Here is a 55255-nt window from a genome sequence, read left to right on the forward strand (position 1 = left end):
CCATGCCGATGCCGCCGGACACGCCGACGAGGACGGAGGCGACGGCGAAGCCGATCACTCCGGCGAGGAAGGTGCGCTTGCGCCCGAACCGGTCGGCGATCTTCCCGGCCGGGATCAGCGTGACGGCCAGGGCGAGCAGGTAGCCGTTGGTGACCCACTGCAGACCGGTCAGGTCGGCGTGCAGGTCCTTGGCGATGGCCGGGTTGGCGATCGACACGACGGTCGCGTCGAGGCCGACCATCATCACGCCGAGCGCGACCGCGAACAGTGTGAGCCAGGGGTGGCCGTGCCCGGCACGGCCTGGTCTTGCGTGCGTCCCCGGACGGGACGGCATTGTCGCTTGGGACGTCATGAACTGCCTCCGAGAGTTCGTATGGCCCAAACGTGTCACGCTGTGACACTTGTCGTCAAGCGACTAAAGTCTCGCTATGACGAGTGTCACGGAATGAAGGAACTATTGGCCGAGTCGTCCAACGTCGGTTACCCTGCGGGCATGGAGGCGACCCCTGCGGTTCAGTCGTGCATCCCGATGGCCGGTCGTCGTGAGCGCAAGAAGCAGCGCACACGCGAGGCCCTGGTGGACAGCGCGTTCCGGCTGTTCGCGGAGAAGGGCTTCGAGGCCACGACCGTCGAGGAGATCGCCGACGCGGTCGACGTGTCCTCCCGGACCTTCTTCCGCTACTTCGCGTCCAAGGAGGACGTCCTCCTCACGTTCCAGGACGAGCAGTTCGGCGCGATGAAGGAGGCGTTCGCCGCCCGGCCCGCCGACGAGCCGGTGATCACCGCCCTCCGCCGGGCCTCGGTCTCCATCCTCCGCGCCTGCGAGGACGGCGCGTTCGGCTTCGACCCCGAGCGGTTCGGCTGCATCCGGCAGCTCATGGAGTCCAGCCCCGCCGTGTTCGGCAGCAGCCTGGAACACGGCCAGCGGAAGCACGCGGAGATGACCCGCCTCGTCGCCGAGCGCATGGGGGTCGACCCCGTCACCGACATGCGCCCGCACGTGGTGGCGGCCGTCGTCAACGGGGTGTTCCACACGGCGTTCGAGCTGCTCGGCTCCGGCGCCGTACGGGCCGAGCGGTTCTCCGACGCGCTGTCCGAGCTCCTGCTGACCCTCGAGGGCGGCATCAACTTCCCCGCCGCGGCGGCGGCGAGTCCCGCGTCGGCCGACTGACGATCACAGGGCCGGCCACGGGAAACGGGGCGGGAGGCCGACCGAGCACGGGTTCCGGCGATCGCCGGAACCCGTGACCCGCATCGGTCCCGCCCCGCGGTTCTCAGGCCCGCGCCATCAGCTCACGCAGTCGCCGGGCCACGGTCGTGCCGTGGTCCCGAGCGTGGCGACGGAGCGCCATGCCGGCGGTGAGGGCCTCGTTCCAGGCAGGAGGGGCGGTGCCGGCGTCGGGCCGGCCGTCCGTACCGACCTCGGTGATCAGCTCGGCGAGCGCCGCGACCGTCCGTTCGTCACGGGGGTCGACGTCGCGCTCGCCGAGAGCGACGGCCAGCGCCTTCGCCGTGAGGCGGACACCGGCGATTCGGGGGTCGAACCCGCCGCGGCGGTGCTCTTCGAGCACACGCAGGAGTTCGTCCTCGCTCCGGGCCGACCGGGGTTCGAGGCCCGCCTCCTCGGCGGAGGCGTAGTCCTCGAACAGTTCGACCGTGCTGACGCATCCCATCTTCTGCGCCAGGAAGTGGAACTCGTCGAAGAGCGTGTGCAGCGGGATGAGGAAGTCGTCATCCTTCAGGCTCGGCGGAAGGCTGAACCCGCGCTCGCCTCCCACCGCGAGGTCGAACAGGTGAAGGATGATCCGTTTCACTCGCTCGTCCGGAGCACGTTCCATGACGATCCACGCGGTGTCCCGGGCCACCCGGTCACGAAGTCCGGCCACCCCGGGCTCCTCCTTGGTCATCTCGGTCTACCCCCTCGGGGTCTCGGTTTGCGTGTCCTCCGTGAACCGGGGGACGGCGCCGGTACTCGACGACCGGGCCACCAGGGACCGTCCCGCACGAGAAGGAATTCACAAGTAACTAGACCGGGAAAATGGGAAAGGCCGCCGGGAGATCCCCGCCACGTGTACGACGAACCGGTCTCATCCGGTCGAGGTCGCCCATCGCTTGATGGCGAAGCGGCTGCCGTCGCGGCGGACCTCGGCAGCGCCGGCCCCGGCGAAGTGCGCCGGCACGACGAGCTTCCCGGTGTCGGCCGCGCGCTCGAGCACCCTGCGGCGGGTCACCGCCGCCTGCGCCGGGTCCTCGCAGAAACAGCTGCCGTAGTCCGGTTCGAGGATCTGCACCGGGCTGTGCACCAGGTCACCGACGAACACGGCGCGGTCCGAACCGGACGCCACCCGGACGATCGACGAACCCGGGGTGTGACCGGGCGCCGGTTCCAGGCTGAGGTTGCCGTCGATCCGATGCCCGTCGCTCCACAGCACGGCGCGGCCGAGGACGGGCGCGACGCTGTCGTCGTACACGATCCGGCTGCCCTCCTGCCGGAGCCTCTCGTGGTCGTCGCGGGGCGCGGGGCGGCGGTGTGCGTTGCGGGGGTCGAAGAACTCCTGGTCGACCTTTGGGATCAGATAGGTGGCGTTCGGGAAGGTCGGGACCCACTCCCCGTCGCGCGACTCGGTGTTCCAGCCGACGTGGTCGTAGTGGATGTGCGTGTTGATCACGATGTCCACGTCCTCGGGCCGGACCCCGGCCTCGGCCAGCCGGTCGAGGAAGTCGGTCCGCAGGCGGTCGAAGAGCGGGACCTGCGGCCGGTTCCGGTCGTTGCCCACCCCCGTGTCGACCAGCACGACCTTGCCCTCGCTGCGCAGGACCCACGTCTGCGCGGCACCGTGGTAGGCGTCGGTCTCCGGACGCCAGTGATCCGGCGCCAGCCAGGACTCGTTGCGTCGCCAGATCTCGGCCGGGCTGTCCGGGATGATGAAGCGGGCCGGAGCTATCTCGCCCTGCCACTCGACGATCTTGGTGACCTCGACGGCACCAATCTGGAAATCGCTCATAGCGCCATGCTCATGGCAACGGATGCGCTTTCCAATGCGCGGTGAGCGCTAGCCGATGCGCGATCGTCTCACCGATGAGATCTACCATGGCGGCATGGACGTGGTGAGCGACGCGATCGAGACGATGCGCATCGGCAGGCCGTCCTCCAGCCGCCTCAGTATCGGCTCGCCGTGGCGCTGCCGGTTCGCGCCCTACGACGGGGCCGGCTTCCACGTGCTGCTCCGCGGCTCCGGCTGGCTGATCCCGGACGGGGCCGAGCCGGTGCCGCTGGGCGTCGGCGATGCCGTCCTGGTGCCGCACGGCGCCTCCCACGTGTTGTCGGACTCGCCGAGCGCGGAGGGTGCGGTGCCGTTCGACGCGACGGTCTCCGCGGCCGACGGCCCGGTGGAGTTCCTGTGCGGCAAGTACCGGCTCGACCGGTCCCGGGCGCATCCGCTGCTGGTCGGCATGCCCGAGGTCGTGCACCTCCCGGCCGACCTGGGTCGGCACGCCCGGCTGCGCGCCGCCATCGACCTGCTCGGCGGCGAGGTACGGGGCGACGGCCCCGGCCGGGAGACGGTCATCACCAGCCTGCTCGACCTGCTGCTGGTCTACATGCTGCGCGCCTGGCTGGAGGACAACGCCGAGACCGGATGGCCCCGCGCGCTCCGCGACCCGGAGATCGCCGCCGCGCTGGAGGCGCTGCACTCACGCCCGGCGGCACCCTGGCGGATCGAGGACCTGGCCGCACACGTCGGCCTCTCCCGCGCCACGCTGGCCCGGCGTTTCACCGCGCTGACCGGGCAACCCCCGATGGCCTACCTGACCTGGTGGCGCATGACCACCGCCGCCCGGCTCCTCCGCGAATCCGACCTGCCGCTCCTCGCGATCGCCCGCCAGGTCGGCTACGGCTCCCCGTACGCGTTCTCGCACGCTTTCAAGCGGCAGTTCGGCCTTCCCCCAGGGCTGTACCGCGACCGCGAACCCGCCGGTTGAGGATCGCCAGTGGGTCAGCCGTTCGGGTCGATCCATAGCTGGACGGCCAGGACGATGCCGATCAGGGCCACGAGCCAGCGCAGGAGGCCCGCCGGCAGGCGTCTGGTGATGCGCGGACCGATGACGGAGCCGACGAACATGCCCGCGCCGATGGGGACCACGGCCGGCCAGTCGACGGTGCCGGCGGTGGCGAAGATGGCGGCGGACGTGAGGGCCCCTGCCCCGATGAGCATGTTCTTCAGCGCGTTGGCGGTCGGCAGGTTCGGCTCCGCGCTGATCAGCAGGAGGGCGAGGATCATCACGCCGGCGCCGGCGCCGAAGTAGCCGTTGTAGAGGGACATCGCGGTCAGCCCCAACGGCAGGATCACGCCGCGCGCGCCTGACAGAGGACCGCGCCGATCGAGGCGGGCGGCGATCCGGGGCTGAGCCAGCAGTGCGAGCGATCCCACGGCCACCAGGATCGGCACGACGTGGGCGAAGACGCCAGGTGGCGTGGACAGCAACAGGAGTGATCCCGCGGCGCCGCCCAGCGCGGCGACGGGTATCCACCGACATAGCCGTACCCGTTGACCGGCCAACTCGGGTCGGGAGGCCAGGGCCGCGCCGGGCCAGCAGGCCACCACCGCGATGATGTTGGCCACGTTCGCGGGGAGGGCGGGCAGACCCGCCGCCAGCAGGGCCGGGTAGGAGATCAGAGACGTGATACCGCCCGCGGTCCCGACCACCCCGGCAAGCGTCCCGGCGGCGGTCAGCAGAACGAGATCGCCGATGCCGGTCATGACCGGACCGCCCGGGACGCCGATACGCGGATGACGACGTGACTCATGGGATGGGGCCTCCCCAGGTCCGGCCCGGCCGGATGGCGGGCAGGCGGAATGGAAGCCCTCGGGGTTTTTATCCCATCAGGTGTGGGGCCGAAAGATCGGCCCTGGCGCCGCTCGGTCCAGTCCACCGGCCCCCTTGTTGTCGTCTTGGAGGCGGAGGCCGGCACGGAACCCTAGACGCAACCACTAGCTGTCCGGATCATATCCCGGCGCTCTAGGGTCCACAGGTGCGCCTCTATCTGTCCTCCTTCCGCGTGGGAGATCGTCCGAGCCGGTTGCTCGCGCTGCTTCGCGAGCGACCGGCCCCGGTGGAAGTCGCCGTCATCGCCAATGCCATCGACGCCCAGGCCGAGCCCGAACGATCGGCCGGCGTACGGCGCGAGGCCGACGCGCTCACCCGGCTGGGGCTGCGGCCGACCGAGGTGGACCTGCGGGAGTTCTTCGACCGGCCCGTGGACACCGTCGCCGGGGCGCTGGCCCGCTTTCCCCTGGTCTGGGTACGCGGCGGGAACGTGTTCATGCTGCGCTACGCGATGGCGCGCAGCGGCGCCGGCGACGCCCTGACCGCGCTGCTGCGGCGGGACGCGGTGGTCTATGCGGGTTACAGCGCCGGCGCCTGCGTGCTCGCGCCGAGTCTGCGCGGTCTGGAGGAGTGCGACGATCCGCAGGTGGTTCCCACGACCTACGGTGATCCGCCGATCTGGGAGGGACTGGGTGTCCTCGACCACGCCGTGGTTCCGCACGTCGACTCGCCAGGTCATCCCGAGAGTGCGGCCCTGACCGCCCTTGCCGCACGCTACCGGGCGGACGGCGTCGCGCACCGCGCCCTGCGGGACGGGCAGGCCCTGGTGATCGACGGCCCGCACGCCCAGGTCCACTGACGGTTCGAGCCGCCGGCCGCTCCGCCCTCGCTCAGGCACCGCCGAAGACGGAGATGCGGGTGCGGTGGTGGCGTGGTGTCTCGATCTCGTCGAGCGTCGCCACCGCGAGGTCGGCGTACGAGAGGCGGAACTCCCACGACGGCGCGGTCTCACCGCCGATCCGGTAGCCACCCGTCCTGTCGCCCGCGGCCTCCAGTCCGGCGGGCGGGGTCAGCATCAACCAGTCGACGGCCGAGCCCCCCTCGCGGAGCCGGTCCAAGCCGGCGGCGTGCGCGGCCGCGAACGGCCGGAGCTCCTCCGCGAACCGGCGGAACTCGGGCGGGTACGCGGCTGGGTCGTCCATCACCAGGCCGCCGCCGGGAACCCTCAGGGTGGAGAACAGGCCGATGACGACGAGCCGGGGCACCCCGGCCTCGGACAGGCCGCCCACCAGCGCGTCGGCCGCTTTGACGAAGAACTCGGGATCGAGCTCGTCGAACCCCTGCGCAGGGCCGGACATCGGAGTCACCGCGTGGACCGCCGCGTCGTGACCTTCGCCGATCGCGGCGATGGCTCGTACGTCGGTGACGTCCCCCGGCACCACCCGCACCCCGTCCGTCGCGAGCTCGGGGTACCTGGCCGGATCCCGTACGACCGCCGTGACCTGATGACCCCGGTTCCGGGCCTCGGCCGTGATGGCCCGTCCCGCCCGGCCGCCGGCCCCGAAGATGACGATCCCGCTCATGTCACTGCTCCTCTTCCGGCCGCGCACTTCGCCGCCGGAAAAGGACGGTATCCAGGAGATACTGGTTACCTCAACGATACCGGGATAGGCTCGCGACCATGACCGAGCCGCTGGACCCGGAGATGTTCGACCCCGTCTGCCCGTCGAGCGCCATGCCGATTCAGATCGGCGACAAGTGGACCGCGATGGTGGTGATCTGCCTCGAAGGCGGCCCACGGCGCTTCACCGAACTCCGCGTCCCGCTCCGTGGCATCACCCCGAAGGTCCTCACCCAGACCCTGCGCGCGATGGAACGCGACGGCCTGCTCACCCGGACGGCGTACGACGAGAACCCACCCCGTGTCGAGTACGAACTGACCGCCCTGGGCCGCACCCTGCTGACCCTGATCGACGCCGCCCGCGCCTGGAGCCGAGACCACCTCCCCGCCCTGCTCGAGGCTCGGGAAAGGCACGATGCGACGCCACGCCCGGCACTTCTGATTCCCGCCGAGCCGTCGCGATCCGGCACGGCCGCCTCGCCGCATCTCCATCGCTAATAACGGGACAAATCCGTACTTTCACGGAGGATACAGATACGGTCTGGCCATTTAGCTGCCGAGTGGCACAAAATTCCAGAGCGGACTCCCCCCGCATCGGCACCGGCCTCTTCTTCGGCCGGCAGCCGGACCGCACACGGGCCGTCGGCATATCGGCCGGAGTCAGGAGTAGCTCCAGATGAGTACAGCCACGCGGGCCGACACGCCCGTACCGGTTCCCGGAGTCCGCGGCGTTCCCCTCGTCGCGCTGGCGAGGGACCCGTTCGGTTTCTGCATGAAGGCCGCCCGGGAAGGCGACGGCCTGGTACGGCTCGGGGCCGGACCGGTCCGCGCCTATCTCGTCAGCCACCCGGACTACGTACGCCACATCCTGGTCGGCAACGCGGCCAACTACATCAAGGGCAGCATCATGGACGGCATCCGGCTCGCCCTCGGCAACGGCCTGTTCACCAGCGACGGCGACTTCTGGCGGCGGCAGCGGCGGCTGATGCAGCCCGCCTTCCACAATCGGCAGATCCAGCGTATGGCCGAGACCGTGCGGGAAACGGTACGTGACTCCATGGCGGGCTGGGCCCCGGCCGTTACCAACGGCACGCCGATCGACATGCTCCACGAGTCCGTGCGCATGAACATCCGGATCATCCTGGAGACGCTGTTCGGAACCGCCGTGGACGAGGAACGCTCCGTCCGCCTGCTGGACCTGACGGACCGGGTGTTCGCCGGCATGACCCGGCGGGTCTGGACGTTCTTCGTACCGTCGTGGCTGCCGACCCCCGGCGCCACGGGGTACCGGCGCGCCATCGAGGCACTCGACAAGGAGATCTACGCTCTCATCGCCGCCCGCCGTGCGGCCCTGGCCGACGGCCACGCCCAAGAGGACCTGCTGAGCACGCTGATCCAGGCCGAGGACTCCGAGACCGGCGAGCGGATGAGCGACCGTCAGCTACGCGATGAGATCTTCACCATCTTCATCGCCGGCTACGAGTCGACCGCGACCGGCGTCGCGTGGGCCTGGCACCTGCTGTGCCGACACCCTGAGGCCGCGACCCGCCTGCGGGAGGAGGTCGACCGGGTCCTCGGCGGCCGGGCCCCTGGCTACGACGACCTCACCGAGCTGACGTACACCCGGCGGGTCGTCGACGAGACCTTCCGGCTGTACCCGGCGTTCCCGATGTACTTCCGGGGCTCCGTCGAGGACGACGTGGTCGGCCCGTACGCGATCCCCGGCGGCGCGAACATCATCCTCAGCCCGTACGCCACCCACCACGACCCGCGCTTCTGGGATGACCCGGAGGCGTTCGACCCGGACCGCTTCGCCCCGGACCGCTACGACTCCCGCGCCCGCGAGGCGTACTACCCGTTCGGGAAGGGACAACGCCTGTGCATCGGCGAACCGATGGCGCTCACGATCGCGCAGTTGCTGATCGCGACGATCGCCCAGGCGTACGAGGTGCGGACCGCGCCCGGCGTTCAGGTCACCGGCCACTACGCCATGACCTACCAGCCGAAACACGGCCTCCCCGTGATCCTCACTCCCCGCTGATCGGCCGCGTCAGCACTCCCCGCTGATCGGCCGCGTCAGCCCGCCGCGCTCATCCCAACGACGGTCACCTCGACGCATTGACCGCCGTTTCCTTCGCTGTGACTGCTTTTTCTCCAAGAGCTGGCCGTCACGTCCATCGTTCCTCCAGAACCCGGCGGATCAGATCTCTGGACATCTCCACCGGAAGGGCTCGAGACCGGATCTGATCGTACGTTTCCGAGAGTAGGCGAATGTCGTCCGGTTCGCTCGTCGTGATTCCGCGAACGGCTGTCGCCACGTACGCCAGCTCGGTTCGGTTCGGAAGAGTTGCGAGAACGAATCCCCCAGCCGTGCCGATAGGGCCGAACGGGTCGGGAACGATCTGAACGGAGATACGCGGGGACACGATGGACAGCAGGTGTTCGAGCTGCCCGCGCATAACGTCGCGATCGCCAACTTGATTCCGCAGGACGGCCTCCGCGAGAAGCGCGGATACGCGAGGCGGTGGCGGATCCTCACGCGAGAGGATCGCCTGGCGCTTCATGCGAGCGGCGGTCGCGGCCGTGTCTTCGCCCAGCAGCGCTGAGGCGTAGTCCTCGGTCTGGAGGAGGCCGTCCACGACCAGGCACTGGTAGGTCCCCAGGAATTCGGCCTCGGACTCGACCTCGGGCCAGTCGAACCAGACCGGGAAGGCCGCATCCACGACCAGTTCGTCCCAGAGGGACGGGAGGGCTCCGCGGGTGTCGAGGATCTCGTCGAGTTTGACGGCGATGGCCCGGTCGCAGCGCGTTTCACCGCGCTCGATCTTGCCGATGTGGGAGCCGCAGACGGGGACCTTCTCCCCTAGTTGATCCTGGGAGAGACCGGAGATCGAGCGGTACCGCTTCACCTGGGAACCGAACAGTTCGAGCGTCTTGGGGCGCTTCTTGCCGATCGCCATTCGCCACTCCTCCTCGGTGTCGCGACTCTTCACAACTGGGGGTGCGAGAGTCGGCACGTTCACCCCTGGATACGACAGTCCTCACCAGCGGCTTCTCTGTCCACAGACCATGTCACCACACGTCATCACGCGAATGCAGGGAGTTTTCCCGAAAGGACGCCGCATGGTCACGACAAGTCCGGAGGAATGGGTCCCGCCGCCCCGCCTCACCCTTGAATTGCACGCCTGCGCCGAGAATGTCTACTTGGTGCGCAACCTCGTCGATCAGGCCGCCGAGTCCTGGAGCCTGTCGCAGGAGGTCCGTCACCTCGGCCGGCTGATCCTCACGGAGCTCACGACGAACGCCTGTCGGCTCTATCCGGGCAAGGTGATCCACACGTGGGTCGCGACTCCGCGGTACGGCGTCGGCGAGGTCGGCGTGTGGGACCCCGACCGCGTCAACCTGCCTCGGATCATCGCCGTCGACGAGGTCGCGGAGACCGGACGCGGCCTGTTCATCATCAACGAGCTCACCGGCGGCCGGCTCGGCTGGTACCCGTCCCGGGAGCGCCCGGGCAAGGTCGTCTGGGCTCGTTTCGGGCCCTGAGCGGCCGGGGGCGTACGCGATGCTCGGTGAACGTCCTGGCCGGGCCGCTCGGCGCCCGGGTATAGGCGCTTCGCGACGGCGTTCACCGAGCATTGGGCACACGGTCTCAGGCCCGCTTCGGCTCGTAGTGCATCGCGGTGATCCCGCAGTCGAACGGCGTCGCGGCGACGAGGTTCAGCCGCTGGACACCGTGGGCGTAGGGGAACACCGGCAGCCCGACGCCGATCGCGCTCGGGTTGACGAACAGGTGCAGCTCGTCGATCAGCCCCTGGGCGATCAGGCTCGTCACGAGCGTGCTGCCGCCGTAGACGATGATGTCCCCGCCCGGCTCGGACTTGAGCCGCTTCACGATCTCCGCGAGATCGCCGCCCGCGACGACGGCGTTCTTCCAGGGCGACTCGGTGAGGCTGTCGGAGATCACGACCTTCGGCGTGTTGTTCATCGCGTCGATGGCCTTCTGGTCCTCACCGGGAGGGCCCGCCTCCCAGGCCGGGATGAACCCCTCGGCGAGCCTGCGGCCCAGCATGATGGTGTCGACCGGCTCCATCAGCGCCGTGATGTACGCCTTGATGTCGTCGGTCCACGGGAACGTCATCCAGTCCATCTCGCCGTTCGGGCCTCCCATGTAGCCGTCGGCGGTGGTCTGAACCTGGAGCTTGAGCTTGCGCACGGCTGCTTCCTCTCGGGCGATGCGTGGGAGCGGCGGCTCCGTCCGGCCCCGCCGTCCTGATGTGCCTTCAGCGTGGCCGAACCCGATTACGGAATCTTTACGGCTTCCCTCCGCCCCCGAAGGCATCCGATCGGGACCGAAGGGCCGCGCCACGTCCGGCATCGTCCGGGCCGTCCCGGCGGCCGACCGCGATGCCGCGTCGCCGATCCGCCCCGGCACCGGCTTCGGGACGGGGTGGCGGAAATGTCGACGCAGCACGACCACGCGTCCGGCACCGAAACCGAAGAAGGCCACCAGACGGCGCGGCGTCCACCGGCACATCGTGGAAAACACTGACTCCCCGGCATTCGGGCGACCAATAGCGGACGACAGATATAGCCGCACTCATGCTAATTTCGCGACTAGTTATCATCCATCCGCGAAGGGAACGGTCCGTGCGAAAAGTCCAAATGCTCATCGCCATGCTCGCGGTCTTAGTCGCAACGGTCTGCGCGACCGCGCCGACCTCATCCGTCGCGAACGCCGCCACGACACCGTCCGCGTCTTCGGCGCCTGTTCCGGGAGACCTTCCCATAAGCGAGGCCGGCGCGAAGTGGTATCACCTCTGGGGGCCGGCTGCGGCCTGGACGAGCGGCACCTACAACTCGTGGCGCTCCAATCGCTTCAAGACCCGAAGTAAGGTCTTGGGCATCATCTTCAGATGCTGGTACTGGAGGGGCGGCGACACGATGTTCGCGGCGATCTACGGTGCCACAGTCCCCGTGAAAAGCCACAATATGCGCTGCGATGGCCACTGGAAGAACCTGGTCTTCAAACACGCGAACACCCGGTCGAACTACTACGTCGGCGTGTACGTGATCGGCACGAAGACGCTGGTACAGGTGGGAGCCGAATACTACAAATAGCACACGAGGCCGCCACGCGAACAGATCGGTGCCCCGTCCAGGGCGCCATAAGGCACCGTTTCGAGGTCGGCGCCATTCCGCCGGCCCACGGCGCGCCGTACACCGTGCTCTCGGACGCACGGCGTACGGCGCGCTGGTCGGTTAGGGTGTGGCGTGCAGCAGGTTCCGGCCGGAGGGTTCTCATCGTGATCGCCGGGAAGACAGCCGAGCACCACGGGGTCGCACCACCCCCGTACGTCGAGCGCTTCCGGCGCTTCGGGCCCATTGCGTCGGTCGCCGCAGGCGGGATCGCAATCGTGCTGTCGTCCCTTTGGCTCGTTCAGGCCGCGCGCGGCGCACATCTGGATGACGGCCCGCCGGCTCTCGCTCTGCTATGCACGGCGCTCGGGATGGTCGGCTTCGGTACGGTAAGACTTGCCCGGGGACACTCCAAGGGCCGGGTCGCCTTTTCCATCGATGCCGATGGCGTCTACTTCGCCGACTGCGTTTACCCGGGATCTGAACCCGATGGACAGGCACGACGGATTCCCTGGGACGAGATCAACGCGCTGATCCTGTTCTCCCGACGTACAGAGTTCCTTCGTGGCGCCGTCGAATGCGTGGGAGTTCGATTGAATTCTTCCGTTGCCGGCTCTCCCGAAGACCATTTCGCACGCCTCAAGCAGATCCTCGCCAAGCCTGATTTGGAACTCCACGTGTGGGAACAGCTCCGGGAGCTGGATCGGGACCTGCCGGAAGCACGGATGAAGACGGCGGTCAGCTTCCACACCGAAGTTCACGGGTGGAGCTACCGCCATTCCTCCGTGTTGGAGGCGGTGCGCGCCCACGCGCCTGGTGTTCCGGTCATCAGCTTCCCTGCGGATGACTATTACCACCTGGTGGGGTGGCGAGCGGACCAAGAGAAGTTGCGGCAGATCCTGCAAGACGCCGAGCTGCGCCGTTGGGGTTGGTGACGCGTCCGCTCCGGTAGCCCCGCAGCTCGAGACGGCGCAGGGCTGACGCCAGGATCGCCGACGCACCCGCAAGCCTAACGATGCTAGGTTGAAACCTAGAGGTTCTAGGAAGGGACGGGGGCGGCGCGTGGTCAGGGCGGGGCTCAGTGCGGCGAAGCTGACGGAGGCCGCCGCGGAGATGGCGGACGAGGTCGGGCTCGAGCAGGTCACCGTCTCCGCGCTCGCGCGGCGGTTCGGAGTCAAGGACGCCAGCCTGTACTCCCACGTCAAGAACCTGCGGGAGCTGCGCGTCCGGATCGCCCTGCTCGGCGGCGAGGAGCTGACCGACCGTATCGCCGCCGAGGTGGCGGGCCGGGCCGGCAAGGACGCGCTCGTCGCCTTCGCGAACGCCTACCGGCGGTACGCGCTCGAACACCCCGGCCGGTACGCCGCGACCCAGATGCGGTTCGACCCGGAAGAGGTCGCCGACTCCGTGGCCCTGCGCCGCAGCGTGGAGCTGACCTACGGCATGCTCCGCGCCTACGGCCTGACCGAGCCGGACCTGACCGACGCCGGCCGCCTGCTGCGCGCGGCCTTCCACGGCTACATCCACCTGGAGCTCAGCGGCGGTTTCGCACATCCCCGCGAGGTCGAGGACTCCTGGTCGCGCTCGCTGGACGCGCTCCACGTGCTCCTGGAGAACTGGCCGGCGCACCAGCCCGGTCGGTGAGCGGCCGGCGACACGCATGACGACCACGCAAAGGACGGGAACAGTGGAGCGGTATCACGGATGGGCCGACGAGCGCTTCGGAGCCGTCGCCGACGCGTTCGCGCGTAACTTCGCGGACTTCCCCGAACTGGGCGCGGCGGTCGCGGTGTACGCCGGTGGCCGCAAGGTCGTGGATCTCTGGGGCGGGGTCGCGGACGAGCGGACCGGCCGACCGTGGGAGCAGGACACGGTCGTGCCGGTGTTCTCCTGTGCCAAGGCCATCGTGAGCGTGTGCGTGCACCTCCTCGCGCAGGAAGGACGCCTCGACCTCGACGCACCGGTCGGCCGGTACTGGCCCGAGTTCGCGCGGAACGGCAAGGAGTCGATCACCTCCCGCATGGTGCTCGGGCACCGCGCGGGCGTCCCCGTCCTCGATGAGACGCTGTCCTTCGCGGAGATCGCCGCCTGGACGCCGGTGATCCACGCCATCGAGGAGCAGCGGCCGCTGTGGGAGCCGAACACGGCGTACGAATACCACGGCCACGTCTTCGGCTTCCTCCTCGGCGAGGTGATCCGGCGCCTCACCGGGCTGACCCCGGGCGCCTACTTCCGCAAGGCCGTGGGCGACCCCCTGAGGCTACGGGCCTGGATCGGCCTGCCGGACGAGGAGATGAGCGGCCGGGCGCGGCTCGTCGAAGCGGAGGGGCGGCCCGGGATGCCGGGGCCCGAGCACCTGCTCACCCGCATGGTGACGATGAACGGCGCGCTGGTCTTCCCCGGCCTGGACGAACCCCACGGCTGGAACGACCCGGCGCTGCTCGGAATGGAGCTGCCCGGTGCCGGCGCCACCGCGTCGGCGGGCGGGCTCGCCGGGCTGTACGCGGCGGCGGTCACCGGAATCGACGGCCGGGAGCGGCTGCTCACGCCGGACACCGTGACGGACGCGGTCCGCGAGGTCTCCGCCGGGAAGGGCTGGCTGGGCTTCGACGCCGGGGCGCGCTGGGGCTCGGGCTTCCTGCTCAACTCGTCCTTCCGGCCGATGCCGGGCCGGCGCAGCTTCGGCAACGACGGGGCCGGCGGCCAGTTCGCCTTCGGTGACGACGAGTACGGCGTCGGGTTCGCCTACGTCGCCAACCGCATGGTCGGCCACGGCGACGCCCGCGCCACCCGCTTGATCACCGCCCTGCGCGCGTGCCTGGACCGCTGACACCGCCGCATATACAACGCTCGGTGAAGGCGGGGAACGGGCCATGATCCGTCCCGATTCGTCCGACCGAGGGCAGCGCTCACCGAGCGTTCTGGACGCCCCTGCTCATGCCGTACTTCGCGCACCGGCGTGAGCCTCGGCGAACCACTCCGGCTTGCAGGCGGGCATCGCTTCGGGACGGTTGTCATCGCCGCAGCGAACACGCTGCGGTGGCGAACAACCGGACAGAGGAGAGCAAAGATGCCCAATATGCCTGGAGAAGCGGTCGAGGCCGCCGCGAGCGTCGTTACCGCGGCCGCCATCGGGGTCGGGATCAAGGTCCGCGAGGCCCGCGCCCGTCAGAACCAGACCGGCAAGGCCGACGGCAAGAAGAACGGCCGGAACGGCAAGAACAGCTGAACACGGTGTGCAACCGGCCGGCCTCCATCCCCTTGCGGGGTTGGGGGCCGGCCTCCTGTCCAACGACCAGCACGTCCAAGGTGTACGAAGGCGTCCCGCGAGCCGGGTTCAAGGGCGGGCGAGGATGAGGCCGCTGGTCGGGACGCCGGTGCCGGCGGTGACGACGACGTTCGCCACGTCGGCGACCTGGTTGACGGAGGTGCCGCGGAGCTGGCGGACGGCCTCGGCGATGCCGTTCATGCCGTGGATGTACGCCTCGCCGAGCTGGCCGCCGTTCGGGTTGACCGGCAGCCGGCCGCCGAGCTCGACGCCGCCGTCCGCGACGAAGTCCTTCGCCTCGCCCCGTCCGCAGAAGCCGAGCTCCTCCAGTTGCACCAGGACGAACGGCGTGAAGTGGTCGTACAGGATGGCCGTCTGCACGTCGGCGGGGTCCAGCCTCGCCTGCCGCCAGAGCGTCTCCCCCACGCGGCCCATCGCCGGAAGGGTCGTCAGGTCGCCCTCGTAGTAGGAGAACATCATCATCTGGCCGGGCCCGGAGCCCTGCGCGGCCGCCCTGATCACCGCGGGCGGGTGGGGCAGATCGCGGGCGCGTTCGGCGCTCGTCACGACGATCGCGACGCCGCCGTCGGACTCCTGACAGCAGTCGAGCAGGTGCAGCGGCTCGACGATCCACCGGCTGGCCTGGTGGTCCTCCAGGGTGATCGGCCGCTCGTGGAACCACGCCTTCGGGTTGGTCGCCGCGTGGCGGCGCATGGCCACGGCGACCCGCCCGAAGTCCTCACTGGTCGCGCCGTACTCGTGCATGTACCGCCGGGCGTACATCGCGACCCAGGCGGCCGGGGTCGCGAAGCCGTACGGCAGGTGCCAGGAGAACTCCAGGTCGGCGGCGCTCACGGCGTGCTCCGACCGGGCCGCCGCCTGGCCGAAGCGGCGCCCCGAACGCTCGTTGAACGCCCGGTAGCACACGACCGTCTCCGCCAGCCCGGTCGCGACCGCCATGGCCGCGTGCGCGACGGTTCCGCAGGCCGCGCCGCCGCCGTAGTCCACGCGGGAGAAGAAGGACAGGCCGGGGATGCCGAGCTCCCGCGCCACCGCGATCTCGGTGTTGGCGTCGGCCGTGAAGGTCACGAGGCCGTCGACGTCGGCCGGCGTCAGCCCGGCGTCCTTGATCGCGTCGATGCACGCCTCGGCGGCGAGCTGAAGCTCCGAGCGGCCCGACTCCTTGGAGAACTCGGTCGCCCCGATCCCGGCGATCGCCGCCGTCCCGGAGATGCTCATGATCGCCCCTTGAGTCGTACGGTGGCGATGGCGTGGTCGCCGAGGCTCACGGCGCCGCGCACCTCGACGGTGCGGTCGTCGACCACCCGGCCGGTCAGGGTCAGGGTGTCACCGGCGTACGCGGGGACGCCGAGCCGTACGGAGATGCCCTCGATGACGGCGTCCGGCAGCAGTTCGAGGACGTAGCGCTGGACCAGGCCCATCGTGGTGAGGATGTTCAGGAAGATGTCCTTGGACCCCTGCGCCCGGGCCAGCGCGGTGTCGTGGTGCACGGGCGTGAAGTCGCGCGTCGCGAGGGCGGTGGCGATCACGAACGTCGGCGTCAGCTCGATGCTCAGCTCGGCCGGCCCCGCCTCGCGCTCCGCGCCCGACGCCTCCGACGTGTCCGACCGGAGCGGTGTGGCCGGCTTCGCCGGGGAGCCGGCGCGGCGCCACTGGGGCAGGGTGAGGTCGTCGTCCACCTTCTGGAAGACCAGCTCGAGCGGCATGCCGATGCGGACCTGGTCGGGTGGGCAGTCGAGCAGGTTTCCGACGACGCGCACGCCCTCCTCCAGGTCGACGAGTGCGACGACGAACGGCGGATCGAGCCCGGGAACCGGCGGGTGGTGGTGGACGACGTAGCTGTGGAGCGTGCCACGCCCGCTCGCGGTGACGTGGTCGCGCTTGGTGGCGTGGCAGGCCGGGCACATCGGACCGGGCGGATGGCGCAGCCGACCGCACTCGGCGCAGCGCTGGATTCGCAGCTCCCCGGCGCGTACGCCGTCCCAGAAGAACCGGGTGTCCGGGCCGATCGCGGGCCGGAAGCGGCGGCCTTTCGCGGCCCGGCCGCCCGTCGCGCGCGGGCGGAACTTCAGCACCCGGAACATCATCTCGGCGACGCGTTCGTCCCCGGAGTACCAGGTCTGGTGCCAGGTGACGAAGTAGCCCTCGCCCAGGCCGGTGCGCTTGGGCCCGGTGACGCCGCCGAAGCGCATCGTCGAGCGCAGCTCCTCGCCGTGCCGCAGGTACCGGTCGTAGGTCTGCTCGCAGTTGGTCGCGACCACGCCGGTGAAGCCGGCCTCGTTCAGCAGGGTCAGGATCCGGTCGGCGACCGTGCCGGGCTTGTCCCGGGCGAGGCCGGGCATCGACCAGACCTGGATCATCGCGGGCGGCGCCGTCCCGGCCCAGCGGGTGCGGTCGCCGAGCGCCTGGGTCCAGTTGCGGATCATCGCGGCGTTCACCGGGTCCGCGCAGGGCGCGGCGGGCCGCTCCCCCAGGGCGGTCAGCTCCTCCGCGAGGGCCATCAGCCGTTCGTGCAACGTGTCTCCTTACCGGGGGGCTCTCGGCAGGCCGAGGCCGATCATCGCGATCAGCTCCCGCTGGATCTCGTTGACGCCGCCGCCGAACGTCAGCACGATCGCGCCCTTCACGCCGTGGTCGAGGCGATCGATGAGGTCACGGGTCTCCTCGTCGCCGGGATCGCCGTACCGGGCGAGGACGTCGCCGACGATACGGCCGACGTCCTGCATGCGCTCCGACCCGTAGATCTTGGTGGCGGACGCATCGGGCGCGCCCAGCCAGCCCAGATCCATGCTCGCGGCGACCTGCCAGTTGAGCAGCTCGTTGACCCGCAGGTACGCGTGCACGCGGGCGATCGCGCGCCGTACGTCGGGGTGCTCGATGAGCGGACGGCCGTCGCGGCCCGGTTTCGTCCGCGCCCAGTGGGCGAACCGGTCGTAGGTGTGCCCGATGTTGCCCGCCGGGCCGAGCGTGACCCGCTCGTGGTTGAGCTGGTTGACGATGAGGTTCCAGCCCTTGTTCTCCTCGCCGACGAGCAGGTCGGCCGGGACCTTGACGTCCTGGTAGTAGGTGGAGTTGGTGTGGTGGCGGCCGTCCATGGTGACGATCGGCGTCCACGAGAAGCCGGGGTCCTTGCAGTCGACGATGAGCATCGAGATGCCCTTGTGCTTCTTGGCGTCCGGGTCGGTCCGCGCGGCCAGCCAGACGTAGTCCGAGTAGTGCGCGCCCGAGGTGAAGATCTTCTGGCCGTTGACGATGTAGTGGTCGCCGTCCCGTACCGCCGTGGTGCGCAGCGCGGCCAGGTCCGTCCCGGCGCCGGGTTCGCTGTAGCCGATCGCGAAGTGGCACTCCCCGGCGAGGATTCCCGGCAGGAACCTTTTCTTCTGCGCGTCGGTTCCGAACTGCACGAGCGTCGGCGCGACGGTGTTCAGCGTGATGATCGGGTACGGGACCTCGGCGCGGGCGATCTCGTTGGCGAAGATCTGCTGCTCGACGGGGCCGAAGCCCCCGCCGCCGTACTCCTTCGGCAGCGCGATGCCGAGCATGCCGTCGCTGCCGAGCCGCCGGCAGTGCGCCATGTACGCGGTCCCGAACGGGTCGTCGGCGATGTCGTTCCGCTGGTCCTCGGTCAGACAGGAGGCGAAGTACGCGCGCAGTTCGGACCGCAGCGCCTTCTGCTCGTCGGTCAGGTCGATGAACATCAGGCCACCAGAGCTCCAATCGCGTCCAACTGCGCCTCGGCGCCGCCCAGCAGGTGTGCGTGGTGTTTGGCCCAGGCGAAGTACCGGTGCAGCGGGTAGGTGACGTCCAGGCCGAGCCCGCCGTGCAGGTGCTGGCAGGTGTAGAAGGCCACCAGCGCGGGTTCGCACACGTTGTACGCGGCGACGGCGAGCACCTCGGCCGCGTCGTCGAGCCCCTCGGCGAGCCGCCACACGCCCGCCCACACCGCCACGTCGAGTGCCCGCTTGGCGATGTACACGTCGCCGATCTGCATCGTGACGGCCTGGAACTCGGCGAGCGGCCGCTCGAACTGCTCGCGGGTCTTGACGTGCGCGGTGGTCAGCGCGAGCGCCGCGTCGAGCGCCCCGGACACGACGGCGACCGCGCCCGCGGTGGCGTACCCGGTGAGCGTCTCGTGGGCGCCGCCGCCGAGCAGCGCGTCCGCGCCGACCCGTACGCCCTCCAGACCGGCCCGCGACAGCGGCTCGCCGGTGGCCGACGGCTGCGGGGTGAGCGCCATCCGACCGGGCTCGACGAGGAACACCCCGATCTCCTCGCCGATCAGCGCCGGGACGAGGACGGCGTCGGCCTGCTCGGCGTACGGGACGAAGGTCTTGATCCCATCGAGGACGTACGTGTCCCCGTCACGGCGCGCCGTCGTGGCCACGCCGGGGCCCGGCTCGCGGACCGCCACGCTCAGGACCGATCCGCCGGCGGCGAAGTCGGCGAGCCGGCCGCGCTGCCCGGCGGTGCCGTGCGCGGCCAGGGTCGCCGCCGCGACGAGGGAGCCGTACGCGGGGACCGGCGCGACGTGCGCGCCGACCTGGCGCATGATCACGGCGAACTCCACCGCCCCGAGCCCGGCGCCGTCCATGTCCTCGGGCAGGCAGGCGCCGAGCAGGCCCGCCTGCGCCATCGCCCGCCACAGCGCGGTGTCGTACGGCGCGCCCGACCTCTCGTGCGCCTCCAGGCGCTCCGTCGTCACCTCGCGGCCGAACAGGCCGTCCGCCAGGTCCTGCAGCTCACGCGCGCTCTCGTCCAGGTCGAAGTCCACGGTCCCCCTCCTCACATCGTGATTCCCACGGCCCGGCCGCCGAGCCGGTGCTCCCGGCGGGCCACAGGTGTCCCCTGCCCCGGCTCTCGAACTCGGCGCGCAGCCGGACGGCGTCCTCGCCGGTCAGGCGGCGGTACCGGAGCTCCCGGCCGGGCCGCCACCACACCGGGTCCGTGGTGTTCCAGGCGTCCGCCGCCAGCGCTCGCCGGACGATCTTGTTCGACGCGGTGGCCGGCAGCCGGTCGGCGACCCGGACGTAGCGCGGCGTCCACTTGGGGCTCAGGTCGGCGCGCCCGCGCAGGAACGCCGCGAACCGTTCCGGGTCGAAGGCGCCGACCAGCGCCACCATCACCTGGTCGCCCGCCGCGACGTCCGGCACGCCGTACACGGCGAGCGCCGCGACGCCGGGCAGCTCGCCGAGCATCCGTTCGACCTGGACGGCGCCGAAGTTCTCGCCGTCCACGCGGAGGCGGTCGGCGTCCCGTCCGGCGAAGAACACGAAGCCGTCCTCGTCCCGGTAGGCGAGGTCGCCGCTCCAGAACATGCCGTCCCGGAGCCGGTCGTCGGCGCGCTCGTTGTAGTAGCCGTCGAACAGGCCGAGCCCGCGCGTGTTCACGAGCTCGCCGACGGCCTCGTCGCCGTTGAGGACGCGGCCGGCGGGGTCCAGCCGCGCGGGCGGGCACTCCCGGCCGGTGGCCGGATCGAGGATCCGCACGCCGTCGCCGAGGCGGCCGAGGGCCCCCGGCGGGCCGGCCGGATCGGGCGACAGGGCGATCGCCGTCTCGGTCGAGCCGTACCCGTCGACGACCGCGCAGCCGAACCGCTCGGCGAACCGCCGCTGCTCCAGCGGCGCGGCCTCGTTGCCGAACGCCACGCGGAGCGGGTTGTCCGCGTCGTCGGCGCGCTCGGGCGTCGCCAGGACGTACGACAGCGCCTTGCCGACATAGTGCAGGTACGTGCAGCCGTACCGGCGGACGTCGGGCAGCGTTCCGGAGGCGGAGAACCGCGCGCGGAGGACGAGCTGCGCGCCGGCGGCGAGCGCCGGGGCGTACGCCGCCATGACCGCGCCGGAGTGGAACAGCGGCATGGGGCAGTAGACGACGTCGTCGGGTCCCAGCAGGCGGTCGGCCAGCACCGCGCCGGGAACGACGACCTTGCGGTGCGTGACGCGGACCGCCCGGGGCCGCCCGGACGTGCCGGACGTGAAGATCAGCATCAGGAGGGTCTCCGGCGCGACCGGCACGGGCTCCCCGTTGGGCGCGGCGCGCCCCGGCTCGATGATCGGCAGGCCGGTGCGGGCGGCGACCCGTTCCGCGAGGGCCGCGTGGCGCGGCTCCGTCACGATCAGGTCGCAGTCGGCGCGGGTCGCGTCACCGGCCAGCTCGTCGGCGCCGCGTGCCGTGTTCAGCGCGACGATCACGTTCCCGGACAGGGCCGCGCCGCCGAGCAGGAACACCATCTCGGGAACGTTGTCGAGCAGGACGCCGACGTGCAGCGGCCGCGTCCCGGGCTCGCGACGGGCGGTCTCGGCCATCCAGCCGGCGCGCTCGGCGCACTCCCGGGCGACCTCGCGCCAGGTCCAGGCGTCGTCGGCGGCGCGGAGCCCGACGCGGTCGTCGGCGGACCGCGCCCGGATCAGCTCGGCCACCGTTTCGGACACCGCGTCACCTCCCGGACTCACCGGAAGAAAACTAGAACAGATTCTAGTATGTGTCCACCGCCGACGGTCTCCGACCGCCCATCCGGCCGCGTCAGGCTCCGCTTACCTCGATGGAACGAGCAATCGTCCGGTAGGTCGCGGCATGCATAACGTGTTCTCGCCGGGCGGTACGCTGATCTACGACACGCGCGGGCGGGCACCGCGCCCGCAGTTTGAGGAGTCGTCGTGACGGCAGAGTCCACGGCCGCCGGCCACCCGGGGGTCCGCTCCCGCAGCCAGCAGCAGCGCCGCCGGCGCATCGTCCAGGCGGCCGCCGCCCTCGCCTCGCGCGGCGGCGTCGAGGCGATGCAGATGAGGACCGTCGCCGAGCGCGCCGGCGTGGCCCTCGGCACGCTCTACCGCTACTTCCCGTCCAAGATGGACCTGGTCGTCGCCGTCGTCAGCGAGGAGATGGACACCCTCGAGGGCAGCCTGGAGCGCCGCCCGCCGCGCTCGGCGACCGCGGCCGGACGCGCCGTCGAGGTGCTGATGCGCGCGACGCGGGGGTTGATGCGCGAGCCGGAGCTGGCCGACGCGCTGATCCGGTCACTGCTGCTGTCGGACGTCAAGACCGACTTCGGCAACCGCATGACCGGCCTGCTGGGCCGCGCCACGGGGACCGATCCCGGCGAGGGCGAGGAGACCCGCGCCCTCCTGCGGTCGCTCGGCAGCGTGTGGGTGATGGAGATGATCGAGATGCTCCGCGGCCACTCCACGAACGAGGAGATTCAGGCGCGCCTGGAGATCGCGGCGGCCCGCCTGCTCGCCGACTTCTGAGGACGAGTCGGCGACGCGGGCCGCGTGGGGTGAAAGGCTCAGGCCGCGGAACGCGGGCGGCGGAAGGTCAAAGGCTCAGGCCGCCGCCCAGAGCTGACGGTACATTCCGGTCTGAACCAGGTAGAGGGCCAGCCGGGTCACAAGGGCTTCGACGAGCATCACGAGCGCCTTGGCGAGGACGGTCGCCACGAGGTCAGGCATGGGGCACCTACGGGGTTGAGTGGGGATACCTTCGCCTGAATTATGCCTGCTTGTCCGAATAGATGGTCGCGCTGGGAGGTGACGGATAGGTGAACATTCTCCCAAGTCAGACGCTGGGTCGCCGGATCCGGGTGAGCACGACGGCCGCCAGGGCCAGGCTCACGCCCGATCCGAGGGCGATGGCCCAGGAGTGCGGGAACAGCGGCCGGCAGCCGAAGAAGTGACTGAGGCCCGGCATCTGCACGATGAACGCGAGGGCGCCGAGTGACGCGAGGCCACAGCCGAGCACCAGGGGATCGCGCCCGCCCGCCACGATCGTCTGCGCGAGCTGGGTGGTGACGAGCGCGACCAGGCCCGTCGTGTCCGCCTGACCGCGCGTTCCGGAGGCCCGGGCCAGTACCCACGCCGCCAGCGCCGCCCCGGCCGTGGCGCCCGCGCGGACCGTGACGTCCCGGGTGAGCGCGCCGCCGAGCGACCGGTCCGGGCCTTCGGCCAGCAGTTCCTCGTTCGTCACCCCGGACGGCGGGCGGGCCGCCAGGGCGATCGCCGGAAGCATGTCGGTGAGCAGGTTGACCAGCAGGAGCTGACGCACGTTCAGGGGACTGCGCCCGCTCAGGAGCCCCGTCCCCACGGTGAAGGCGATCTCGCCGAGGTTGCCGCCCAGCAGCACGGCCAGGGCGTCTCGCGTCGAGCGCCACATCGCGCGGCAGTCCGCGATCGCGTCGGTGATCGTCTCGATCCGGTCGTCGGTGACCACCACGTCCGCCGTCTCACGGGCGGCGGGAGTGGCCCGCTCGCCGAGCGCGATGCCCACGTCGGCCAGCCGGATGGCCGGCGCGTCGTTGGCGCCGTCCCCGGTGACGGCGACCACCCGCCCGGCGGCGCGCAGGGCCTGCACGACGCGGGCCTTCTGCGCCGGGCTGACCCGGGCGAACACCGCGACCCCGGACAGCGCGTCGGCCAGTTCCTCGTCGCGCAGGGCGTCGAGGTCCGGCCCGGTCATGATCCGGCCGTTCAGCAGCCGCAGCTCGGCGGCGATCGCCTCGGCGGTGGTCGGGTGATCCCCGGTGATCATGACCACGTCGACGCCCGCCTTGCGCAGCCGGCCGACGGCCTCGGCGGCGGTGGGCCGTACCGGATCGGCGATGCAGAGCAGGCCGAGGAAGCCCAGCCGGTCGATGCGCTCCGCGGTGAGGTCCCGGCGCCCCGACGCCGCGCGCTCCCCGACCGCCAGCACGCGGTACCCGAGGCGGGCCAGCCGGTCGATCTCCTGGTCGACCTTCTCCCGCGCCTCCTGGTCGAACCGAACCGGCCCGTCGTCGCGCTGCCAGGTGTCGCACGCCTCCAGGATGATCTCCGGCGCGCCCTTCACGCTCAGCCGCTGCCGGCCGTCCGTACGGCCGAGCACGGCGTGGTAGCCGCGCGCGGGTTCGAACGGCAGCTCATCGACCCGTTCCCACGACCCGAGCCCCTCCGCGGCGTCCATGCCGAGCTTGCGGGCGGCCCTCATGATCGCCCGGTCGGTCGGGTGGGGCAGCCGGCCGCCCCCGGGATCCGGCGTCGCGCGGACGGCGGCCGCGATGATCTCCCGGAACGCGGGCGACAGCCGCCCCTCGGCGGGATGGGACGCGATGCCGTCGGACACCTGCCCCAGCCGCAACCGCCCCTCCGTGAGCGTGCCGGTCTTGTCGAAGCAGAGCACGTCGATCCGGCCGAGCGCCTCGATCGTGCGCGGATTGCGGACGAGCGCGCCGCGCCGCGACATCCGCCGCGCCGTCGCCAGCTCGGCCGCCGTCGCCACGAACGGCAGCCCCTCCGGCACGGCGGCGACGGCGAGGCTGACCGCCGGCCCGAGGGCCCGGGCCAGCGTGGCACCGCGCAGCAGATCCGTCCCGAAGAGCACCACGCCGGCCCCCAGGGCGACCGGCAGGGTCACCTCCGTCAGCGCGCGCAGCCGCGCCTCGACCCCGCCCGGACGATCATCGGCGCCGCCCTGGCGCGTCGTACGCCCCACCTCCGTCTGGGCGCCCGTCGCGACGACCACGCCGACCGCGTCCCCCGCCGCGATCACCGTCCCCTGGTACAGCATCGAGTGCCGGTCGGCCACCGACCGGGCCATGCTGGGCCGCGGGTTCTTCGTGACCAACTGCGACTCGCCGGTGAGGCTCGACTCGTCGACCTCCAGGTCCTTGGCCGACAGCAGGCGCAGGTCCGCCGGAACCGCGTCCCCGGCGGTGAGGACGACGACGTCGCCGGGAACGAGCCGGTCGGCGGTCTCCTGCGGCTCGGCACCGCCCTCGCCGGGCCGCCGGAGCCGGACCCGCACCGCGCTCATGTCGACGAGCTGCCGCAGCGCGCGGTCCGCGCGGACCCGCTGCAGGCCGGACATCATCGCGTTCACTCCGAGGACCGCGCCGATGAGCGCCGCGTCCATGATCGAACCGACCACCGCGGACACCCCGGCGCCGGCCGCCAGCGCGGGCGTCAGCGGGTTGTCCAGTTCGTCGACGGTCACCTGGGCGAGGCCGGGCGGGCGGATCTCCTCACCCAGGTCCGAGCGGCGCCGGGCGGCCTCGTCCTCGTCGATGCCGGACATCGACGACCCCAAGCGGGTGAGCACGGCCTTGGCCGGCCACGCGTGCCAGGGCGTACGGTCCTGGGGCACCGGAGCGGGTCGCCGGGCCAGCGCCCGGCCCGACAGGCTGCCCATGACGAACGCCGACACGGTGGCGAGGTCGATCGCCAGCCGCGCCCGCCGGGGCGCGTGTTCCGGCGATCCGGCCACGGCCAGCAGCGCCCCGGCCACCGACCCGACGTAGGCGATCCGCGCGGCGCGTGCGCTGGTACGTCCGGCCGACGGGATCGACTCGAGGAGCAGGATCGCGTCGGCCAGGCCCGGACCGCACAGCAGGTGCGCGCCCCAGGGCGGGCGGTGACGGGGGCCGAACAGCCCGATCCCCACGTCCGCCGCCGCGAGCGGCGCACCATCGCGCGCGGCGACGAGCGCGACGACGCGCCCGTCCTCCTGGGCCTCGCGTACGGAGTCCAGGAGCCGGTCGCCGCCGGGGACCGCGCTGTCGACGGAAAGCCGCTGCGCCAGCACGGAGGCGCCGGCCACGGCCACCGACCCCACTCCCCTCGCGGCGTCGATCAGGGCCTCGGCCAGGGGGTCGAGTTCGGCCACGACGGAGACGAGGGCGGCCGGTTCACCGTCGCGGGTCAGCAGGAGCACGGTCGCGCCGCGCTCGCGGAGTTCGGCCGCGCGTTCGCGGGCGTCCGCCGGGACAGCGGTCGGCCGCAGCCGGGAGATCGCCCAGGGGCCCTCCCGCCGCCGGGCCTCCGGGTGATCCAGGTCCACCAGGGCGTGGGCACGTTCGTGTGCTTCTTCGGCGGTGACCGACGACGGGAGGGAGACGACGTCCTCGATCACCATGTCGCCGGTGCGCAGCACCGAGGCGTCCACGATCACGTGGTCCACCCGGTCGAACCGGCGCAGGCTCTGCAGGTCCATGACGACGACGTCCCGGCCGGCGAAGACCATGCCGAGCTGGGTGGCGAACGCCTCGCGGCCCATGCGCGCCGCCCTCGGCACGCCCGCGGCGAGCACTCCCTGCGCCCGCGTCGCGTCGCGGGTCAAGACGTACGCGCCCACCGACGCGGTGATCGCCGTGGGCACCGTCCAGGCCGCCCGCTCCACCGGGCCGTACGGCAGGGGAACGGGCCGCTTCGGCACCTGCAACGGCGGGGCCTGGAAGGAGCCCTCCTCATGGATCAGGTGCTCGACGCGCCGGTGCCACGCGGACCGGTACCCGCGCGCCTCCTCGGTGCGGGTCATCCGGTGCACGAAGCCGATGATCAGGCCGGTCGGCTGCTGCGCCAGCGCCTGCAGGCTCGCCACGCTGCCGCCGAGGAGGAGGTCGGTGGCCGGGCGCCCGATCAACCGCGTCAGCCGGTCCCGGACCTGAGGCGTCGCGTCGGCCATCGCGATCAGGGTCCCCACCGCCGGGGGGACGGGCACGGCCCGCAACACCAGTCTGCCCGTGATCGCGACGCTCGCGCCCGTCAGGTACGCGGCCATGATCGCACTCTCCCGCAGGACCGCCTGCCGGTGGCCCGGGTCGGGATGCCCGGCGTACGGATCCGAGGCGGCGTCGTGCCGCTCCTCGACCGCGTCGACCACGGCGGTCAGCTCCTCGACGGGAACGTCATCGTCATGGACCACCGTCACGGTGCCGAGAACGCCGTTCACCTCGGCCCGCCGCACCCCCGCCACGTCGTTCATCCCGGTGACGAGGTCGCGCGCCATGTCGGTACGGCCGGCGTGGTGCAGGCCGCGGACCCGGATGCTGGTCCGCTCGTCGCCGCGGTACACCCGGCGTTGCTCCGCCGTCTCAATGGCGCCGCGCAGCGCGGCGCCCGGATCCTGCAGGGCCGCGTCCGACGCCCGCGCGGCGGCCGCCGGAAGCCGCACCAGCGCCCCTGGAAGCCGCGAGATCTCCCCCGACGCCCGGACCGCGAGTCCCGGCAGAGCGGCGACCGCGCCGGGCAGCCGCGCGGCCGTACCCGGCAGCCGACCCACCGCGGGCAGGCCCACCGCGGCGCCGGGCCTCATCAGTGCCATCCCGGACAGGCCCAGCACCGCACCGGACGCGCGCAGCGCCACGCCGGGCAGGCTCAGCGCCGCCTGCGGCAAGCCCAACGCGGCCCGGGGCAGGCCCAACGCCGCCTGCGGCAAGCCCAACGCGGCCCGCGGCAGGCTCAACGCGGCCTGGGGCAGGCTCAATGCGGCCCGCAGGCTCGCCGGCGCGCCGGAGCCGGCTGCGGCAGCCGGCAGGCCCAGCACCGCGCCGGACAGACGCGCCGCCTCGCCCGAGGCGCGCCGTACCGCGCGCGGGACCATCCCCGACGCCCGTGCGGCCGTACCGGGCACCGTCGTGGTCGTCTGCAGCAGGCCGGTCGCGGTACGGAGAATGCCTCGCAGCGGCATGAGTCGGGGACCCGGCCGTCAGACGCTCTCGGTGGCCGTGGACCGGCCAGCGGAACGAGGCGTGGTCGCGGTACCGGCGGTCTCGGCTCCCGCTCCGCTCTCACTCGCGGCCGTGCCCGCCGTCGTCCGGGACCGGCTCGTACCCGCCGTCGTCTTGGACCGACCGGCGCCCGCCGTCTTGGCTCGACTGGTGCCGGCCGTCGTCTTGGCTCGGCCGGCGCCCGCGGTCGACCCGGTCCGGCTCGCGCCGGCCGTCGTCCGGGCCCGGCTGGTTCCCGCGGTCGTCCGGGACCGGCTCGTGCCGGCCGTCGTCCGGCTCGTGGCCCGTGCCGGGGTCGCCGCTTCCGACGTCGCCCGCGCGCTCGCCGGAACCGGCCGTGCCTTCTCGCGTCTGCCGACGGCGCGGCGCGCCACCATCGTCCCGACGCCGACGGCCGCGGCCACCGGCCAGTCGAGGACTCCGAAGGCGGCGGCGGCCGCCAGGCCGCCGTAGAACATCAGCCGGTCCTTGGGCGGCAGGTACCCGGCGGCGACCCGCCCCATGTCGCCGACCATTGAGAGCCCCCGAGTCGGGAGGGGCACTCTCATGACCTTGACGTGCGGCGTCACGACGGGGACGGGAACCGCCGCCCCGTGCTCTTCGCTCTTGGTCATGTCCGCCGTGGTCGCCGTTCGACCGCGCCGTGCGGTGGCCGTGGTCGTCGCCGACGCCCTCCGCGACGCGGGCTTCTCCTTCGTGGCTGTGGCTCTTCTCTCCGCGGCCATGCCGACCATCCCCCGATCGTGCCGGAACACCGTTTGCGCTCTCGAAGGTCCACGTTGCTCCGCAAAGGGCCTCGACACAAGCCCACAATGGGAGATCCGGACGGACCTTTTCCCTGCTCAGGGTCATACGGAGGGCAAATTTGAGCGTGTTGCCACGTACGCCCGACTTGGTACCCGATCCCACACAGGCCCCTCGGGAAACGAGCACCACCGGCAGACCTTCCCGGCTCGAGCGGATCCCATACCACCGCCGAACGATCCGGCCGATCCGGAGCCGCGACGGGCGCCCCGGCCCGGTGCGCATGAGCGAGCGGAGCGAGTGAATCAATGGGCACAGCGCCTCTGGCCTCTCCCCCGACGAAGGAGGTCACATGAGCGAGCGGAGCGAGTGAATCAATGGGCACAGCGCCTCTGGCCTCTCCCCCGACGAAGGAGGTCACATGGCCCACCTGCGAATACCCGGGGTAGGGAGAGGCATCATCGAGGTGTGCCTCGACCGTCCTGAGGAGGAAGATGTCGGACGACGAACCCGGGCACGAGCCCGACTACCGGTTCTCGCTCGCCAACGAGCGGACCCTGCTGGCCTGGGTGCGGACGTCCTTCGGACTGGCCGCGCTGGGGATACCGCTCGCGGGCGGCATTCAGGGGGTGGCCCTCCCGGGGTGGCATCGGGAGATCGGCCTCGGCGCGATCGCGCTGAGCGTGGCGATCGCGCCCATCGCCTACCGCCGGTGGCGGCGGGCCCAGGAGGCGATGCGGCTGGGGGTGTGCCTACCGCGTGATCCCCTTCCCGCCGTCCTCACGGTGGGCGTGGGACTCCTTTTCACGCTGACGCTCCTGAGCGGGATCGTGACCCGTTGAGCTCCGGCCTGCAGGCTCAGCGGACGGAGCTCGCCTGGCTGCGGACGGCGCTGTCCTGCTGGGCGGTCGGCCTGCTCGCCGTCAAGATCGCATTCCCGGTCGGGATCGTGGCGCTGCCCGGCCCGCTGGTCGTGACGGTCGTCGCGTATCGCAGGCGGCGGTGGCTGCGCGGCCCCGGCGAACCCCCGACGATGTCATGGGTGGAAGGAGTGCTCGTCGCCGGCGCCTGCGCGTGGATCGCGATCGCGGGCGCCATCGTGCTCTGACCGCGGCCGGCACCCCATGACCCGCGCGCGGCGCTCCGTACGCCCGCCGCGCGGGTGCGGATCAGTAGCCGCCCCGTACGGCGAAGCTCGCCCAGACGACCTTGCCGTGGCCGTACAGCGGGGTCCAGTTCCACGAGTCGCTGACCGCGGCGACGAGATAGAGGCCGCGCCCGCTCTGGGAGACGAAGTCGGCCTCCCCCTGCATGGGGACCTCGTCGCTGGGATCGGCGACCGCGCAGGTCAGCAGGCCGGCGGTGCGCAGCAGGCCGAGTCTGATCGGGGTGTCGCCGGGTCGCGCCGCCCCTCCGACGGCGTGCCGGATGGCGTTCGTCACGAGTTCGGAGACGACGAGGCCGACGTCGTCGTACATGGCCGCCAGACCCCAGATCTTCAGCCCGTCGCGGGTGAACTCGCGCGCCTCCCGTACGGATTCGGGCATCGCCGCGAGGTCCTCCGTCCTCGCGTCCAGGCCCATCCTGGCGGGCGGTACGGCGTGGCCGGACCATGGTCCGCCACGCACGATCGCCGACAACAGCCACTCGTGCGCTTCGTCGACGCTCTCACCGGTCATCCAGCGCGCTCCGTGTGCTGTCATCGCGATCCTCTGGGAAGCAGTGATCGGCGTGCCTCGCGCGCTATCCTGCTCGACATGCCTTGCATATGCAAGGCCCGATGCACGTGCAGACGATCGTGCAAACTCTGACAGCAACGGAAGGGAGTGGCACACTGTGCGCTGACCGATGCTCATGGAGGTAGGGGTGGACACAGCGCAGCCCGCTGGGGGACCGACCGTTCTTCGCCGGCTCCTCGGCGCCCAGCTGCGCCGGTTGCGCGAGCGACAGGGCATCACGCGCGAGGAGGCCGGATACGCGATCCGCGCCTCCGGTTCCAAGATGAGCCGCCTGGAGTTGGGCCGGGTGGGTTTCAAGGAACGCGACGTGGCCGACCTGCTCACTCTCTACGGCGTCATGGACGAGCGAGAGCGGGAGACTCTTCTCGAGCTGGCTCAGGACGCCAACACTCCCGGCTGGTGGCACAGGTACGGCGACGTTCTGCCGGGCTGGTTCGAGACCTACGTGGGGCTGGAAGAGGCGGCCGCGCTGATCCGCACCTACGAGGTCCAGTTCATCCCCGGTCTCCTGCAGACCGAGGATTACGCCCGCGCCGTCATCTCCCTGGGCAACTCGGCCGCGCCTCCCGAAGAGATCGAGCAGAGGGTCAGCCTGCGGATAACTCGTCAGAAACTGCTCACACGAGGGGACGGTCCTCGCCTGTGGGCGGTCGTGGACGAGGCGGCGTTGCGACGCCCGATCGGGGGACGAGAAGTGATGCGCGGCCAGATCGAGCGCCTCATCGAGGCGACGAAGCTGCCGAACGTCATTCTCCAGGTGCTGCCGTTCCGGGTCGGCGGTCATACCGCCGAGGCCGGGGCGTTCACCATCCTGCGGTTTCCCGAATCGGACCTGCCGGACGTGGTCTACGTCGAGCAACTCACCAGTGCGCTGTATCTGGACCGACGCGACGACGTGGACGCCTACATGGAGGCGATGGAACGCCTCTGCGTGGTCAGCGCGCCTCCGGACAACACCGCCGAGATCCTCAGCAGGATTCTCCAGGAGACATGAATGCAGTACCGGGCGTACAACGGCATCCCCGCCACCGATCTCGCCGAAGTCCGATGGCAGAAGAGCCACCGGAGCAACTCACAAGGTAATTGCGTCGAGCTGGCCCAGCTCCCCGACGGCAGTGTCGCCGTCAGGAACTCCCGGCATCCGTCCGGGCCTGCTCTGGTCTATACGAAAGCGGAGATCAAAGCCCTCATCCAGGGCGCCAAGGCCGGCGACTTCGACACCCTGATCGCCTAAGGCCACGACATCACCCCACCCCCGCCCGGGCGTGCTCGGCCGGGGGTTCGCGGCGGGCCGACCGCTGCGGGCACGCTCCCCGAATCAAACCGAACAAGAACAAGTTCTTCTCGACATTAGCCGATGCCGAGAGGCTTGCAACCGTCATATTAGAACGGGTTATAGTTCGGCGAAGCGTCGTCACCGCAGGAGGCCACATGGGCTCGCCGGTCATCGTTGAAGCCGTACGCACGCCGATCGGCAAGCGCCGCGGCCGGCTGGCCGGGCTCAAACCCCAGGCGGTGCTGGCCCACGTGCAGCGCGCCGTGGTCGAGCGTGCCGGAATCGACACGGCCGAAATCGGCCAGGTCTTCGCCGGTTGCGTCACACAGGCGGGCGAACAGGGCGGCCATGTCGGCCGCCACGCCTGGCTGTACGCGGGGCTCCCCCACCAGGTCGGCGTCACGACGATCGACGCCCAGTGCGGGTCGAGCCAGCAGGCGGTCCACCTGGCCGCCGCCCTGATCCAGGCCGGCGTCGTGGAGGCCGCGATCGGCTGCGGCGTGGAGGTCATGAGCCGCGCGCCGCTCGGCGCCAACGTCGCGAGCACGGGCCCCTGCGCGGAGGCCGGCGGCCGTCACCCGTACGCCCGGTCCCGCCCCGACGACTGGTCGATCGACCTGCCGGACCAGTTCACCGCCGCCGAGCGCATCGCGGCGCGACGCGGCCTGACCCGCTCCGACCTCGACGCCTTCGGGCTGCGTTCCCAGCAACGCGCCGCCAAGGCGCAGGCGGACGGCCGCTTCGACCGCGAGATCGCGCCGATCGAGGCGCCGGTGCTCGACGACGACGGCGCGCCGACCGGAGAGGTCCGCACCGTGACCCGGGACCAGGGGCTGCGCGAGACGACGCTCGACGGGCTGGCGCGGCTGCGCCCGGCGGCCGGCGAGGGGCTGCACACGGCCGGCACGTCCTCGCAGATCTCCGACGGCGCCGCCGCCGTCCTCGTGATGTCCGAGGAGCAGGCCCGCGCGAACGGGCTGCGTCCCCGCGCGCGGATCCGGGCGCAGGCGCTCGTGGGCGCCGAGCCGTACTACCACCTGGACGGCCCGATCCAGTCGACGGAGACCGTGCTCGCCGCGGCGGGCATGACGATGCGGGACATCGACCTGTTCGAGGTGAACGAGGCGTTCGCCTCGGTCGTGCTGTCCTGGGCCGCGGTCCACGAGCCGGACCTGGACCGGGTCAACGTCAACGGCGGGGCCATCGCCCTCGGCCACCCGGTGGGCGCCACCGGCGCCCGGCTCATCACCACGGCCCTGCACGAGCTGGAGCGCCGCGACGCCTCGACGGCCCTGGTCACGATGTGCGCGGGCGGCGCCCTGTCCACCGCCACGATCCTCGAACGCCTCTGACGACACCGCGCCGGTGCGGAAAGCGCTCGTAATGCGCGAAACCGGCCGTCTGCTGGGAGGTTCCCAGCAGACGGCCGGTAGCCGATGGCAGCGTTCCCTCGGCCTCAGCCGCGACCGAGGCGACACTTTTCCTGGTGCAGGCGGGCCCGCCGCCTGACGACACCGTCGGCGGCGCGCCTGGCGTCTTCACGCGCGGCGTCGACGTCGTCGGGCTCTTCCATGCCGAACTCGCTCCAGGCCGCGTGCGCGGCAGCGATGGCCCTCGTGAAGACGGCCTCGGAGACGGCCTTCAGCTCGGCCTCGATGTCGGCCGTCTCCCACGAGTTGGCGGCCAGCGCCTTCCGGAGCACCCTGTCCAGGGTCTCCCCGAAGGCATCCGTCAACGTGACGTCGACGGAGTAACCGACCACCCGACGAGTTTCATGGCGTCAATGGCGGCCTCGGCAACACCCATGTCCCCGAGGAACGACAGATAAGCCTCGGAAGCAGCCATTTCGACCTCCCCAGTTTGTTTCATCGCTTTGCTGAGGATCGTCCGGGTGGAGCCGATATCGACCACATCCACCCACCGCCGTACCTCTGACACCTCTTTCCATTGAGTGACATTCACATCACAGCGGGTCGATGAGACGCGCGCCACTCCCCCGGCGACCTCCGATATCTTGACCCGAGCGAGCGCTTGGTTTAGAACGTGTTTCAGACAAGGTGCCGCCCGAGGAGCGACGATGCCGATCGACATCATCACGCCGGAGATCTACGAGCGCGGGGGCTTCCCGGACGAGGGCTTCCGCCTGCTGCGGCGGGAGGCACCGATCCACTGGCACGAGGATCCCGACGAGCGCTCGCCCGGCTTCTGGGCGGTGACCAAATACGACGACGTGGTCCACGTCTCCCGCCACCCCGAGCTGTTCTCCTCGTACGCGCGCACGTCGATGTTCGAGGAGTTCACCGACGACGACATCGCGCTCTACCGGCTGATGATGCTGTTCATGGACCCGCCGCAGCACACCAAGCAGCGGAGCTACGTGAACAAGGGCTTCACGCCCCGGATGATCAAACAGCTCGAGGAGCACATCCGCGACGTCGGCCACCAGCTCATCGACGACGTCGTCGAGCGCGGGGAGGCGTGCTTCGTCCGCGACATCTCCGCGCCCTTCCCGCTCTACGTCATCTGCGAGCTGATCGGCGCGCCGGTGGAGGATCGCGGCCGGCTCTTCGACTGGTCCAACGCGCTGATCGGCTTCGACGACCCGGACTACGGCACCTCCGCCGAGCACGCGCGCGACGTCTCGGCGGAGATCCTCGCCTACGCCCACAAGCTGGCGGCCTACCGCCGGGAGCACCCAGGCGACGACATCGCGACCAAACTGCTGCAGCCCGACGCCGACGGCCGGGTGCTCAGCGCGGACGAGTTCGCGATGTTCATCCTGCTGCTGATCATGGCGGGCAACGAGACGACGCGGAACGGCGCGTCCGGCGGCATGCTGGCCTTCTTCGAGCACCCGGACCAGTGGCGGCGGCTACGCGGCAACCGGGCGCTGCTCCGGACCACCGCGGACGAGATCGTGCGCTGGGTCAGCCCGGTGAACCTCTTCCGCCGTACGGCCCTGCACGACACCGAACTGCGCGGGCAGCCGATCAGGGCCGGCGACAAGGTGGTCATCTTCTACCCCTCGGCCAACCGGGACGAGGACGTCTTCGCCGACCCGTACCGCTTCGACATCGGCCGCGACCCGAACCCGCACATCGGCTTCGGCGGCGGCGGGCCGCACTTCTGCCTCGGCACCCACCTGGCGCGGCTGGAGCTGACCGTGCTGTTCGAGGTGCTCCTCGAACGCATGCCGGACATCGAGCAGGCCGGCCCGGCGCGGCGGCTGCGGTCCAACTTCATCAACGGCATCAAGGAGCTGCCGGTCCGGTTCACCCCGTCCGAGCGGCGCCGTTAGAACAGGTTTCACTCTAGAACAAGTTTCACTTATATTGGACGCGGCATGCCGATGCCCGGACAGGCCACCCCGGGCGTTCGGCATGCCGTCGCGGAAGGAGCCGGATGGCCGCCACGGACAGGGACGTCTCGCTCGAGGGCAGGGTCGTCGCGGTGACCGGGGCCGGCAACGGCCTCGGCCGGGCGCACGCGCTCGAAGTCGCCCGGCGGGGAGCCCGGCTGGTCCTCAACGACCTGCCGGGCGAGGCCGTCCGGCGCACCGCCGAACTCGTACGGGAACAGGGCGCCGAGGCGGTGATCGCCGAGGGCGACGTCGCCGACTGGGCGGCGGGCGAGGCGCTGCTCAAGACGGCGCTGGAGGCGTACGGGACCTTCGACGTCCTGGTCAACAACGCGGGGATCACCCGCGACCGGATGATCTTCAACATGTCCGAGGCGGAGTGGGACTCCGTCGTGTCCGTCCACCTCAAGGGCCACTTCGTGATGGCGCGGCACGCGACGACGTACTGGCGGGGCCGGTCGAAGGAGGCCGGCGGCCCGGTCTACGCGCGGATCGTCAACACCGCGTCGGAGGCGTTCCTGCTCGGCGCGGCCGGCCAGCCGAACTACGCCGCGGCCAAGGCCGGCATCGCCGCGCTGACCGTCTCCATCGCCCGGTCCTGCGGCCGGTACGGCGTGCGCGCCAACGCGATCTGCCCGCGCGCCCGTACGGCGATGACGGCGGGCGTCTTCGGGCCGCCGCCCGAGGACGGCCCCGACCCGCTCGCCCCGGAGCACGTATCCCCGCTCGTCGCCTACCTCGCCTCCCCCGCGGCCGAGGACGTCACCGGCCAGGTGTTCGTCACGTACGGCGGCACCGTCACGGTCATGGCGCCGCCCACGGTGGCGCTGCGGGTGACCGGCTCGACCCCCGAGGCGCTCGCCGAAGCGCTGACCGGACTTCCCGCCGGAGGATTCCAGACAGCCGACCTTTGAGGGAGATTCGCGGATGGACATCGACCTGGTCGACCCCGACCGGTACGCGAACGCCGGTATCCCGCACGACCAGTTCCAATGGCTGCGCCGCCACGACCCCGTCCATCGGCACCCCGGCGAACCGGACTTCTGGGCGGTCACCCGGTACGACGACGTCGTGCACGTCTCCCGCCACCCCGAGATCTTCTCCTCCCACCGCCGGCTCTCGCTGTTCCCCGAGCCGACCGAGGAGCAGCTCGTCATGCAGCGGATGATGATGCTCAACCAGGACCCGCCGGAGCACACCCGCAAGCGGAGCATCGTCAACAAGGGCTTCACGCCACGGACGATCGGCCGGCTGGAGGAGCACGTCCGGGAGATCTGCCGCGGCCTCATCGACGAGGTCGCGGGCCGGGGCGAGGCCGACTTCGTCCACGACGTCTCCGCTCCCCTCCCGCTGTACGTGATCTGCGAGCTGATCGGCGCGCCCGTCGAGGACCGCGAGAAGATCTTCGACTGGTCGAACCGCCTGATCGGCGAGGACGACCCCGACCTGCGCTCGACGGAGGAGGAAGAGGGCGCCGCGGCGGCCGAGCTGTACGCCTACGCCAACGAGCTCGCCGAGCGACGCCGGCAGGAGCCGCGGGACGACATCGTCACGACGCTGCTGCGGCCGCACGGCGGCGAGGAGCTGACGGTCGACGAGTTCGACCTGTTCATGATGCTGCTGGTCGTGGCCGGGAACGAGACGACCCGGAACGCGGCCTCCGGCGGCATGCTCGCCTTCTTCGAGCACCCGGAGCAGTGGCGCAGGCTCGTGGCCGACCGGCGGAACGGTGGCGGCCTGGCGCGGACGGCCGCCGACGAGATCGTGCGCTGGGTCAGCCCGGTCAACCTGTTCAGGCGCACGGCGACCCGGGACACCGAGCTCGGCGGCAGGGAGATCCGCGCGGGCGACAAGGTCGTGGTCTTCTACGCCTCGGCCAACCGGGACGAGCACGTCTTCGCCGACCCGTACGACTTCGACATCGGGCGCGATCCCAACCCGCACATCGGCTTCGGGGGCGGCGGCCCGCACTTCTGCCTGGGCTCGCACCTGGCCCGGCTCGAGCTGCGGGTGCTGTTCGAGACGCTCGCCGAACGGCTGCCCGACATCGCCCTGGCCGGCGAGGCGCGCCGGCAACGGTCCAACTTCATCAACGGCATCAAGGAGATGCCGGTGCGCTTCAGCGGGTGATCCGGCAACGTGTCACTTGATGCGACTGGTGCGACTGGTGCGACTGGTGCGACGAAAGTGGCCTTCACCACCTTTTTAGACTCAATGGCTAATAGGGGGTCAGCCGTAACGGTTGTCAGGCTATGGTCTAACTTCACCAGCAGTGACACTTGCGGGAGGGGCAACGCGTGGGTGAGGTCGGCGAACCATTGCGCGTGGCCCTGCTCTCCTATCGGAGCAAGCCGCACTGCGGCGGCCAGGGCGTCTACCTGCGGCACCTGTCCCGTGAGCTGGCCGAGCTCGGGCACCGCGTCGTCGTCTTCTCGGGCCAGCCGTATCCGGAGCTGGACCGCGACGACATCATCCTGCGCAAGGTCCCCAGCCTGGACCTGTACGCCGACGAGAACCCGTTCCGCACGCCGGCCCTGTCGGAGTACCGCGACTGGATCGACGTCCTGGAGTTCGCGCACATGCGGACCGGCGGCTTCCCCGAGCCGCTGACCTTCAGCCTGCGGGTGCTGCGCGAGCTGCGGAAGTACCGCCACTCGATCGACGTCGTCCACGACAACCAGGTGCTCGGCTACGGCAACCTGGCCATCCCCCGGCTCGGCCTGCCCCTCGTCACGAGCATCCACCACCCGATCAGCGTGGACCGCCGGATCGAGATCGAGGCGGCCAGGACCCTCAAAGAACGGTTCGGCAAGCGCCGCTGGTACGGGTTCGTGAACATGCAGGCGCGGGTCGCCCAGCGCATCGGCCCGATCCTCACGGTCTCCGAGTCGTCCAAGCACGACATCATCCGCGACTTCCAGGCGCCGCCCGAGCAGGTGCACATCCTGCCCCTCGGCGTCGACACCCGCTACTTCCACCCGCGCGGCGAACGCGTCCCCGGCCGCATCGTCGCCGTCGCCAGCGCCGACTCCCCGCTCAAGGGCGTCTCCACGCTGCTGCGCGCGGTCGCCAAGCTCGCCACCGAACGCGACGTCCACGTGGTCGTCGTCAGCAAGCCGACGCCCGGCGGCCCGACCGACAAGCTCGTCGGCGAGCTGTCCCTCGGCGACCGCGTCCGGTTCGTGTCCGGGATCTCCGACGATGAGCTCGGCGAGCTGCTGGCCAGTGCCGAGATCGCGGTCGTGCCCTCGCTGTACGAGGGATTCTCCCTGCCCGCCGTCGAGCACATGGCCTCGGGCACCCCGCTCGTCGCCAGCCGTACGGGCGCGCTGCCGGAGGTGGTCGGCGACGCGGCCGTCCTCGTCGAACCCGGCGACGTCGAGGAGCTGGCGGGCGCGCTCGGCCGGCTGCACGACTCCGCCGAGGAGCGCGAGCGGGTCGGCGCGGCGGGCTACGCGCGCGTGCAGGAGCGGTTCACCTGGTCCGCCGTCGCGCGGGCCACCGTAGGCCACTATGAGGCCGCCATCGCCCGCCGTCGCGGGCGCCGCCCGGAAGGAGCTTGACCCTGCTGACCGTGGACTTCGACAGGTTCCGCGTGTCGCCCGGCGAGCACGTGCTCGACATGGGGTGCGGCGCGGGGCGGCACGCGTTCGAGCTGTACCGGCGCGGAGCGCACGTCGTCGCGTTCGACCGCGACGAGGCGGAGCTCGCCGAGGTGGCGAAGATGTTCGGCGCGATGGAGCTGGCGGGCGAACCGCCCGAGGGCGCCTCCGCGCGGACCGTCACCGGCGACGCGCTCAGCCTGCCGTTCCCCGACGACACCTTCGACAAGATCGTCGCCGCGGAGGTGCTCGAGCACATCCCGGACGACATGGCGGCCATGGCCGAGCTGCTGCGGGTCCTCAAGCCCGGCGGCCGGCTCGCCGTCACCGTGCCGTCGTGGCTTCCCGAGCGGATCTGCTGGGCGCTGTCGGAGGACTACCACACCGCTCCGGGCGGGCACGTGCGCATCTACACCCGCGCCGAGCTGGAGGCCAAGCTCAAGTCGACCGGGTTCACGGTCGGCGGCCACCATTACGCCCACGGCCTGCACGCGCCGTACTGGTGGATCAAGTGCGCGGTGGGCGTGAACAACGACGGCCACCCGCTCGCCAAGGCGTACCACCAGGTGCTCGTCTGGGACATCATGAAGCGACCCCTCGCCACCCGGCTCGCCGAGCGGGTGCTGAACCCGGTCATCGGCAAGAGCGTCGTCGTCTACTTCACCAAACCCGCCGTCTCCGTGACGGAGGACCAGGAGCGGGCGCATGCGGCGGCCTGAGGCCGTACCCGGAATCCTGACCGCAGACGACATCCTCGCCACCGCCCACAGCATCACCGCCCAGCAGGAGCCCTCGGGCGCCATCCCCTGGTTCGCGCCGACCGGCGGCGTACCCGGCCACGTCGACGCCTGGAACCACGTCGAGGCCGCGATGGCGCTGTCGATCGTCGGGCTGCGCGACGAGTCCCGCCGCGCGTACGAGTGGCTGTGCGCCAACCAGCGCGAGGACGGCTCCTGGCCCGCCAAGTGGGTCCTCGGCGAGGTCACCGAGCCGGGCGGCGAGTCCAACCACGCGGCGTACGTCGCCGTGGGCGTCTGGCACGAGCTGCTGCTCACCGGCGACCAGGAATTTGCGGCGCGCATGTGGCCGACGGTCCGCCGCGCGATCGAGTTCACGCTCGGGCTGCAGACCGCCCGCGGCGAGATCCTCTGGATCCGCCACCCGGACGGCTCCGCCGCCGACCACGCGCTGCTCACCGGCTGCTCGTCGATCCACCAGTCGCTGCGCTGCGCCGTCGCCCTCGCCGAACGCCTCGGCGAGCCGCAGCCCGACTGGGAGCTCGCCGCCGACCAGCTCGGCCACGTCGTCGCCGCCCACCCGGAGGCGTTCGCCGACAAGAGCCGCTTCTCGATGGACTGGTACTACCCCGTGCTCGGCGGCCCGCTGCGCGGCCCCGCGGCGTACCGCCGGATCGACGAGCACTGGGAGACGTTCGTGGTCGACGGCCTCGGCTGCCGGTGCGTCTCCGACCAGCCGTGGGTGACCGGGGCGGAGTCGTGCGAGCTCGTCCTGGCCCTGGACGCGATGGGCGACACCGCCCGCGCCCGCGAACTGTTCGCGACGATCCAGCACCTACGGCACGAGGACGGCTCGTACTGGACGGGCTGGCAGTTCGCCAACCGGCGCCACTTCCCCGGCGACCGCTCGACCTACACGGCCGCCGCCGTCATCCTCGCCGCCGACGCGCTCGCCGACGCCTCCCCCGCCGCCCGCATCTTCAAGGAGGTCGACGGCCGGCCGCTCGGCCCCTCCGAGCCCGCCGACCCGGTCGCCTGCGGCTGCGAGTCCCTGGCCGAGGCGCTCAGTTAGCTCTCGTCGGCGAACTCGCCGATCAGCTTGGCGAGCTCGGCGGGCCGCTCGGCGACCATCGCGTGGCTCGCGCCCTCGACGCGTACGACGCGCAGCGCGGGGTTGTCCTGCGCGGCCTCGGCCAGGCGCCACTCGAACCCGCGCCGGTAGGCGGCGTACAGCTCCTGGAACGGCTTCTGCTCCGGCAGGTCCTCGGTCGCGACCGCCACCAGCAGCGGGCACCGTACCTCGCGGTAGACGCGGATCACGTCGAGCGTGTCCATCGCCGTACGGAGGCCGCCGAGGACGTCGGGCGACGGCCGCAGCCACGTCCGCCCGTCCCTGGTCACCAAGTTGCGCCGGAAGCCCTCGACGACCGCGTCCTCGGGGGCGCCGACCCGCCGCGCCATCGCCCGCTGCCCCTCGACGGCGGCCTCGACCTCCTCGGGCGCCAGCGGCCTGGCGTACATGGCCGACATCCCGTCGAAGGCGGCGCGCAGCCGGTCGAGCTCCGCCTGACCTTGTGCCGGGTCCAGCCCGTCGAGCTGGTCCGGGCGGCCCGGCGGCGGCGTGCCGTCGACGCTCACCGCCATCGGGCAGGCCGGATGACGCTCGGCCCACAGCGCCGCGAGCATGCCGCCCAGCGACCAGCCGACGACAGCGGGCTCGCCGAGTGACAGTTCGTCGGCGACCGCGTCGAGGTCGTCGAGCACCGCCGCCCACTCCCATGGCCCGTCCTCGGACCGGCCGTGCCCGCGCAGGTCGACCGTCACCACGCGGAAGCGCGCGGACTGTTCGCGGGCGAACGCCGCCATGCTCACCAGGTTCGCGCCGGCCCCGTGCAGCAGGAGCAGCGGCGTCCCCGGCCCGCCGAAATCGTGGGTCGCGAGCCGAATGGCCATGGAATTCCTCTCATGTGGTCGGAGACCGCCGGTTCAGGCGGTCGCGGATGGACTCGGGCGTCACGCCGCCGTCCGGGTGGCGTTCGAGCTTTCCCCTGGTCACCAGGTCGTGCACGCCCTGCCGGGTGATGCCGAGCATCGCCCCGGCCACCGAGTACGAGACGGCGCGCGCGTAGGGGTGCCCGACCCGCCGTACGACGACCTGCCCCAGCGGCGTGCGCCACCAGTCGGCGGGCGGGTCGAAAGGCTCGTCACCGGGGTAGAGCGTCGCCATCATCCGCGCGATGGTGTGCGTCGCCGTCCGCTCGTCACCGTCGAGCATCCGGTCCGCCCAGTCCTCCGCCCGGTCCCGCACCGAACGACGCAACGCCCCGACCGCCTCGTCGCCGTCGAGCAGGATCTCCAACGGATCGAGCAGCCTGACCTCAATGATCCGGACCAACTGATCGATGAGCTCCCTACGGATGACCGGCTCCTCCCCCTCGTCCGCACATCGTCTACTTGACGCCGATCGTCCAGTACTTGGCATCCTGCGTCAAGTATTTGTCGCAGCCGACCCTGATCGGCGAGAAGCCCGCCGGAATGTCTGATCTCGGTCACATCCCGTCAATGGTGAGGGCGGATACTGGGAGGTCAGCAACGGCGGGTCATTCAAGAAGCGCAAGTGGGTGACCTGCAAGCTCTGCAACGGGAAGAAGTATGTCTGAGGTTCACACGGGTGGCCTTGGCCCCTGCCCGGTGTGCGGTGGCGAAGGCCGCCAGGCGCTCGGCCCCTTGTCGTTCCGCTGCAGCGAATGCGGCGGACGGCCGGCCGAGCGGCGCTCGCTCGGCCACTTCCACGGCCCGTACCCACATAGTTCGTCACACGAATTGTGGGCGTTCTCGGTGTTACCCTGGCCGGGTGAGCAAGCCTGACGATGGCCGGATCGGGGTCGTGGCCGCGCTGGTGCGGTCCTCGTTCCTGGTGGATTCCGTGTACGCCGAATCCAGTCGCGAGTACGGGCTGACCCCACAGCAGGGGCAGTTGCTGTGCGTACTGATGCCGCGACCACGCGGCATGAGCGAGTTGGGGGCGATGCTGAGGCTGGCCAAGTCGAGCCTTACCGGCCTGGTGGACCGCACCGAGCGCAACGGCCTGGTCCAGCGGGAACCGGATCCACGGGACACCCGCGCGGTCCGGGTCGCGCTCACCGCGCACGGCGCCAAGCTGGTGGAGGAGTTCTACGCCGAGACGTGCCGGCGGGTCGCGGAGTTGCCGGGGAACCTCAGTGCGGCCGAGCGCGACACGCTCGCCGACCTGCTGGGTCGCGTCGTGCTGGCCAACGAGGTGCCCGCGGTCTTCCTGGAGCCGGACGAAGGGGTCTCCGCCGCTCACGAACACTGATGCGCGGCACCACACTCCCGGAAAGGTTGCTGTTCGTAGTACGAACTAATATGGTTCGTACTACGAACTCGGCCTTTCTTTTGAGGAGCGTGCAATCATGAGTCGTACCGTCGCGGTCATCGGCGGAGGCTACGGAGGCGCCGCGGTCGCCAAGGCGCTGGAGTCCGAGGCCGATGTCGTCCTCATCGACCCTCGTGAGGCGTTCGTCAACGCGGCGGCGTCGCTGCGGGCGCTGACCCGGCCGGATTGGGCGGCCAACGCGTTCTTTCCCTTCGAGACGCTGCTCACCGAGGGCACGGTGATCCGCGACCGCGCGGTCTCGGTGGACCCCGGCGGTGTCACCCTGGCCTCGGGTGAGCGCGTCGCGACCGACTACCTGGTGCTGGCCACCGGCTCCAGCTACGCCTACCCCGCCAAGCCGGGCTCCGACTCGATCGGCGACGCGCTGGACGACCTCCGCCGGACGCACAAGGAACTGCGGCAGGCCGACAAGGTGCTGATCCTCGGTGCCGGCCCGGTCGGCCTGGAACTGGCCGGTGAGATCAAGGAGGTCTGGCCGGACAAGCACGTGACCATCGCCGACCCGGCCGAGGAGCTGCTGCCCGGTTTCCAGCCGGCGATGGTCGAGGCCCTGCGCGGCCAGTTGGACGGCCTGGGCATCGAGCTGCGTCTGGGGACCGGCCTGGCGGTGCCGCCGAGCACCGAGGCCGGCCAGGTCGGCGCGTTCACGGTCACGACCACCGACGGCGAGCAGATCACCGCCGACATCTGGTTCCGCGCCTACGGTAAGAGCACGAACAGCGACTACCTTGCCGACGGCAGGCTCACGACGCTCAACGCGCTCGGCCAGGTCCCCGTGACCGAATCCCTCAACGTCAAGGGGTACGACCACGTCTACGCGGTCGGCGACATCACCGATGTCGCGGAGGCCAAGATGGCCGGCTACGCGATGCGCCACGCCGAGGTGGTCGCCGCGAACATCACCGCCCGGCTGAACGGTGAGGAGCCCACGGCCGCCTACCAACCGCTGCCCTTCCCCGTGATCATTCTCCCGCTCGGTTCGAAAGGCGGTGTCGGGCAGTTGCCCTCCTCCGAAGGCCCGTCCGTCGCCCCCGCGTCGATGGTCGCCGAGTACAAGGGCACGGACCTGTTCACCGCCCGTTTCGTCGAGCAGTTCGGCCCCACCGCCTGAGACCGCGCACACAGACCATCGAAGGAAGGCAGAACATGTCCGTAGAGAAAGTCGTCTTCGGCTTCGGCGCGCACAGCGGCATCGACGAGATACCGGAACTGCTGCGCATGGCCGAACAGGCCGACCGCGACGGGCTCGACCTCTTCTCCCTGTCGGACCATCCCTACATCGGCGGCCGGGCGGACGCCTACGCCTCCATCGGGTTCGTCCTCGGGCGTACGCAACACCTGGCCGGCTTCGCCAACGTCACCAACCTGCCGACCCGGCCCGCCCCCATGCTGGCGCGGACGGTGACGACGCTGTCGGCGCTGTCCGGCGGCCGCGTCGTGCTCGGCATGGGCGCCGGCGGGCTGTGGGGCCGGATCGCCGACATGGGAGTGCCGCGCCTGTCACCGGCCGAGGCCGTTGACCTCTTCGAAGAGGCGATCGTCCTGGTCAAGAAGCTGTCGGGCGGCGGTCCCCCGGTCACCCACCAGGGCCGCCACTACCAGGTGAACCGGATCGAGCCCGCTCCCGTGGCCGCGCCTCCCGTATGGACCGGATCGGTCGGCCGCAGATCCCTGGCCGCCACCGGCCGCGTGGCCGACGGCTGGATCCCCGGCCACGCGGCGGACTGGCTCAGCGAGCGCTACCGGACATCGCGGCCGATCATCGACGAAGCGGCGGCGGCCGTCGGCCGCGATCCGCGCGAGATCCGTACGGTCTTCAACCTCCCCGGGCGCATCACCGACCGGCCCCTGCCCGCCACGCGCGACCCCGAAGGCCGCTGGATCGGCGGTTCCACCGACCAGTGGACCGAGGAACTGACCGGGGCCGTACTGGAGCACGGCGCCTCGGGCTTCATGCTCTTCTCCCCAGAAGGCGGAACGCCGGACCTCGTCTCCCTCACCCGCTGGGCCAGAGACATCGTCCCGGCGGTACGCGAAGCGATCGCGAAGGAGAACGGCTGAACGGCGTCGGCGATCGGCGTGGAAGCCCGGAGTCGAGGGGAACCGGGCTTCCGTGCCGGGCCCCCTCACCGGCGATCGCGGATCACGTCAGTCGGCGATCATGCCGCCGCTGAGGTTGGCGATCGCGCCGGTCATCGCGGCGGCTCTGTCCGAGGCGACGAAGACGGCCACGTCGGCGATCTCGGCGACGGTGGGCAGCCGCTTGCGCAGCGTCCGATCCGCCATGCGGGCCTCGAACGCCTCGCGGCTGATGCCGTACGCGTCGGCGTGCAGTTCGTACACCTCGGTCAGCTGCGGGGTCTCCGGCATCCCCGCCGCGTTCAGGCACACGACCCGGACGCCGGCCGGTCCGAGTTCGGCGGCCAGGCCCCGGGACAGCGACTCGATCGCCGCCCAGGCCGGTGCCATGCCGCCCATCAAAGGAACGGCCGTCCGCGACGGACTCGCCGTGATCGTCAAGATGACGCCTGATCCCTGGCCGGTCATGCGCCGGGCGGCGGCCTTGGCGGTCAGGAAGTTGGCCCTGGGATAGGTCGCCATCGGCAGGTCGAAAGCCTCGGGCGACAGGTCGGCCAGCGCGGTGCCCTGGATACCGGTCTGGGGCAGGCTGACGGCGTTGAAGGAGATGTCGAGGGATCCAGCGGTGGCGACCACCGCGTCGGCGTGCGCCTCGACGGCGTCGTGATCCAGCACGTCCACCGTGGCGACGTCGGCGACGCCGCCGGAGGCCTGGATCTTCTCCGCGACCACCTCCAGCGTCGCGCTGGTGCGCCCGGCCAGGAAGACCCGCGCCCCCTCCGCGGCGAAGGCGTGCGCGACCGCGCTCCCGATGGACCCACCGGCTCCGTAGATGATCGCGTTCTTGTTCTCCAGCAGCATTGTCACTCCCGAAAGGTGGCTGTCGCCGACGGGCGTTCCGTCACCCCTATCGACTCGCCGACCCGCCGACAGGAATCGGCCGAGGAGTAGGCTCGCCGGATTCACCTCAGCCGGCCGGAGTCGAGCGAGCCGGTGGAAAGGACCGCCGATGAGCGGGGACGGCCCGCGGGTCTCGATCGTCCACGCGTGCCTGCGCGACGGCCGGGGCGGCAGTCCGACCGCGGTGCTGGACGAGGCGCCGTTGACCGACGGCGAGCGCCGCCGCGTGCCGGTCCTGATGGGAACCTCGCACGCGGTCTTCGTCTCCGCGTACGACGGACCCGATGGACCCGTGGCCGCCCTGCGCTTCTTCACCTCCGAGGGAGAACTGCCCGCGTGCGGTCACGGGACCGTCGCGGCCCTGGCCTTCCTCGCCGAGCGCGCCGGGAGCGGGGAACATCGGACGACGCTCCACACGACGGGGCGCGCCTTCGCCGGCCGGGCCGTACGGGAGAAGGGGCACATCACGGCCTCCTTCGACACCGGCCCCGTCGACCTGCGCGAGCCCACCGCGATCGAGTGCGCGCTCGTCCTGCCCGCCCTCGGCGTCACCGCGGACATCCTCGCGCCCGGTACCCGGGGCGCCGCGATCGGGCGGCCGCGGCTGCTGGTCCCCGTCGCCACGCGATCGGCCCTGGCCGCGCTCGACCCGGACCCCGAACGGCTCCGCGCCGCCTGCGACAGGCTCGGCCTCCTGGGCTGCTACGTCTACTCCGTTCCGGAGCGCCCCGGCCGGGCCGCGGCCCGCATGTTCGCCCCGTCGATCGGCGTCCCCGAAGACGTCGCCAACGCCAACAGCACCGCCTGCCTCGCCGCTCACCTGGCCGATCGGGGTGTCACCGGCATCGCCGTCGACATGGGCGACTCCCTCGGCAGCCCTGCCACGATCACCGCCACCACGCGGCCCGGCCCGTCGGGCTCCCTGGTCCGCCTGGGCGGCGCGGCGCGGATCGTGCGCGTCCTCCGCCTGCCGTAACCGGCCGGAGGCGTGGTTCGTGGTCGCCGGGGCATAGCGCGGCCGCCCGCGGAGGCCGGGCCGGCCGCAGCGGCTTTCGGGCCGTGCGGATGGAACCGATTCCTTTCGGCGGGGTGCCGGTCCGTACCCACATGGACAGACGATGGGTTCTGGGGCTCGCCTCCGCGGCCTCGGTGATGGTGGCGCTGGACGCCACCGTCGTGACGACGGCACTGAGCCGGATCCGGCTGGATCTCGGCACATCGATCGAACAACTCGAATGGACGGTGAACGCGTACAGCCTGAGCTTCGCCGTTCTGCTCATGACCGGTGCGGTGCTCGGCGACCGGTTCGGGCGGCGGCTCGTCCTCACGACCGGGCTGGCGCTGTTCACCGCCGCCTCGGTGGTCTGCGCACTCGCGCCGAACGTGGGCTGGCTCATCGCGGCGCGTACGGTGCAAGGCGCCGGTGCGGCACTCGTGATGCCGCTCGCCATGGCGTTGCTCAGCGCGGCCTATCCACCTCCGGACCGGCCGAAGGCGCTGGGGGTCTTCGCCGGTCTGACCGGGCTCGCGGTGGTCGCCGGTCCGGTGGTGGGCGGCGCCGTCACCCAGGGACTCGCCTGGCAGTGGATCTTCTGGCTCAACCTGCCGATCGGCCTGGCCGTCATCCCGCTGATGCTGCTGCGGGTCCCCGAGAGCCGCGGCGCCGGTGGCGGAGGCGTGGACGCCGGCGGGCTGGTCCTGGTGACCGGTGCCGCGCTGGGGCTGGTGTGGGGGCTGGTCCGGTCGAACGCCGCCGGGTGGGGCAGCGCCGAGGTGGTCGGAACGCTGATTGCCGGCGCGGTCTGCGGCGCCGCCTTCGTGGCCTGGGAACGGGTCGTCAAGCGGCCGATGGTGCCCCTGGGGCTGTTCCGGCTCCGTGGCTTCGCGGCCGGTAACGCCTCCGGCCTGTTCCTGTACGCCTCGCTCTACGGCTCCCTGTTCTTCGCGGCGCAGTACTTCCAGGTCGGGCGTGGCGACCGGCCACTGGCCGCCGGGCTGCACCTGCTGGCCTGGACGGCCTCGGTGACGTTGGTGGCGCCGTTGGCGGGCAGGCTGGTCAACCGGGTCGGCGCACGGCCGCTGGCCGCGCTCGGGCTGGCCCTGCAGGCGGCCGGGATGGGGTGGCTCGGGCTCATCGCGACACCGTCCGTGCCGTACTGGGAGTTGATCGCGCCGATGCTCATCGCGGGGGCCGGGGTGAGCATGGCGATGCCCGCCACCCAGGCCGCCGTGCTCAACGCGGTCACGCCCGAGCAGATCGGCAAGGCCTCCGGGGTGTTCAACACCGGGCGGCAACTGGGCGGCGTGTTCGGGGTCGCGGTGCTGGCCCTGGTGTTCAGCGAGTCCGGCGGCTACGCGGGACCGGCCGCCTTCACCGATGGGTTCGCCCCGGCGATCGCGGTCAGCGGCGCGCTGTCGCTGGCAGGGGCGCTGGCGGCATTGGCCATCCCGGACCGCCGGATCACCCGGACCCCGGCACCCGCCGCACCGGTGCTCACCCCGAGCCGCTGATCGGCAGGGACCATCGGCCGCGAAACGGCGCGCCCGGCACGGGACATCACCGTGCCAGGCACGCCGGTCGGCCGCTCGCCGCGAACCGATGGCCGGACCGCGGCGAGCGGGGAACCTCAGGACGTCGGCCGGCCCGGCGCGGACGAGCCGTTGGCCGACGCTTCGGCCGGAGCGGGCCCGAGCGTCGGCGGGAGCCCGAACTGCCCGAACAGGCCGGGGTCGCGGAACGCGACGATGTGCGTGATCCCCGCCTCGGAGGCCGACAGGACCATCACCGCGTGCGCGTGATGGACGCCGTCCGGGCGGCGCTGGTACATGGCGAACGCGGGCTGCCCGTTGGCCGTGGTCGGAACCATCTGGAAGAGACCTGGCGCGGTGAGGACCCTGAACGCGAAGAAGCGGCCGATGGACTCACGACCGGTGAACCAGGTCGGGTTGGGCGGCATCTCCAGAACGGCGTCCTCGGTCAGCAGCCCCATCAGCGCGGTGATGTCGGCGTTCTCGAAGGCCGCGGCATAGCGGTCCAGCAGCTCCCGCTGGCGCGCGCCGGACGCCTCGGTCGCGTCGTCTTCGGAGGGCGCCACCTGGTCGAGCCGGGCTCGAGCGCGTTGCAGGATGCTCTTGACCGCCGGGACGGAGATGTCGAGCAGCTCGGCGACCTCCACCGCGCGCAGCGCCAGTACGTCACGCAGGATGAGGACGGCGCGCTGACGCGGGGGCAGATACTGCAGGGCGGCGACCAGGGCGAGCCGCAGGCTCTCCCGCGCCGCGACGATGGCGGCGGGATCGTCCGAGCCGACGCGGACCAGCCGGTCGGGCAGCGGCTGCAACCAGGTCACCTCCGGCGGCGGCGCCACCGGTCCTTCCGGGTCGTCGGCGGGACCGCCGAGGCCCGAGGGCAACGGCCGGCGCTCGCGGCGCTCGAGTGCGGTGAGGCAGACGTTCGTCGCGATCCGATAGAGCCAGGTGCGCAGGGACGCCCGGCCTTCGAACGCCTCGTACGACCGCCACGCCCGCAGATAGGTCTCCTGCACGAGATCCTCGGCGTCGTGCACCGAACCGATCATGCGATAGCAGTAGGCCAGCAGTTCCGACCGGTACGGCGAGGCCAGCCGGGCGAAGACCTCGTCGGCCTCGACCTCGGGATGAGCCATCTGCGTCATCGTACGGCTCCGGGTCGGGCGGCCAACTCGACGATCTGCACATAGTTCCCGACCGGGTCCTCCACCGTCGCGATGCGGCCCGCCCCGAAGCCCTCCACCGGGCGGATCCACCGCGTGACGCCGAGCGCCTTCAGGTGGGCCGCGACCGCCTCGATGTCCTCGACGTAAAAGTTGATCAGTATCCGGCCGGGCTCCCGCGTGCTCTGCTCGAGATCGTCACGCCCGTCGAAGACCAACCGGCCGTCGCCCACCATCAGGACGATGCCCGGCTCCGCCGACGGCGCGAACGCCGCCCGGTACCAGGCGCTGAGCCGCTCCGGGTCGTCGCTGCCCAGCACCAGCCCACCCAGCCGAATCCCCATCGTCTCTGCCATGACCAGTCCTTTTCGGTCGTCATCGGAGTCCTTCACACCTACGGACTCGGTCTGGCACCGAAAGGAATCGGTCATGGGCGCCCCCGTCATCGGCGCCGAGGATTTCGGTCGCTTGAACAGCGGAAATCCTCGGCACTGATGTGAGCTGGACGGCCACCGGACGGCGCGAAGCCGGGGGCGTGCGACCAGGGCGGCGTGGCGAGTAACCAGTGGATCATCGCGCTTCCCGGATTCGCTGTAGTTCGGCGGGCGCGAGCGTGATGCCGGGTGCGGCGATGACGACGTGGACGGTCTTGCCGTGCTCGGCGTAGGTGATCCACCGCGCGACGGCGAGGTGGTCGACGATGTGCAGTCCGCGGCCCTGCTCGGCGAGCAGTCCGCCGGCGTCGCGTGCGGCGATGGGCCGGTGATCGAGGTCTGTGACGGCGAGATGGACGTAACGGGGTGTGGCGGTCATCTCGATGCCGATCGGCCACACGTCCTTGGGCAGGCGGCCGAGCGTGCGTACGGCACGGATCGCGTTCGTGACGATCTCGCCGGCGACCAGCTCGATCTCGTCGACGGCGTAGGGCAGGCCGAAGACCGCGGCGCCGACGAAGGTCCGAAGGCGATGGATCGCCTCCGGCCGGTCCCGTAGCGCGAGGAACGACGGACGGACGACGGGAGACGCGGCTACGGCCGCTGGAGGCTCGGTCATGGGGATCATTCGCTTTCGGGAGGCCGGGGCAGTAACTCGGTGTGTCGCATCGGATACGCTCCGCATCATGACTCTCCCGTTTCGAATTCTCAAGTGAGAGAGTTAGAAAGGGAGCGGTTCGTCCATGGATGTCGTTTTCCCTTACCGGGAGTGATCTCTGTCTTACGATTTCGAACGACGAAGGAGGTTCCGTGGCCGAGCGAATCAGTCCCACGCTGCGCCGCCGCCGACTGGCGACGCGGCTTCGTCAGCTCCGGGAACAGGCTGGAATGACGATCACTGAGGTCGCCCATGCCGTGGAGTGGACCCCGTCGAAGATGACCTGGATCGAGGCAAATCGCGGGAAGCGACCGAATCCACGCGACGTTCGGGATCTGTGCGCAGCGTACGGAGTTGAGGACGCAGAGCGGGAGTATCTCGAACAACTCGCCCGCGACGGCCGGAAGAAAGGCTGGTGGGACCCCTACGGCGACACGCTGCCGAACCCCTACCACTCCTACGTCGGCCTGGAAGCCGAGGCGGCTACAGTCCTGAACTACGAGCCCCTCATCATCCCTGGCCTGCTGCAAACCGAGGACTACGCTCGCGCTCTGATCAGAGCGGCAGAGCCGGAGATCAGCGCCCTGGACGTTGAGACCCGCGTCGAGGTACGACTGACACGTCAGGCTGTCCTCCGCCAAGACCCGCCGCTCCGGCTTGTGGCCGTGCTCGACGAGGCGGCCCTACACCGGCAGGTCGGCGGACCGAAGGTGATGCGCGCCCAGATGCAGCGAATGGTCGATGCGGCGGAGGAGTACCCTCGCGTCACAGTCCAGGTCATCCCATTCGGCCGCGGCGCGTACCCGAGCATGACCAACGGCTTCGTCATCCTGCAGTACCCAGATCATCAAGACCCGGATGCGGTCTATGTCGAGAACACCGCCGGCGGACTCTGGCTGGAAGAGGCCGAGGAGGTCGAGAGACACCACATCGCTTTCCAACATCTGTTGGGAGCAGCGGACAGTGCGGGAGATACGATCCGACTGCTAGCCAGAACGGCAGAGTCCCTGTCATAACGACCTGAGAGATCGTGTAATCAATGCCCAGCACCTATGAGTTGAGCAACGCTGCCTGGCGCACCTCGAGCCACAGCGGCGGGTCAGGCCAGTGCGTCGAGGTCACCGAGGTGCGCGCCGACGATGAGTCGGCACAGAGGCGAGATGGCCGCCGATCGACGGCCGGCGACTCTTCGGTTCACCCGCACCCCCCGTGGTGAAGGCGTGCAGCCTTGGCGGCACCGACCGCGACGACGCCACCCCAGGCCGCCGTCGCTGTTGACACCTTGCCGTCGGTATTGCCGAGGGGACATTCGGATCGTCTCGTATCTCCCGTCCACAAGGACGGCAAAGTCCGGCGGCGCTCGGCGGTGATTGGCCTCGGCGAGACTGCGGGGGCTGCGGTACGCAGAACGCTCGGTGAACGCGCTCCGCACGGGCCCGCGAAAGTGGGCGATGCCGGCAACCAGGGGTGGCCACCGGCGCGCTTTCCGAGATATCTGTACGCAGCGAGCTGGAACTGCCATCCCCGCCGAGGACTGCCCTGCCCTCACCTACCGGAACGGCTAGGTGGTATGTGCGTGATCCTCGACTGAGGCCTAAACGGACGCGGGTCGAGGACCTCATTGGATGGAGCGTTAGGGTGCAGCGACCGACTTTGATACCGCCCTGGCCGGTCGCCGCCGGTCATCTATGAGTCGTAGTCGTGCAGGTGCGAGATCGCACCTTCATCAAACTCCCAGAGTTTCCGCGATTCACCTTCTTCCAAGATGGCGCGCACAAAGTCATAATTGACCCCACCGGGAATATCCACTGCGATAAGCCCGCGAAAAGCGGTCTCGTGAATCTGCACTCCGAGGCGGTCAAGCTCACGCCTGAGATTATCCTCAGGCTCCCGGCCAGCCGCCTGGAAGAAGATCACGCGCACTGTCGAATGGCCGCTCGACTCGAGCACGGAATCCACCCAGGCCTGCTCTGGCGACCCGTGATACACGACGCCGACGACGTCCCCGACTGCCAGCCGCTTGGCAAAAGCAGGCGGGGAAACGAGTTCGTACCGGTGGTCGCCCAAGGACCTCGCCTCCACCTCTTCGAAGGCGACCGGCGGCCACCCGCCTTCGACGGTCAACCGGATATGAACCTTAGACATACGCTCCCATACATCACAATTGTTCGTTCGGCGTCGCCGCTGCGGATGCAGGTCCGGGCTGCGGCGACGACGGCCGCAAGTACACCGCCGACAGCGCACCCCAACTTCAGAGCTCATATGCTTCAAGATCCGGCTCCGCCCACGCCGCATAGGCAAGAGCCGTCCTGTGCCTTATATCGTCGACGCACAGTCGCCGCTACTAATGCGGTCCCGAACGATAGCGGTCGCGAATGCGCTGCCCGCTAATTCCCAAACCACCATTGAGCATTCGGAACTCCAGCCGCCCACGAATCTAGCGCCGATTCGATCTTTGAGATTGCAACAGAAGGCGGCAGTGTAATCACGGCGAATCTTCGATTCGATGGCCACTCAACCTTTCCATTGAGTTCGACAACGGCTCTAGCCAGCACCTCAAGACTCTCACTTGGAATCGGCCGACCCGCATATATTTGAACGCAATGGTTCCCGCTCTTCACCTCGATCGTGAATCGACCATCAGGCGAGCAACGGATCGTGTCGCCGGCCGCACACCCTAGAGCGAACCCCGGACTTCCCAGCAGTTCGTAAATCCCTACATCGATCTTCAGCGCCGGAAGAACCTCATATACCAGCTTCCCTGACGATGATGTATCCACGAAGAGCTTCACGTGCACTACAGGAACCGGCGGAGACGGAACGATGGAACCGTCGGCATAGATCACGGTCGTTCGTTCCTCTTGAAGGGCTTGACGTCACTCCACTCCCAGAAGATGCGATTCGATGCGCGCTCCATGGCGAAATAATTGAGCAAGTGCTCCGGGGTTCGCCCTTCGGGGACATCGATAGCGATGTGACGATCTCCACTCCACTCGAGGAGCAGGCCGCTGTCCGAAGCGTCAGAAACTATCCTCTCACGAACGCTCTGTAGATCCGCGAGGTTCGGTGCGATCAGTGCGCGCAATGCCCGATGGCTACTTCTCCGTACGACCTCCACGAGGAAATCGCTATCGTCGATCCTAACTATGTCGAACAGAGAAGCACCATAGATCCTGAATGGTATGCAGTGGAGCTCGAACAGCCCATCACTTCGATACCCCAGCCAGATCTGCTCGAATTGGTTCAGGAATCCGAATGGCTCCAAATCTACCATTGCGATGTGTTGTCGTGACTCCATCACCGCTGGCCGATCGTGCACAATATACGTCTTATTCTCCATTGGCTCGCTGCATAACTTCTAATTCGGCGTCGCCACTGCGGAAGCGGGCCCGAACTGTGGCGGCGACGGTCGCGCGTGCGCCGCCGGTAGCGCACACCCATATTGCTTCAGAGCTTATATGATTCAAGGTCCGGCTCTGCCCACGCCGCATATGCAAGAGCCGTCGTACGCTTTATATCATCGACGAACATCCGCCGCACTCGAAGTCCATAGCGGATTCTGTATTGAATGCCCTCGATAAGGATCAATCCTAGGACGTCTTCACCAATCTCCTCTGACTCAAAAGGAACCTCAGCGATGTCCCATCCCGCCTTGCGAGCAAGATGGATCCAGACCTCCAACGCTCTCTCTCTGTCGCTGAACTCTGGAATGACCCCACCTACGCGGGCGATTATTTGTACAGGATCTAGACGATCATCAGTCGGCATTTAACTTCCTCAGCTACTGACAGCGGCCAGAGTCACCAAAGTACTACAAGTCAGCCGGATGCGGTCCACCAATTCCACCTGCCGGACTCGTTCCACAAGTAGACGAAGGTGGATGAGGTGTCCTGTGCCGCACGCCTCATGGCACCCATGCAACTTGAGCAAGGCCGTCGCGTGCCTTGGACGATTACGTACCCATCGACTGGAACAGGATGCTCCAAAAAGAACTCGTCATCATAGACGATCCTAGATCCATAACTTGGCACGCCGCCCGCCATACGCGCCGCTCGATTCTCTGTGTGGCTGAGAGTTTCGGCGCCTCGAGGTCCCATCGCCTTCTCGGCCGGCTGCTGTTCCCCACTTCTGATGTCATAGTCGTGTATGACATTACCCTCAGCATCAAGCACCGATACCTGCGCATAGTGCGTGGTTTTCGTTCCAGGACAGCTATTGAGTTGAGCTAGATCGATGTTGTGAACGAGGACGGGCGTAGTGCCTGCCAGTACATAGTAGGTATGGAGGCCGTTGATGGTCAGGTCATAGGTGGTAGCCGCGGCGGTGTAGCGCCGGACGTCGAGGACTTCGGCGGTGTGGCCGCCCGGTTCCTGGAGGCGGTCGCCGGGTTTGAGCTGGGCGGCGTCGACGAAGGCGGCCTGGGTGATGTCGTAGAACGGGTGGTGCTCGGTCGTCGTGAGCTTGCCGACGCCGCCTGGCCGGCCGTGTTCGTCGTGGGTGGCGATCGTCAGGTCGATGAAGTCGTGGTCGGTCTTGGTGACGATGACCTTTTCGACCCGGTGAGCCTCGCTCTCGCCGTGATCACCGGGAACCGCATTGGCGACCTTGTCGCCGACCTTGATCTCACCGATCGGTTTTGAACTGCCGTCGGCCATCAGGACCAGCGTCGACGCCGTGAAGCTGTGCCGGACCGGACAGGCGCCCCCGCTGGATTCGACCGGTTCGGCGTCGCCGCCGCGGAAGCGGGCTCGGGCTGCGGCGGCGCCGGTGGCGAGTGCGCCGCCGGCGGCGCCGCCGACCGTGCCCACCGCGGTGCCGCGTTCGACGGCGTGGCCCAGGCCGGACCACGTGCAGCCGGCCGAGCTCGACTCGCAGGTCAGGCCGTATTGGACCGCGGCCGTCGCGCCGCCGGACACTCCGCCGATCGCGGCGCCCTCGAGGACGTTGGTGACCAACTTCGGTAGCACGTCGCCGAGGGCCGACTCGGCGAGCTTGCCGCCCAGGCTGCCGCCGATCCCGCCGCCGACGGCACCGCCGACCGCACCCAGGAACGTCGAGCCCGCGAACGCCTGGGCGGAACACGCGCCCTTCTGGCCGTCGATGCACTTGGCGCCCTGGTCGATCATGCCGCCGACCGCGCCGGCCGCCGCGCCGCAGGCCATCGCGCCCGCCACGGCGCCGACGCCGCCCGTGGCCGCGCCCAGTACGGCCTCGCAGCCCATGAAGACCGCGGTGGACGCGGCGAACGAGGCGATCGCGGCGGCGTG

At 70.4% G+C, this 55255-nt stretch carries 60 protein-coding genes (2 of these 60 only partly in view); 30 read left to right on the plus strand and 30 right to left on the minus strand.

Going from position 1 to position 55255, the window contains the following annotated elements:
- Positions 1-352: the start of an MFS transporter gene (locus AB0L00_RS29970; RefSeq protein WP_364440430.1), read on the minus strand. Its footprint begins 1238 nt before the window's first position; 352 of the gene's 1590 nt are visible here — the first part of the coding sequence; it begins with the start codon at positions 350-352; the stop codon falls past the left edge of the window.
- Between the two features lie 93 nt (positions 353-445).
- Here AB0L00_RS29970 and AB0L00_RS29975 point away from each other — a divergent pair, with 93 nt between their 5' ends.
- Entirely contained in the window at positions 446-1171 is a 726-nt protein-coding gene (locus AB0L00_RS29975) for a TetR family transcriptional regulator (protein WP_364440431.1), read from the plus strand.
- 103 nt (positions 1172-1274) lie between these two features.
- Here the strand turns inward: AB0L00_RS29975 and AB0L00_RS29980 are convergent, their stop codons facing one another.
- Both AB0L00_RS29980 and AB0L00_RS29985 read right to left on the minus strand, forming a co-directional pair.
- Complete coding sequence (locus tag AB0L00_RS29980; RefSeq protein ID WP_364440432.1) at positions 1275-1886, minus strand: hypothetical protein; 612 nt, start codon at positions 1884-1886, stop codon at positions 1275-1277.
- 201 nt (positions 1887-2087) lie between these two features.
- Positions 2088-3005 carry an MBL fold metallo-hydrolase gene (locus AB0L00_RS29985; RefSeq protein ID WP_364440433.1) on the minus strand — a complete coding sequence of 306 codons (918 nt, stop codon included), beginning with the start codon at positions 3003-3005 and terminating at the stop codon, positions 2088-2090.
- A gap of 94 nt (positions 3006-3099) precedes the next feature.
- Between AB0L00_RS29985 and AB0L00_RS29990 the strand changes: the two genes are divergently transcribed.
- On the plus strand, positions 3100-3981 hold the full coding sequence (locus AB0L00_RS29990; protein ID WP_364440434.1) for an AraC family transcriptional regulator: 882 nt from the start codon (positions 3100-3102) through the stop codon (positions 3979-3981).
- 14 nt (positions 3982-3995) lie between these two features.
- Here the strand turns inward: AB0L00_RS29990 and AB0L00_RS29995 are convergent, their stop codons facing one another.
- On the minus strand, positions 3996-4760 hold the full coding sequence (locus AB0L00_RS29995; RefSeq protein ID WP_364440435.1) for a sulfite exporter TauE/SafE family protein: 765 nt from the start codon (positions 4758-4760) through the stop codon (positions 3996-3998).
- Between the two features lie 272 nt (positions 4761-5032).
- On the opposite strand from AB0L00_RS29995, the gene AB0L00_RS30000 reads away from it, so the two are divergent.
- Positions 5033-5686 (plus strand): Type 1 glutamine amidotransferase-like domain-containing protein, encoded by a 654-nt coding sequence (locus AB0L00_RS30000; RefSeq protein ID WP_364440436.1) that lies wholly within the window; start codon positions 5033-5035, stop codon positions 5684-5686.
- A 31-nt stretch (positions 5687-5717) separates the two neighbouring features.
- On the opposite strand, the gene AB0L00_RS30005 is transcribed toward AB0L00_RS30000, so the two are convergent.
- Positions 5718-6410 carry an NAD(P)H-binding protein gene (locus tag AB0L00_RS30005; protein WP_364440437.1) on the minus strand — a complete coding sequence of 231 codons (693 nt, stop codon included), beginning with the start codon at positions 6408-6410 and terminating at the stop codon, positions 5718-5720.
- Between the two features lie 98 nt (positions 6411-6508).
- Here AB0L00_RS30005 and AB0L00_RS30010 point away from each other — a divergent pair, with 98 nt between their 5' ends.
- Together AB0L00_RS30010 and AB0L00_RS30015 are read left to right on the plus strand one after the other, a co-directional pair.
- Positions 6509-6946 (plus strand): helix-turn-helix domain-containing protein, encoded by a 438-nt coding sequence (locus tag AB0L00_RS30010; RefSeq protein ID WP_364440438.1) that lies wholly within the window; start codon positions 6509-6511, stop codon positions 6944-6946.
- Between the two features lie 178 nt (positions 6947-7124).
- Entirely contained in the window at positions 7125-8489 is a 1365-nt protein-coding gene (locus AB0L00_RS30015; protein ID WP_364440439.1) for a cytochrome P450, read from the plus strand.
- Positions 8490-8524: 35 nt separating this feature from the next.
- On the opposite strand, the gene AB0L00_RS30020 is transcribed toward AB0L00_RS30015, so the two are convergent.
- Positions 8525-8626: a DUF397 domain-containing protein gene (locus AB0L00_RS30020; RefSeq protein ID WP_364440440.1), complete on the minus strand. Its 102-nt coding sequence runs from the start codon at positions 8624-8626 to the stop codon at positions 8525-8527.
- The gene (locus AB0L00_RS30025; RefSeq protein WP_364440441.1) at positions 8617-9408 is read right to left on the minus strand and encodes a helix-turn-helix transcriptional regulator; all 792 of its coding nucleotides are present in this window, start codon (positions 9406-9408) and stop codon (positions 8617-8619) included. Before AB0L00_RS30025 ends, AB0L00_RS30020 begins: the two co-directional genes overlap by 10 nt.
- A gap of 163 nt (positions 9409-9571) precedes the next feature.
- On the opposite strand from AB0L00_RS30025, the gene AB0L00_RS30030 reads away from it, so the two are divergent.
- Complete coding sequence (locus AB0L00_RS30030) at positions 9572-9994, plus strand: ATP-binding protein (protein WP_364440442.1); 423 nt, start codon at positions 9572-9574, stop codon at positions 9992-9994.
- Positions 9995-10100: 106 nt separating this feature from the next.
- Here AB0L00_RS30030 and AB0L00_RS30035 read toward each other — a convergent pair whose 3' ends face one another.
- The gene (locus AB0L00_RS30035; RefSeq protein WP_345356944.1) at positions 10101-10664 is read right to left on the minus strand and encodes a dihydrofolate reductase family protein; all 564 of its coding nucleotides are present in this window, start codon (positions 10662-10664) and stop codon (positions 10101-10103) included.
- Positions 10665-11113: 449 nt separating this feature from the next.
- Between AB0L00_RS30035 and AB0L00_RS30040 the strand changes: the two genes are divergently transcribed.
- The 5 genes from AB0L00_RS30040 to AB0L00_RS30060 all read left to right on the plus strand — a co-directional run bounded on the left by AB0L00_RS30040 (position 11114) and on the right by AB0L00_RS30060 (position 14816).
- A complete protein-coding gene (locus AB0L00_RS30040) occupies positions 11114-11569 on the plus strand; it encodes a hypothetical protein (RefSeq protein ID WP_364440443.1) in 456 nt (151 codons plus the stop codon).
- Between the two features lie 185 nt (positions 11570-11754).
- Entirely contained in the window at positions 11755-12522 is a 768-nt protein-coding gene (locus AB0L00_RS30045) for a hypothetical protein (RefSeq protein WP_364440444.1), read from the plus strand.
- Between the two features lie 127 nt (positions 12523-12649).
- Entirely contained in the window at positions 12650-13231 is a 582-nt protein-coding gene (locus AB0L00_RS30050; protein ID WP_364440445.1) for a WHG domain-containing protein, read from the plus strand.
- Positions 13232-13274: 43 nt separating this feature from the next.
- Positions 13275-14417, plus strand: coding sequence for a serine hydrolase domain-containing protein (locus tag AB0L00_RS30055; RefSeq protein ID WP_364440446.1), 1143 nt, complete (start codon positions 13275-13277; stop codon positions 14415-14417).
- Positions 14418-14657: 240 nt separating this feature from the next.
- A complete protein-coding gene (locus AB0L00_RS30060; RefSeq protein WP_364440447.1) occupies positions 14658-14816 on the plus strand; it encodes a hypothetical protein in 159 nt (52 codons plus the stop codon).
- A 108-nt stretch (positions 14817-14924) separates the two neighbouring features.
- Here AB0L00_RS30060 and AB0L00_RS30065 read toward each other — a convergent pair whose 3' ends face one another.
- Genes AB0L00_RS30065 through AB0L00_RS30085 form a run of 5 tightly spaced genes read right to left on the minus strand, consistent with a single transcriptional unit; the run spans position 14925 to position 21307 of the window.
- Positions 14925-16094, minus strand: a complete 1170-nt coding sequence (locus AB0L00_RS30065) for a lipid-transfer protein (protein WP_364440448.1) — start codon at positions 16092-16094, stop codon at positions 14925-14927.
- Positions 16091-17392, minus strand: a complete 1302-nt coding sequence (locus AB0L00_RS30070; RefSeq protein ID WP_364440449.1) for an OB-fold domain-containing protein — start codon at positions 17390-17392, stop codon at positions 16091-16093. The genes AB0L00_RS30065 and AB0L00_RS30070 overlap by 4 nt, the downstream gene beginning before the upstream one ends.
- A gap of 9 nt (positions 17393-17401) precedes the next feature.
- A complete protein-coding gene (locus AB0L00_RS30075) occupies positions 17402-18574 on the minus strand; it encodes an acyl-CoA dehydrogenase family protein (RefSeq protein ID WP_364440450.1) in 1173 nt (390 codons plus the stop codon).
- Positions 18574-19647 carry an acyl-CoA dehydrogenase family protein gene (locus AB0L00_RS30080; protein WP_364440451.1) on the minus strand — a complete coding sequence of 358 codons (1074 nt, stop codon included), beginning with the start codon at positions 19645-19647 and terminating at the stop codon, positions 18574-18576. The genes AB0L00_RS30075 and AB0L00_RS30080 overlap by 1 nt, the downstream gene beginning before the upstream one ends.
- On the minus strand, positions 19616-21307 hold the full coding sequence (locus AB0L00_RS30085; RefSeq protein WP_364440452.1) for an AMP-binding protein: 1692 nt from the start codon (positions 21305-21307) through the stop codon (positions 19616-19618). Before AB0L00_RS30085 ends, AB0L00_RS30080 begins: the two co-directional genes overlap by 32 nt.
- A gap of 225 nt (positions 21308-21532) precedes the next feature.
- Between AB0L00_RS30085 and AB0L00_RS30090 the strand changes: the two genes are divergently transcribed.
- Complete coding sequence (locus tag AB0L00_RS30090; protein ID WP_364440453.1) at positions 21533-22123, plus strand: TetR family transcriptional regulator; 591 nt, start codon at positions 21533-21535, stop codon at positions 22121-22123.
- Positions 22124-22198: 75 nt separating this feature from the next.
- Here the strand turns inward: AB0L00_RS30090 and AB0L00_RS30095 are convergent, their stop codons facing one another.
- The 3 genes from AB0L00_RS30095 to AB0L00_RS30105 all read right to left on the minus strand — a co-directional run bounded on the left by AB0L00_RS30095 (position 22199) and on the right by AB0L00_RS30105 (position 27965).
- A complete protein-coding gene (locus AB0L00_RS30095) occupies positions 22199-22324 on the minus strand; it encodes a hypothetical protein (RefSeq protein ID WP_364440454.1) in 126 nt (41 codons plus the stop codon).
- 106 nt (positions 22325-22430) lie between these two features.
- Positions 22431-27311, minus strand: coding sequence for a cation-translocating P-type ATPase (locus AB0L00_RS30100; RefSeq protein WP_364440455.1), 4881 nt, complete (start codon positions 27309-27311; stop codon positions 22431-22433).
- Positions 27312-27329: 18 nt separating this feature from the next.
- Positions 27330-27965: a hypothetical protein gene (locus tag AB0L00_RS30105; protein WP_364440456.1), complete on the minus strand. Its 636-nt coding sequence runs from the start codon at positions 27963-27965 to the stop codon at positions 27330-27332.
- A gap of 624 nt (positions 27966-28589) precedes the next feature.
- Here AB0L00_RS30105 and AB0L00_RS30110 point away from each other — a divergent pair.
- Entirely contained in the window at positions 28590-28937 is a 348-nt protein-coding gene (locus tag AB0L00_RS30110) for a DUF202 domain-containing protein (RefSeq protein ID WP_345356900.1), read from the plus strand.
- Positions 28934-29203, plus strand: coding sequence for a DUF202 domain-containing protein (locus AB0L00_RS30115; protein ID WP_345356897.1), 270 nt, complete (start codon positions 28934-28936; stop codon positions 29201-29203). The genes AB0L00_RS30110 and AB0L00_RS30115 overlap by 4 nt, the downstream gene beginning before the upstream one ends.
- Before the next feature lie 61 nt (positions 29204-29264).
- Here AB0L00_RS30115 and AB0L00_RS30120 read toward each other — a convergent pair whose 3' ends face one another.
- Positions 29265-29798 (minus strand): ATP-binding protein, encoded by a 534-nt coding sequence (locus AB0L00_RS30120; protein WP_364440457.1) that lies wholly within the window; start codon positions 29796-29798, stop codon positions 29265-29267.
- Between the two features lie 163 nt (positions 29799-29961).
- On the opposite strand from AB0L00_RS30120, the gene AB0L00_RS30125 reads away from it, so the two are divergent.
- From AB0L00_RS30125 to AB0L00_RS30135, 3 genes are all read left to right on the plus strand, one after another.
- Complete coding sequence (locus AB0L00_RS30125) at positions 29962-30828, plus strand: helix-turn-helix transcriptional regulator (protein WP_345356891.1); 867 nt, start codon at positions 29962-29964, stop codon at positions 30826-30828.
- Positions 30829-31068, plus strand: coding sequence for a DUF397 domain-containing protein (locus AB0L00_RS30130; protein WP_345356888.1), 240 nt, complete (start codon positions 30829-30831; stop codon positions 31066-31068).
- Between the two features lie 197 nt (positions 31069-31265).
- Positions 31266-32462: a steroid 3-ketoacyl-CoA thiolase gene (locus AB0L00_RS30135; protein WP_364440458.1), complete on the plus strand. Its 1197-nt coding sequence runs from the start codon at positions 31266-31268 to the stop codon at positions 32460-32462.
- Between the two features lie 104 nt (positions 32463-32566).
- Here AB0L00_RS30135 and AB0L00_RS30140 read toward each other — a convergent pair whose 3' ends face one another.
- Both AB0L00_RS30140 and AB0L00_RS30145 read right to left on the minus strand, forming a co-directional pair.
- A complete protein-coding gene (locus AB0L00_RS30140; RefSeq protein WP_364440459.1) occupies positions 32567-32872 on the minus strand; it encodes a hypothetical protein in 306 nt (101 codons plus the stop codon).
- Positions 32842-33027, minus strand: coding sequence for a hypothetical protein (locus AB0L00_RS30145; RefSeq protein ID WP_364440460.1), 186 nt, complete (start codon positions 33025-33027; stop codon positions 32842-32844). The genes AB0L00_RS30140 and AB0L00_RS30145 overlap by 31 nt, the downstream gene beginning before the upstream one ends.
- A 160-nt stretch (positions 33028-33187) precedes the next feature.
- On the opposite strand from AB0L00_RS30145, the gene AB0L00_RS30150 reads away from it, so the two are divergent.
- The 6 genes from AB0L00_RS30150 to AB0L00_RS30175 all read left to right on the plus strand — a co-directional run bounded on the left by AB0L00_RS30150 (position 33188) and on the right by AB0L00_RS30175 (position 39879).
- Positions 33188-34408, plus strand: a complete 1221-nt coding sequence (locus tag AB0L00_RS30150) for a cytochrome P450 (protein ID WP_364440461.1) — start codon at positions 33188-33190, stop codon at positions 34406-34408.
- 104 nt (positions 34409-34512) lie between these two features.
- Positions 34513-35382 carry an SDR family NAD(P)-dependent oxidoreductase gene (locus AB0L00_RS30155; protein WP_364440462.1) on the plus strand — a complete coding sequence of 290 codons (870 nt, stop codon included), beginning with the start codon at positions 34513-34515 and terminating at the stop codon, positions 35380-35382.
- 13 nt (positions 35383-35395) lie between these two features.
- Positions 35396-36598 carry a cytochrome P450 gene (locus AB0L00_RS30160; RefSeq protein ID WP_364440463.1) on the plus strand — a complete coding sequence of 401 codons (1203 nt, stop codon included), beginning with the start codon at positions 35396-35398 and terminating at the stop codon, positions 36596-36598.
- A gap of 167 nt (positions 36599-36765) precedes the next feature.
- Positions 36766-38031 carry a glycosyltransferase family 4 protein gene (locus AB0L00_RS30165; protein WP_364440464.1) on the plus strand — a complete coding sequence of 422 codons (1266 nt, stop codon included), beginning with the start codon at positions 36766-36768 and terminating at the stop codon, positions 38029-38031.
- Between the two features lie 2 nt (positions 38032-38033).
- Positions 38034-38789, plus strand: coding sequence for a methyltransferase domain-containing protein (locus AB0L00_RS30170; protein ID WP_364440532.1), 756 nt, complete (start codon positions 38034-38036; stop codon positions 38787-38789).
- Complete coding sequence (locus AB0L00_RS30175) at positions 38776-39879, plus strand: prenyltransferase (protein ID WP_345356867.1); 1104 nt, start codon at positions 38776-38778, stop codon at positions 39877-39879. Before AB0L00_RS30170 ends, AB0L00_RS30175 begins: the two co-directional genes overlap by 14 nt.
- On the opposite strand, the gene AB0L00_RS30180 is transcribed toward AB0L00_RS30175, so the two are convergent.
- Positions 39876-40760, minus strand: coding sequence for an alpha/beta hydrolase (locus AB0L00_RS30180; protein ID WP_364440465.1), 885 nt, complete (start codon positions 40758-40760; stop codon positions 39876-39878). The two genes, AB0L00_RS30175 and AB0L00_RS30180, sit on opposite strands and share 4 nt — an antisense overlap.
- A gap of 10 nt (positions 40761-40770) precedes the next feature.
- On the minus strand, positions 40771-41202 hold the full coding sequence (locus AB0L00_RS30185) for a hypothetical protein (protein ID WP_364440466.1): 432 nt from the start codon (positions 41200-41202) through the stop codon (positions 40771-40773).
- A 459-nt stretch (positions 41203-41661) separates the two neighbouring features.
- Here AB0L00_RS30185 and AB0L00_RS30190 point away from each other — a divergent pair, with 459 nt between their 5' ends.
- The 3 genes from AB0L00_RS30190 to AB0L00_RS30200 all read left to right on the plus strand — a co-directional run bounded on the left by AB0L00_RS30190 (position 41662) and on the right by AB0L00_RS30200 (position 44286).
- Positions 41662-42144 (plus strand): MarR family transcriptional regulator, encoded by a 483-nt coding sequence (locus tag AB0L00_RS30190; protein WP_364440467.1) that lies wholly within the window; start codon positions 41662-41664, stop codon positions 42142-42144.
- A 97-nt stretch (positions 42145-42241) separates the two neighbouring features.
- Positions 42242-43336 (plus strand): FAD-dependent oxidoreductase, encoded by a 1095-nt coding sequence (locus tag AB0L00_RS30195; protein ID WP_364440468.1) that lies wholly within the window; start codon positions 42242-42244, stop codon positions 43334-43336.
- A gap of 35 nt (positions 43337-43371) precedes the next feature.
- Positions 43372-44286 (plus strand): LLM class flavin-dependent oxidoreductase, encoded by a 915-nt coding sequence (locus tag AB0L00_RS30200; RefSeq protein WP_364440469.1) that lies wholly within the window; start codon positions 43372-43374, stop codon positions 44284-44286.
- Between the two features lie 87 nt (positions 44287-44373).
- On the opposite strand, the gene AB0L00_RS30205 is transcribed toward AB0L00_RS30200, so the two are convergent.
- A complete protein-coding gene (locus AB0L00_RS30205; RefSeq protein WP_364440533.1) occupies positions 44374-45165 on the minus strand; it encodes an SDR family oxidoreductase in 792 nt (263 codons plus the stop codon).
- A gap of 148 nt (positions 45166-45313) precedes the next feature.
- Between AB0L00_RS30205 and AB0L00_RS30210 the strand changes: the two genes are divergently transcribed.
- Positions 45314-46180, plus strand: a complete 867-nt coding sequence (locus AB0L00_RS30210; RefSeq protein WP_364440470.1) for a PhzF family phenazine biosynthesis isomerase — start codon at positions 45314-45316, stop codon at positions 46178-46180.
- Positions 46181-46311: 131 nt separating this feature from the next.
- Positions 46312-47715: a DHA2 family efflux MFS transporter permease subunit gene (locus AB0L00_RS30215; RefSeq protein WP_364440471.1), complete on the plus strand. Its 1404-nt coding sequence runs from the start codon at positions 46312-46314 to the stop codon at positions 47713-47715.
- Positions 47716-47831: 116 nt separating this feature from the next.
- Here AB0L00_RS30215 and AB0L00_RS30220 read toward each other — a convergent pair whose 3' ends face one another.
- The 3 genes from AB0L00_RS30220 to AB0L00_RS30230 all read right to left on the minus strand — a co-directional run bounded on the left by AB0L00_RS30220 (position 47832) and on the right by AB0L00_RS30230 (position 49949).
- Positions 47832-48878 (minus strand): sigma-70 family RNA polymerase sigma factor, encoded by a 1047-nt coding sequence (locus tag AB0L00_RS30220; RefSeq protein WP_364440472.1) that lies wholly within the window; start codon positions 48876-48878, stop codon positions 47832-47834.
- Positions 48875-49252: a VOC family protein gene (locus AB0L00_RS30225; RefSeq protein ID WP_364440473.1), complete on the minus strand. Its 378-nt coding sequence runs from the start codon at positions 49250-49252 to the stop codon at positions 48875-48877. The genes AB0L00_RS30220 and AB0L00_RS30225 overlap by 4 nt, the downstream gene beginning before the upstream one ends.
- 214 nt (positions 49253-49466) lie before the next feature.
- Positions 49467-49949 carry an ATP-binding protein gene (locus tag AB0L00_RS30230; protein WP_364440474.1) on the minus strand — a complete coding sequence of 161 codons (483 nt, stop codon included), beginning with the start codon at positions 49947-49949 and terminating at the stop codon, positions 49467-49469.
- A gap of 191 nt (positions 49950-50140) precedes the next feature.
- On the opposite strand from AB0L00_RS30230, the gene AB0L00_RS30235 reads away from it, so the two are divergent.
- The gene (locus AB0L00_RS30235; protein WP_364440475.1) at positions 50141-51004 is read left to right on the plus strand and encodes a helix-turn-helix transcriptional regulator; all 864 of its coding nucleotides are present in this window, start codon (positions 50141-50143) and stop codon (positions 51002-51004) included.
- Positions 51005-51027: 23 nt separating this feature from the next.
- The gene (locus AB0L00_RS30240; RefSeq protein WP_364440476.1) at positions 51028-51204 is read left to right on the plus strand and encodes a DUF397 domain-containing protein; all 177 of its coding nucleotides are present in this window, start codon (positions 51028-51030) and stop codon (positions 51202-51204) included.
- A gap of 470 nt (positions 51205-51674) precedes the next feature.
- Here the strand turns inward: AB0L00_RS30240 and AB0L00_RS30245 are convergent, their stop codons facing one another.
- The 5 genes from AB0L00_RS30245 to AB0L00_RS30265 form a co-directional block, all read right to left on the minus strand.
- Complete coding sequence (locus tag AB0L00_RS30245) at positions 51675-52112, minus strand: DUF4265 domain-containing protein (protein WP_364440477.1); 438 nt, start codon at positions 52110-52112, stop codon at positions 51675-51677.
- Between the two features lie 263 nt (positions 52113-52375).
- Complete coding sequence (locus AB0L00_RS30250) at positions 52376-52834, minus strand: DUF4265 domain-containing protein (RefSeq protein WP_364440478.1); 459 nt, start codon at positions 52832-52834, stop codon at positions 52376-52378.
- Positions 52831-53328 carry a DUF4265 domain-containing protein gene (locus AB0L00_RS30255; RefSeq protein WP_364440479.1) on the minus strand — a complete coding sequence of 166 codons (498 nt, stop codon included), beginning with the start codon at positions 53326-53328 and terminating at the stop codon, positions 52831-52833. Before AB0L00_RS30255 ends, AB0L00_RS30250 begins: the two co-directional genes overlap by 4 nt.
- A gap of 107 nt (positions 53329-53435) precedes the next feature.
- Positions 53436-53756: a hypothetical protein gene (locus tag AB0L00_RS30260; RefSeq protein ID WP_364440480.1), complete on the minus strand. Its 321-nt coding sequence runs from the start codon at positions 53754-53756 to the stop codon at positions 53436-53438.
- 50 nt (positions 53757-53806) lie between these two features.
- Positions 53807-55255, minus strand: partial view of a LamG-like jellyroll fold domain-containing protein gene (locus AB0L00_RS30265; protein WP_364440534.1) — the 3' end only. 9462 nt of this gene lie beyond the right edge of the window; only the last 1449 of its 10911 coding nucleotides appear in the window; the start codon falls outside the window, past its right edge; its stop codon occupies positions 53807-53809.

It is taken from the genome of Actinoallomurus sp. NPDC052308 (assembly GCF_040679195.1).
Lineage (GTDB): Bacteria > Actinomycetota > Actinomycetes > Streptosporangiales > Streptosporangiaceae > Actinoallomurus > Actinoallomurus liliacearum.

Coding starts and splice junctions, on each gene's coding strand:
- AB0L00_RS29975 (WP_364440431.1), top strand. CDS start 446: ATGAAGGAACTATTGGCCGAGTCGTCCAACGTCGGTTACCCTGCGGGC.
- AB0L00_RS29985 (WP_364440433.1), bottom strand. CDS start 3,005: ATGAGCGATTTCCAGATTGGTGCCGTCGAGGTCACCAAGATCGTCGAG.
- AB0L00_RS29990 (WP_364440434.1), top strand. CDS start 3,100: ATGGACGTGGTGAGCGACGCGATCGAGACGATGCGCATCGGCAGGCCG.
- AB0L00_RS29995 (WP_364440435.1), bottom strand. CDS start 4,760: ATGACCGGCATCGGCGATCTCGTTCTGCTGACCGCCGCCGGGACGCTT.
- AB0L00_RS30005 (WP_364440437.1), bottom strand. CDS start 6,410: ATGAGCGGGATCGTCATCTTCGGGGCCGGCGGCCGGGCGGGACGGGCC.
- AB0L00_RS30010 (WP_364440438.1), top strand. CDS start 6,509: ATGACCGAGCCGCTGGACCCGGAGATGTTCGACCCCGTCTGCCCGTCG.
- AB0L00_RS30015 (WP_364440439.1), top strand. CDS start 7,125: ATGAGTACAGCCACGCGGGCCGACACGCCCGTACCGGTTCCCGGAGTC.
- AB0L00_RS30020 (WP_364440440.1), bottom strand. CDS start 8,626: ATGGACGTGACGGCCAGCTCTTGGAGAAAAAGCAGTCACAGCGAAGGA.
- AB0L00_RS30025 (WP_364440441.1), bottom strand. CDS start 9,408: ATGGCGATCGGCAAGAAGCGCCCCAAGACGCTCGAACTGTTCGGTTCC.
- AB0L00_RS30030 (WP_364440442.1), top strand. CDS start 9,572: ATGGTCACGACAAGTCCGGAGGAATGGGTCCCGCCGCCCCGCCTCACC.
- AB0L00_RS30040 (WP_364440443.1), top strand. CDS start 11,114: ATGCTCATCGCCATGCTCGCGGTCTTAGTCGCAACGGTCTGCGCGACC.
- AB0L00_RS30060 (WP_364440447.1), top strand. CDS start 14,658: ATGCCCAATATGCCTGGAGAAGCGGTCGAGGCCGCCGCGAGCGTCGTT.
- AB0L00_RS30065 (WP_364440448.1), bottom strand. CDS start 16,094: ATGAGCATCTCCGGGACGGCGGCGATCGCCGGGATCGGGGCGACCGAG.
- AB0L00_RS30075 (WP_364440450.1), bottom strand. CDS start 18,574: ATGTTCATCGACCTGACCGACGAGCAGAAGGCGCTGCGGTCCGAACTG.
- AB0L00_RS30095 (WP_364440454.1), bottom strand. CDS start 22,324: ATGCCTGACCTCGTGGCGACCGTCCTCGCCAAGGCGCTCGTGATGCTC.
- AB0L00_RS30100 (WP_364440455.1), bottom strand. CDS start 27,311: ATGCCGCTGCGAGGCATTCTCCGTACCGCGACCGGCCTGCTGCAGACG.
- AB0L00_RS30105 (WP_364440456.1), bottom strand. CDS start 27,965: ATGACCAAGAGCGAAGAGCACGGGGCGGCGGTTCCCGTCCCCGTCGTG.
- AB0L00_RS30110 (WP_345356900.1), top strand. CDS start 28,590: ATGTCGGACGACGAACCCGGGCACGAGCCCGACTACCGGTTCTCGCTC.
- AB0L00_RS30120 (WP_364440457.1), bottom strand. CDS start 29,798: ATGACAGCACACGGAGCGCGCTGGATGACCGGTGAGAGCGTCGACGAA.
- AB0L00_RS30130 (WP_345356888.1), top strand. CDS start 30,829: ATGCAGTACCGGGCGTACAACGGCATCCCCGCCACCGATCTCGCCGAA.
- AB0L00_RS30135 (WP_364440458.1), top strand. CDS start 31,266: ATGGGCTCGCCGGTCATCGTTGAAGCCGTACGCACGCCGATCGGCAAG.
- AB0L00_RS30150 (WP_364440461.1), top strand. CDS start 33,188: ATGCCGATCGACATCATCACGCCGGAGATCTACGAGCGCGGGGGCTTC.
- AB0L00_RS30155 (WP_364440462.1), top strand. CDS start 34,513: ATGGCCGCCACGGACAGGGACGTCTCGCTCGAGGGCAGGGTCGTCGCG.
- AB0L00_RS30160 (WP_364440463.1), top strand. CDS start 35,396: ATGGACATCGACCTGGTCGACCCCGACCGGTACGCGAACGCCGGTATC.
- AB0L00_RS30175 (WP_345356867.1), top strand. CDS start 38,776: ATGCGGCGGCCTGAGGCCGTACCCGGAATCCTGACCGCAGACGACATC.
- AB0L00_RS30180 (WP_364440465.1), bottom strand. CDS start 40,760: ATGGCCATTCGGCTCGCGACCCACGATTTCGGCGGGCCGGGGACGCCG.
- AB0L00_RS30195 (WP_364440468.1), top strand. CDS start 42,242: ATGAGTCGTACCGTCGCGGTCATCGGCGGAGGCTACGGAGGCGCCGCG.
- AB0L00_RS30200 (WP_364440469.1), top strand. CDS start 43,372: ATGTCCGTAGAGAAAGTCGTCTTCGGCTTCGGCGCGCACAGCGGCATC.
- AB0L00_RS30205 (WP_364440533.1), bottom strand. CDS start 45,165: ATGCTGCTGGAGAACAAGAACGCGATCATCTACGGAGCCGGTGGGTCC.
- AB0L00_RS30210 (WP_364440470.1), top strand. CDS start 45,314: ATGAGCGGGGACGGCCCGCGGGTCTCGATCGTCCACGCGTGCCTGCGC.
- AB0L00_RS30215 (WP_364440471.1), top strand. CDS start 46,312: ATGGACAGACGATGGGTTCTGGGGCTCGCCTCCGCGGCCTCGGTGATG.
- AB0L00_RS30220 (WP_364440472.1), bottom strand. CDS start 48,878: ATGACGCAGATGGCTCATCCCGAGGTCGAGGCCGACGAGGTCTTCGCC.
- AB0L00_RS30225 (WP_364440473.1), bottom strand. CDS start 49,252: ATGGCAGAGACGATGGGGATTCGGCTGGGTGGGCTGGTGCTGGGCAGC.
- AB0L00_RS30230 (WP_364440474.1), bottom strand. CDS start 49,949: ATGACCGAGCCTCCAGCGGCCGTAGCCGCGTCTCCCGTCGTCCGTCCG.
- AB0L00_RS30240 (WP_364440476.1), top strand. CDS start 51,028: ATGCCCAGCACCTATGAGTTGAGCAACGCTGCCTGGCGCACCTCGAGC.
- AB0L00_RS30255 (WP_364440479.1), bottom strand. CDS start 53,328: ATGGAGAATAAGACGTATATTGTGCACGATCGGCCAGCGGTGATGGAG.
- AB0L00_RS30260 (WP_364440480.1), bottom strand. CDS start 53,756: ATGCCGACTGATGATCGTCTAGATCCTGTACAAATAATCGCCCGCGTA.